Here is a 55,342-nt window from a genome sequence, read left to right as displayed (position 1 = left end):
GTGTCTCTTTGCTGCCACTGTCCTTTGCCAAGACTCTAGGCGGCTTCGATGAGGGCCTTTCCCGGATGGGCTGCAATCAGCTCGTCTGCCGAGACGGAGCGGATGGCAGGGTCGTCGTAGGTGTTCCAGTAATACGTATGGGTCCTCTGGGAATATCCGCCGGTATAGACGGTCTTCTCGAACTCCCCGTTCGTCATCCTTGCGGCGCCGTCGATCATAGCAACGCCCGCAAGCTCATGGAACATGCGGGAGACATTGGCCTCCTCCGTCGTCTGCTCAGGGTAGTTTGCATTGAGGTAGGCGATGCGCACGAAGCGGGAAGGCGAGTAGTAGTCGCCCGGGATGCCGCGCATGCCGGCACCCGATCCATACGGTGTGAGCGCAGCTGCCCTCCAGGTCTGGGTTGCTGGCACGTCGCTTGTGACGTTGAGGTAGTTCCTGAGGTTCTCGCGGTGCCATCCGAATCCCGGCTGGTTTGCAAGGACGTCGACGTCGTCTGTGAAGATCTGCATGCCATCTTGCGTGTATTCGACCGCGATGCTGCGCTTGCCGTCGCCGACAATCCAGTGGAGAAGCGAGGTCGGATATTTGTCGACGATGGGGGAGTCGACGACAGCGACATCCTTGAGCGCTGCCTCGGCTTCATCGACGGTCGTGAAGTTCGCGACGATCCAGAGCGGAAGCTCCCAGGAGGCGACATTCGTCTTGCCGGGGACAGCTTCCTTCTCATACTGCGCATAGCCCGGGAAGTTGAGACCGGCGCAGGCAAGGCCTTCTGTATTTGCGCAGTCGAAGTAGAGCGGCGTATCCTTCTCGACGATGCCCATGCCGATGACGGGATGGGGAAGGGCGGGCGTAGCCTTGAAGGGCGAGAAGGGCGCATAGCCTTCGGGCGCCACGACGACACGCTCCCCATAGCCCTGGCTCCAGTCGAGGTTGCGGGCGAAGTAGAGATTGCCTTTGTCGTCCGAGAAACGGATTGCAGTGCACATGGAACCCTCCGATGCTTGATGGAAGCGCACCCTGCGCTTCGGCTACAGAGGGATATACCCATGCCGGGAAAATCAGTCATACATAGTAGACTAATTTTGGAAATCGGCACAGAAAACGGCATTTGCCTCAATCATGAAACTCTTATTATAGCGCGGTCTCTTGCAGATTTGTCATCATCTCTTCTGTACGGCCAATTTGCGTCGGTTTGCGGCAATTCGCTGACCTGCAGTTTTGAAAGTATGTCGAGATGAACTCGACATCAGAGATTTCTGAACTCGACGCAGCTCGACGTCTGTCGAGTTGAACTCGACAAGGAGCAAAAAAATTTCGGAAATGTCGAGTTTCTCGGAAACGCTTCCAGCAGAGTGGTGTATTGTGTAGCTATGCAAGAGCTGGAAGCGTTTCCAGCGTGACACCCACCAATCACGCCTGAGGCGCTTCCGGGCTTGCTGCAGGACAGATGCCTAGTTTAGATGCGAGCATCCATCCGCATGGCAGTCTCTCTTTTTCTTGTATGCAATAAGGAGTGCATCCCATGATCGATCTCGAACAGCGTGCCCACGAGAAGTTCGGACTTCCCCTTGCCGCACTGGACGATTCCGACGTCTGCACGATGCTTATGGATATGGTCCGCGAGAAGGCAGCCGAGCTTCCGGTGACGGAAGGCAAGCGCCGTCTCTATTACATCTCCGCCGAGTTCCTGATTGGCCGTCTTCTGACGAACAACCTCATCAATCTTGGCATCTACAACGAAGTGAAGGACCAGCTCTTCCGTGCAGGCCATGACCTGAACAAGATCGAGGAGGCAGAGGCAGAGCCGTCGCTGGGCAATGGCGGACTTGGCCGTCTTGCTGCGTGCTTCCTCGACTCCATCGCAACGCTTGGCCTTCCGGGTGACGGCGTGGGCCTCAACTACCACTACGGCCTCTTCCATCAGAAGTTCGTTGCGAACCAGCAGACCGAGCTTCCGGATGAGTGGCTCAAGGAGCAGGACTGGCTCGTCGATACCGGCACGTCCTACACCGTGCATTTCGGCGGCTTCGATGTGAAGTCGAAGCTCTATGATATCGACGTCCTGGGATACGGCAGGAACACGAAGAACAGGCTCCACCTGTTCGATCTCGTCGGTGTCGATGATGGCCTCGTGCCTTCTGATTCCATCGACTTCGACAAGGAAGCCGTGAAGAAGAACCTCACGCTCTTCCTCTATCCGGACGACTCGGATGAGACAGGCAGGCTCCTTCGTGTCTATCAGGAGTACTTCATGGTGTCGAACGCGGCACAGCTCCTCGTCGACGATGCCATTGCACGTGGATCCAACCTGCACGACCTCGACGAGTATGCCGTCGTCCAGATCAACGATACGCACCCGACCATGGTTATCCCTGAGCTCATCAGGATCCTCGTCGACGAGCACAGCTTCAAGTTCGATGAGGCCGTCTCGATCGTGAGCCGCATGGTCGCCTACACGAACCATACGATTCTCGCCGAGGCGCTCGAGAAGTGGCCGCTCTCGTTCCTCAGAACAGTCTCTCCTCGCATTGCTGACATCATCGAGAAGCTCGACTACAAGCAGAAGCAGGAGCACGACGACCCTGCTGTCGCTATCATCAAGGACGATATCGTGCACATGGCACATATCGATATCCACTATGGCTTCTCTATCAACGGCGTGGCGGCGCTCCACACGAAGATCCTCGAGGAGTCCGAGCTCAAGCCGTTCTACGATCTGTACCCGGAGAAGTTCTCGAACAAGACGAACGGCATCACGTTCCGCCGCTGGATCATGGGCTGCAACCCGGCGCTGACCCAGATTCTGGATGATACGCTCGGCACCGACTGGCATACGACGGGCGACCTCTCTGGCCTCCTCAAATACAAGGACAATCCGGAGATGCTCGGCAAGCTCTCTGATGCCAAGGAAATCGCGAAGCGCAGCATGCGTGAGTTCATCCGCGAGAACCGCGGCGTCGAGATTCCGCGCGACGCAATCATCGATGTACAGATCAAGCGCATCCACGAGTACAAGCGCCAGCAGATGCTTGCCCTCTACCTCATCTGGAAGTACCTCGATATCAAGAATGGCAACATCCCGGCACGCCCGATCACCGTCATCTTCGGCGGCAAGGCTGCTCCTGCCTACACGATTGCCCAGGACATCATCCATCTGATCCTCACGCTCTCGCAGTGGATTGCCAATGACCCGGATGTCTCCCCGTATCTCCAGGTCATCATGGTCGAGAACTACAATGTGAGCGCAGCAGAGAAGCTCATCCCGGCAGCAGACATCTCCGAGCAGATCTCCCTTGCCTCGAAGGAGGCTTCGGGCACGTCGAACATGAAGTTCATGCTCAACGGTGCCGTGACGCTCTGCACGATGGATGGTGCAAACGTCGAGATTGCCGACCTCGTCGGCCCGGACAACATCTATACGTTCGGCGCCTCCTCGGAGGAGGTCGTGCGCCTCTACGCAGAGAATGCCTACCGTCCGCACGATCTCTACCTGCGGCCGGGCACGAAGCTCTTGGTCGACTTCATCACGAATCCGAAGTTCATGGCTACCGGCAACCCTGAGCGCCTGAAGCGTCTCCACGACGATATGGCCAACAAGGACTGGTTCATGGCGCTTCTGGACCTCGAGGATTACATCCAGGTCAAGGAGCGTGTCTACGCCGACTACGAGGACCGCACTGCCTGGATGAAGAAGTCCCTTGTCAACACCGCTATGGCCGGCAAGTTCTCATCCGACCGCACGATCTCCCAGTATAACGACGAGATCTGGCATCTTTCCTAAGCCCCCCAATCCCCTGCTCCACGCAGCTTCCTCCCTTGTGCTGCGTGGAGCACCTCCTTCGTTTCTCCCCCGAAAGCCTCCTTCTGCGCAAGCAGGAGGAGGCTTTCTGCTAGGGAAGGGGAGAGAGGGATTCGGGAAAGGAGTCTTGGCATAAAGAAAGGGCCGCCTTGCGGCGGCCCTGAAACGCTTTGCTCTGAGCGGATGTCCTACATCTCGGAGTTGCCGCCGGCGATGCCGGAGACGGAGGAGTTGACGTAGACGGCGTAGATTGCGTCTGCGAGCTCCTTGGCAACAGAGATGGACTTGATCTTCGAGCCCGGCTGGTTTGCAACAGCGCAGGGGATAGCGTCAGTGACGACGCACTCGACGATCGGTGCATTCTGGAGACGCTCGACAGCGGAGCCGGAGAAGATGCCGTGGGTGGCGGAGATGTAGATGTCGCCTGCACCCATCTCCTTGAGCTTGTTGATGGAGCCGACAAGCGTGCCGCCAGTGTCGATCATATCGTCGTTGATGATGCAGGTCTTGCCGACGATGTTGCCGATGACGCCCATGACCTCAGCAGCGTTGTGCTTCGGGCGGCTCTTGTGGGCAATGGCAACCTCGCAGCCGAGGTAGTCAGCGAGCTTCTTGGCGACCTTGGCGCGGCCCATGTCCGGGGAGACGACGACGGTGTTGTCCCAGTCGAAGTCCTTCGTCTTGAAATAGTCGCCGAACTGGTAGAGTGCCGTCAGATGCGTGACGGGGATGTCGAAGAAGCCCTGAATCTGGTTGGAGTGCAGGTCGAGCGTGATGACGCGGTCGACGCCTGCAGCCTCGAGCAGGTTGGCGACAAGGCGTGCCGTGATCGGCTCGCGGGATGCGGCCTTGCGATCCTGGCGGGCATAGCCGTAGTGGGGGATGACAGCCGTGAAGGAGGCAGCGGATGCACGCGTTGCGGCATCGGCGACAATCAGGGTCTCCATCATGAGGTCATTCACGTTCTTGCCGGCAAGGGACTGGACGAAGAAGACTTCGCAGCCGCGCACGGTCTCCTCGAAGCGGGCGTAGATCTCGCCGTTCGCGAACTTCTCGATCTTGAGGCCGGATAGCGGCAGGTGCAGGATATCGCCGATCTTCTCGGCCAGCTGCGGGTTGCTCGTGCCCGAGTAGAGACGGATGTTCTTCTCCACCTGGATGGGTTCGCACAGATTCTCGTACATTAGTCCTCTTCCTTCAGACGCTCCCAGTAGTGGTTTGCCCAGTCTTCCTTGATTATCTGCTGGCTGCGCTCGAGGGAGAGCGCGCCTGCCGGCACATCGTGCGTGATGCAGGAGCTTGCACCGACGAGGGCGTTCTCGCCGATCGTCACCGGCGCGACCATCATCGTGTCGGAGCCCACGAAGACGTGGTCGCCGATGGTGGTATGGCTCTTGTGCTTTCCGTCATAGTTGCAGGTGATGGAGCCGCCGCCGATGTTCACGTTGGCGCCCATCGTGCAGTCGCCGATGTAGGAGAGGTGCGGGACCTTCGAGCCCTCGCCGACGACAGAGTTCTTGAGCTCGACATGGGTGCCAGCCTTGGCACCCTTGAGGAGATGCGTATGGCCTCTGAGGTAGGCACGCGGGCCGCAGTTCACGTCGTCGTCGATTGCAGAGTCGACGAGGATGGACTCGTCGACCACGCAGTTGTTGCCGACGGTTGCGTTCGTGAGGCGGCTGTTCGGGCCGATTGTGCAGTCTGTGCCTACGGTCGTGTGGCCGAAGAGGATGGTCTGGGGCATGAGGACGGTGTCCTCGCCCACGGTCACATCGGCGCCGACCCAGACCTGGTCGGGGTCGAGCATGGAGACACCGGAGAGCATCAGCTCATGGTTGATGCGGCGCTGCATGACCTTCGTGACCTCAGCAAGCTGGGCACGGTTGTTGACGCCGAGGACCTCGGAAGCCTCAGGTGCGTGGTGCATGCCGACAGGCTCGCCTTCGGAGACGAAGATCTTGATGAGGTCAGGGAGGTAGTACTCGCCCTGGGCGTTGTCGTTGCCGATCTTGTCGAGGTTGTCGGCAAGACGGTGGCCGCAGAAGCAGTACGTCGCGGAGTTGCACTCTTTGAGCGTCTGGCGCTGCTCCTCGGTGCAGTCCTTGTGCTCGATGATGGCCGTGACCTGGCCCTGCTCGTCCAGGACGACGCGGCCATAGCCCGTGCAGTCGTCTGGTGTCATGGTCAGCACCGTGCAGGCGGCATGCTGCGCCTTGCGCTCCTCCACGAGGGCGGCAAGCGTCTCAGGCTTTATGAGCGGAGTGTCTCCTGCCATCACAAGGACAGGACCGGAGAAGCCGCCGATTGCGTCGCGCACGACGCGGACGGCATGGCCGGTGCCGAGACGCTCTGTCTGCTCGACGAACTCGACAGGTGCCTCTCCCTCCGGGACAGGTTCATGGGCGAAGAAGTCGCGTACCTCATCGGCGCCATTGCCGACAACGACAATGACACGCGTAGCGCCAGCCTTGCGGGCTGCGCGGACACACCACCACACGAGCGGCTTGTCCAATACCTTGTGCATGACCTTGGGGTGACGAGACTTCATGCGCGTACCCTCGCCTGCAGCGAGGACAATCGCGGTAAATGGCATAGAACGGCCTCCAACGAAGTTGCTATGCGTCAATCCGTCAAACGAAGATGCGGCGTATATGCTGGCGCTTTGCCGTCAGCATACAATCCCGCATACAAGACGTATCATAGCGCAGCAAAGCCCGGGCTAGGCATTGCGAATGCCTCTCCCATGCACATGACACAACCTTTTTATAGCCCGTTCGTCCTGAGCTGCCGCTATCGAACGGGCCCTGTCGAGCTGAACTCGACAGGGGATGCGGCCAAGGAGGGCGTGCTTTCCGAGTGTCCACGCGAAGGACCGGAAGCGCTCCTGCAGGAGGTGCTTCCGCATGCGCCGGAGAGCCTCGCCCTGTCTTCGGGAGCGGATGCGGGACAGATGACAGTGTCGTTATGGAAGCCAGCCGGCTTTCAGCCTGATGGATGGCCCGCCCGATGGCCTGCTTGGCATGCTCCTGCCGGACTTCGGGCATGTCCGTCTTTCTGGCGGATGGGGTGAACCGGTACAATGGCTCCCAAGGGCTCTTGGGCCGACCATTCCAGAGAAAGGCGCTCCTTATGGCTGATCCGCACATCGCAATCATCGGAAAGGGAGCTCTTGGGATGCTCTATGGAAGCATGGCAGCAGATGCTCTCGGAGAGGATGCCGTCACCTTCGCGATGGATCCCGCGCGCCTTGCCCGCCACGCGGGGGATGTGTGCACCGTGAACGGGAAGGTGTATCCGTTCCGGGACAGGCTGCCCGAGGAGGCGGGTCCCCAGGACCTCGTGATCCTGGCGACGAAGAGCTATGGGCTCGAAGGGGCCCTCGGCCTCGTGCCGTCCCTGCTTGGAGAGAAGACCAAGATCGTGAGCGTGCTCAATGGCATCAGGAGCGAGGAGCAGGTGGCGGCACGCTTCGGCTGGGAGCGCATCGTCCCCTGCGTCGCCCAGGGCATGGATGCAGCGCATTTTGGGAGTGCGCTCACCTACTCGAAGGCAGGCGCGCTGCATATCGGTCGCTTCGAGAATACGCCAGAGGAAGCGCTTGCCAAGGTGGAAGACATCCTCGCGCGTGCCGGCATCGCGCATGTCGTGGAGCCAGACATCAGGTACCGCATGTGGGCCAAGTTCATGCTCAATGTTGGTATCAACCAGACCTGCTGCGCCTTCGGTGCCACCTATGGAGAGGTCTACGCCGACAAAACCTCCGAGCTCTGGCGGACCTTCATCTCGGCGATGCGCGAGGTCGTGGCTGTGGCACAGGCAGAAGGGGTGGCGCTCACCGAACAGGAGCTTTCGTCCTATGCTGCCCTCGAAGAGACGCTCGATCCTTCCTCGACGCCCTCGATGGGGCAGGACCGCATCAACCATCACAGGACCGAAGTGGACGAGTTTTCGGGAGAGGTCATGAGGAGAGCCCAGAAGCATGGCATACTCGTGCCGGTGAATGCCTTCCTCAACAAGCGCATACGTGAAATAGAGGCGGCGTACTAGATGGATGTCGAGAAGTGCAAGGAGTTCGTGGTTCTTGCCCGCACCAGGAACTATCTCAAGGCAAGCGAGCAGCTCTTCATCTCCCAGTCCTCGCTCTCCAAGCATATCAAGTCGCTCGAGCACGAGCTCGGGGTCACGCTCTTCGTGCGCTCGACCCGCTCGGTAGATCTGAGCCCGGCGGGGCGAGTGTTTCTGCCCTATGCACAGAAGATCACGCGGGTGGACAACGAGATGCTGGCAGCGCTGTCCGATGTCCAGGAAAACGAGCTCCATGTCCTCGATATCGGCTCGATTCCGATCATGGTGCCCTATGGAATCACGGGCATCATGGCGCGCTACGAGCACGACAATCCGACCGAGCGGATCCGGCTCTTCGAGGGAGATGCCGACGAGCTCAGGGAGGCGCTCAGGCAGGACAGGCTCGAGCTTGCCTTCATCCGCGAATGGGATGGGGATGCCTCGAAGGACTCGGGCGACGAGGAATTCGGCACCGTGCCGTATGACGAAGACCGGCTTGTCGCCGTGCTTCCGGTCGACCATCCTCTGGCAGGGCGCCAGAAGGTCATGCTCGGCGAGCTTGCAGACGAGGACTTCCTGCTTCTTCCCAAGGGTTCTGTCATGCATGCCCTGATCCTCGATGCCTGCGCGATCGAAGGCTTCGTGCCGCGTGTGCGCTACCAGGGACGGCGCGGCGAGAACATCATCGACCTCGTGGGGCGCGGCATGGGGGTGTCGCTTCTGATGAGAAAGCCCGCCGCCTATCTGGCGACTCCGGATGTCGTGCTGGTCGACGTGGAGCCGACGGTCACGACCGAGATCAAGGTCTACTATCTCAGGGGCAGGGAGCCTTCTCCTGCTGCCCAGCGTTTCCTCGATGCGGTCTCCCGCTCCGGGGCAGCTGGTGCCTGATCCATCCCATCGGGACCTCTATATATCCAATATGGAATAAGACAGCAGACAAACAGAATTGTTGTGGAATATAAATCTCCCGTACACTGGAGCCAACCTGCGATACGGGAGGCAACAATGGTAATCGATGCAAACATGTACTGGTTTCCCGAGGAGCTCTTCGGGGACCGCGAAGCGCTGGATCGCTTCATCGCGGAGGCGCCCCGCGTCTATGGGACCAATGTCTATCTGAAGAAGGGCGAAGGGCCGACGCAGATCGTGGTCGAGAAGCCTGAGGGCTTCCCGAGCCTCAACTATGCAGAGGGAGACTACCGCCTCGAGACGATGCTTGCCGATATGGACGAGGCGGGGGTCGACAGGGCCATCCTCAAGGTGCCGGGCTGCAACGAGTGGATGTCGCTCGAGATGTGCCGCCGCTTCAATGACGGGATGGCAGCGTATGCCGAGGCGTCGGGCGGGCGGATGGTGCCGCTTGCGGTCGTGCCTGCGACCGGCGGCCCCCGCGTGGATGCCGAGATCGACCGCTGCCTCGACGAGCTCGGCTTTGCCGGCGTGCAGCTCTGCGCCCATTACGGCACGCGCTATCTCGATGACGGACTCTTTGCCCCGCTCTTCGAGAAGCTCGACGAGAAGGGCGCCACGGTCTATGTGCACCATGTGCCCATTCCGGTAGACGCTTCGTCGCTTCTCGACTACAACAACCTGCGGCGCTCCTATGGCCGCTGCGTCGACCAGACGACCGCCGTGGGGCGCGAGCTCTTCAGCGACTTCTTCGTCCGCTATCCCCATCTCAGGCTCGTGCACTCGATGCTGGGCGGCGGCATATTCGCGATCGCCGAGATGCTCCTGCCGAAGCCGAGCAGAAGAAAGGATGCGGTCCAGCGTTTCGAGACGGATGGCGGAGAGCTTGCCAAGCGCCTGCGCGAGCATCTGTTCTTCGAGATGTCCCATGCCCAGCCCTGGGGAAAGGATGCGCTCGAATGCGCTGTCAAGGTGCTCGGGGCAGACCATATCATCTGGGGCACGTCCTATCCGGTCAGGAAGGAATGGCTGCTTGACGGACCTGCCTTCGTACGGAGCCTTGCTCTTTCGGATGAAGACAAGGAGCTCATGCTGGCCGGAAACGCGAAGCGCCTCTATCATCTTGACTAGAAGGGATAGGCGCCATGGAGCATATAGCGGAAGCGCCCTGCCGGGCAGGAGCTGGCAAGGCAGACGTGGAGCTCGCAGGCATCCTGCCCTTCGACGGGTTCGATGCCGTCCGCCATCCTCTTGCGGTCCGTGCCTTGGTGCTTGAGGACAAAGAGCGGATCTGCGTGGTCGCGCTCGAGCTTACCTCGATCAGGCCCGATCTGCTTGCGGAGCTGCGTGCCCAGGCCGAGAAGGCTTCGGGCGTCTCGGGGGCGGCGCTTTGGGTCGTGGCGACCCATACCTTCTCCGCTCCCCATGCAAGGACTCCCCAGCATCTGGCGTCGGATGCGCTCAGGCAGAAAAACGATGCGCTGCGTGCGGCCCTGGGAAAGGCGGTCTTTTCGGCGGTCTCCAAAGCGATGGATGAGCGCCAGCCTGCCTGCGTGCTTCGGGGCTCGGGCACGACCTCGGTGATGGTGAACCGCGATGTCGAGACCGAGCGTGGCTGGTGGCTGGGGAAGAACCCTGCAGGCCCGAGCGACCATCGCCTCTTCGTGCTCAGCGTGCAGACGCCCGAAGGCGGGCCTATCGCGACCGTCTTCTCTGCAGATGTCCGGTCCTCGGTCCTGAAGGATGCAATGGATGCCGAGGGGCAGGCCATGGTGTCGGGAGATCTGGCAGGTGCCGCTGCCGCGAAGCTCGAGCAGGCAGGGGCCGGCATCGCGCTCTCCATCGAAGGGTGCGCAGCCGATCAGGCACCACGCGAGAGCGTGGCGGCAGCCGAGGGACCTTCCTGTACCGGTGAGGCAGATGCAGTGCTTGGCCGGCTGGGAAGTGAGCTTGCCCGGGACGTGCAGGATGCTCTGGCCAGCCTCTCTCCCGTGCCGGGACGCGGCCTTGCTGCCTGTGCTGCCAAGGTGCTTCTGCCGGGAAAGGTGCGGGAAGACTTCGCGACGCTTGCGCCCCGCAGAAGCATCGTCTGGCGCCAGGACGCCCCGGTGGCCACGACCGTGAGCTTCCTGAGGATCGGCTCCTGCGTGCTTGCTGGCCTCGAGCCCGAGGTATCGAGCAGCTTCGGAGCATATCTCAGGGATGCTGAGGCGGGGCCGGAGGCGGTCTTCACGATGGTGAACGGAGCCCAGAAGTATCTGGCCGATGAGGAGGACTTCGACCTCATCACCTACGAAGCGATGAATTCAGGCTTCGCCCGCGAGGCGGCCTCTCAGCTCAGGCAGGCCGTGCTTCGGGGTACGGAGCGCATGAGAGAAGGAGGATGCGCATGAAGGTAGGATGCGCCCGGCGCGACATCACGCCCCAAGGAGATATCTATCTGATCGGCTACCGGGACCTGCCCAACCGTCTCGAGCCGGCAACAGCGGTCCACGACGACGTCTTCGCCAATGCCCTCTACTTCCAGGACGGGACGCGCGAGCTCTTCGTGCTGAGCGCCGATGTCCTCGAATTCGAGGAGAGCATGGCAGAGGAGGTGAAGACGCTTCTGTCCTCCCGCTATGGGATCGACCGCGATCTGGTGCTGCTCTGTGCCACGCATGACCATACCTCGATCGCTGCCTACCACAAGAGCTGGTGGACCCACAAGTTCGACCAGCACTACTACGACTGGCTCCTCGAGACGATCTGCTCCTGCTTCGAGGAATGCCGCAGCAACGCGCGCCAGGCCACAGCCAAGGTCGGAAGCCAGATAGTCACCGGCTTCTACGGGAACAGGAATGTCCCGGGAAAGCTGGCGGACAACGAAGTCATCGTCCTCGAGTTTTCTGATGAAGGGGGCGTGCCGTTTGCCGGGCTCGTGAACTGGGCGGTGCATTCTGCGGTCGTCGGCCCTGACACGACGGAGCTCACAAGCGAGCTTGCAGGGCTCGTGAGCAAGAAGCTCGAGCCTTCTCTCGGCTATTTCCCTGCCATGATCGTCGGTGCTGCCGGCGACTGCTCCGACCGCAATTTCCGCCAGGGGAGAGGCATCGCGGAGGTCGAGCGGGTATCCGACGGGCTTGCACGCGCAATCTCCAAGATACGACCAGAGCGCGCGGTGGCGCTGGACCGGATCGAGGTGCAGACAGCCTACCACACGGTCGCGCACGACAGCTTCCACCTCGACCTGAAGCTCGAGGTCATAAGCCTCGGAGGGCTTCATCTCTTCGTCTTCCCGAGCGAGCTTGGCGGCGACTTCGGCATCCGCATGCGCAAGGAATGCCCTGTCCAGGGTCTTGTCTTTGGCTACACCAATGGCTATTTCGAATACTTCTTCCCGGCATGGGAGTATGGCCTGTCCTTCGAGACCGAGCATACCCAGATACCCAAGGGAGAGCCCGAGAAGATCGTGGACAAGTTCTGCCAGGCTTCGAAGCTGCTCGGAGCCTATGACGGGACCCTGCGCCGCTGAGCGGTACCGCAATCCTGCGAGCGGCAGGTGTGCCTTAGGGCCTGCCGTCAAAAAGGCAGCTCATGGCCTTTGTATATCTCAAATGGAATAAGTATTCATCCAACAAGAATTGATACGGAATAATTCGCACCCTACACTGGGCTTGCCCAGCAGGCAGAAGGCTTGCTCAGGCAAGCGGCTATCAACAGGGCTCGTCCGGACTTCCTGACTGTCGACTAGGGAAGTGCACCGTCGAAGTCACCGATGGGGAGATTCCTCAGGGAGGATATCGCGATGAAATACCAAGAACTCTGCGAAACAATCATCGACAAGGTGGGAGGCAGGGAGAATGTCCAGGACGTCAGCCACTGCATCACGCGCCTGCGCTTCCATCTGAAGGACGAGGCCAAGGCCGATACGGCGGGCCTCAAGGCAACGAAGGGCGTCATCGACGTTATCCAGGCAGGAGGCCAGTACCAGGTCGTCGTCGGCTCTGCAGTCGAGGCCATCTATTCGGACCTCATCAAGATCGGCGGCTTTTCTGCCGAGCCTGCAGTCGATATGAACCCTGATGCCGCAAAGGACCTTGCACGCGAGCAGGACAAGAAGCAGGACCCCTTCACGCGCCTGCTCGGCGTCGTCTCCGAGATCCTGCAGCCGGTTCTCGGCGTCCTTATGGCCGGCGGTTTCCTGAAGTCGCTCCTTGCCCTATGCTCGGCTGCGGGCTGGCTTGCATCCACGAGCTCCACCTATGTGGCGCTTTCCGCTATCGGTGACTCCGTCTTCTACTTCTTCCCGCTGATCATCGGCTTCACCTCGGCCAAGCGCTTCGGCCTCAAGCCGGTCATGGGCATGGCGCTCGGCGGCATCCTTGTCTATCCGACGCTCGTCGCCCTGATGTCGGGCGATCCACTCTACACGATCGGTGCCGGCACCATCTTCGAGGCCAATGTCTACGGCGACATCTTCGGCATCCCGCTGGTCATGCAGGCCTACTCCTCGACGATCATCCCGGCCATCTTCGTGGTCTGGTTTGCCTCCAAGGTCCATGCCTGGCTCATGGACAAGCTCCCGTCGCTTGTTGCCACCTTCCTTGCCAACATCATCACCCTGTTCTTCTGCGGCATCGTCGGCCTCGTCGTGATCGGCCCGGTCACCACGGTTCTCTCCAACATCGTCGCTGCCATCATCCTCGCGCTCATCAACTTCCAGCCTGCCATCGCCGGCTTCGTTATCGGCACCTTCTGGTCCCTTCTTGTCATGTTCGGCCTGCATTGGGGCATCATCCCGCTGTGGTTCATCGACGTTGCGACCTATGGGTATGACCCGATTAACCCGCTCGTCTACGCCGGCGGCTGCGCTATCATCGGCGCCGTGATCGGCGTGATCGTCCGCTCGAAGGATGCCCAGGAGAACGCTGATGTCAACGTTCCGGCCTTGATCTCCTCGATCTTCGGCGTGAACGAGCCCGCTCTCTACGCAATCCTGATTCCGCGCAAGAAGCTCATGTGGGCAACCTTCATCTCGGCTGGTATCGGCGGCGCAATCGCTGGCCTTGCAGGCGCAAAGCTCTACTCCTTCGGCGCTTCCGGCCCGCTCGGCTTCCCCTCCTTCATCAATCCTGCTGGCATCGATGCCGGCTTCGTCGGCCTCATCATCTCCGGTGTCGTGGCACTCATCTGCGCCTTCGCAGCAGCGCTTGTCATCGGCTCCGCAAAGGATGCGGGCAACAAGGGCTTCACCCTCAAGGTCGAATAGCTTCTTCGAGCTCCAACAGAAAGACCCTGCGCAGAGCAGGTGCACGGGCGTGGCTGGGCATCCGGCCGCGCCCGTTTCGTGTCTGAAGGCGATGCAGAAAGAGAAAGGAACAGGACATGGCAATGCAGTTTGGGGATGCAGGAATCAGCAGGAGATCGTTTCTGGGCACGGCAGGCCTTGCAGCAGGAGCGCTCTTCCTGGCGGGATGTGGGACCCAGCCGGCAGCTTCCCAGGAGGCCGCATCTGCGGCAAGCTCTGGCAGCACAGAAGATGCGCAGACCGCATCCGGGCTTGCCCTCTCCCGGGACAGGTCGAGCGCAGGCACCACAGACGATGTCGCTTCCTTCTATGGGCACGTCAGGTCCGTCACTGCCCTGGCAAGGACCTATCCGGCAGGAGAGAAGGTCATAGGCGCTGCCATCGAATACGATGCTCCGCTCGATGCCGCATCTCTCGATGCCGGAGGCGGCGGCATCCAGCAGCAGGCTATCCAGCAGGGGTTGGGCACCTACTATGTGCTCGGCAGGACGATCTCTGCGCTCTATGTGAGCGATGCCCCGGAGCTCTCCGAGGAGGGCGGCAGCTCTTCCGGCGCCTATGCGATCATCGAGCTCGACCCTCGGGATGCAGGCGCCCAGACCCTGCTCTTCCAGATGAGCAGAGGGCAGGTCGGCTCGAACGGACCGGTCGAATTGGGGACAGACACGCTCAGGATCTGCCAGGTCAAGGACATCTCCTCCTCGTCGGGGGCTGTCTTTGCCGGAGATGCGACGATGACAAGATACATGGTCTCGTCCTCCACCTCGAATGCCCAGACGGCAGGATATGTGGCAGGGACCTTCGACGACGAGGCGACCGGCTGCCATGCCGCCTTCGAGCTGCTGCAGCCTGCAGGCTATGACAGCTCGAAGAGCTACCCTCTGGTCCTCTTCCTGCCGGATGCCGGCGTCACGACGAGCGACCCTGAGGTCAACCTGCGCCAGGGTCCGGGCGCTGTGGCCTGGAACGACGAGGAGGCCTACGTGCTCACGGTGGCGGGCACCACTGTCGATGTCGAGACCTGCCTCGATCTTGTCGACAGTCTTGCCGACGAGGGCTGCACCATCGATAGGGACCGCATATACGGCACGGGCGAGTCGGCAGGATGCATGGCGCTGATCTCCTATGCTGCAGAGCATGCAGACGATGACCGCTTCGCCGCCTATCTTTTCGTGGCAGGGCAGGGCGATATGGCACAGATCAAGCAGACGCCCTTCATTGCCTTTGCATCCGAAGACGACGAGAGCTCGTATGGCGGGCTGAGCGATCCGGAGAAGGGCATCCCTGCCATCGGCGTTCCCTATGTGGAGGCACAGCTCGACTGCACCTACGACTTCGACGGGGAAGGGCATACCTCCGGCCGGTGGGTCGACTATGCGGCAACCGGCGAGAGCAATCCCTCGGGCAACCAGGAGGGTGCCCGCGCGGCTGACTCTGACAGGACGCTCGATGAGCTCATGGCAGATCTTTCTGCCGAAGCTGCATCCACGCTCGGCAAGGCTGATGCCGAGGGTGCGCATATCGTCTTCTTCCATATCGCCGAGGGCACGCTCGATGGGACAGACAGCTCGATCCAGGGCGGCAATACCCATAACTTCACCTGGCAGTATGCCTATAGCATCCCCGAGATCAGAAGCTGGATCCTTTCGCAGCAGCGCTGAGGGAAAGGCCTGGCGCAGTGCCTGGATGCGCACGTCCAGGCACTGCTGGGCCATCGGGGCAGAGGGGCATGGAGCAGGAGCGCCGCAATACGAAAAAGCCCTCTTCGTCGGAAGACGGAAGATCGCTCACATGCACAAAGACGGGCGGGCTCCATATCGGATGCTTCGAGAACACGCCTCAAGAGGCGCTTGTCAACGTGGATGCCATCCTTTCCCAAGCGGGCATCGCACATGTCGCGGAGGAAGACATCCGCTATCGCATGTGGGCGAAGCTCATGCTCAATGTCGGCATCAACCAGACCTGCTGCGCCTTTGGCGCAAGCTACGGCGATGTGTATGCGGATGAGACCTCGGAGCTCTGGCGCACGTTCATCTCTGCCATGCGCGAGGTCGTGGCATTGGCGCAGGCAGAAGGCGTGGCACTTACGGAATCAGACCTTTCTGCCTATGCAGCGCTCGAGCGGACGCTCAATCCCGCCTCGACACCCTCCATGGGACAGGACTGCATCAATCGCCACCGAACCGAAGTGGACGAGTTCTCGGGCGAGGTCCTGAGGAGGGCAGAGAAGCAGGGCATCCTCGTGCCGGCGAACGCCTTCCAGAGCAAGCGCATCCGGAAGATTGAGGCGTCCTGTCTCTGATAGCATGAAGCAGCCCTGCGCCCAAGAGCTCTCTGTGCCCTATTCGAAGAGTTCCGGCAGATCGACCAGGATGAGGGCTGGATCGGGCGCGACCTCGAAACCTGAGCGGGAGAAGAAGCCGAAGCGGTAGCAGGGAAGCCCCGCGGCTCTGACCTGTGCCACTTCCTCATCGACCATGCCTTGCGTGATGGGCGTCTTCCTGAATTTTGCTTCGTAGAAGATATAGCCTGTCGGATCTTTCGTCACGACATCGAACTCTCCGTTGGCATGGTGTGCCGGATCGTCGTACCAATACCTGCCGATAGCATCGAAGGGGACTTCCATCCTGCCCGTGCGGTTCTGACGGATGAGGTATTGCCGGCATACCTCTTCGAACAGATGCGGAACATGGTTCTCTTCGAAATCCCGGTCGATATGGTGGCTATAGAAATAGTCCGGATCCTGGATCTGGCGAGCGGAAGCATTGCGGAAGATATAGCGGTAATAGAACAGGACAAGCGGGTCGATGATGCGATAGGCGGTCTTGCGTCTGCTTTCGGGATCGTTGATGGGCGTCTGCTTCTGGACGAGCTCCATGGAGATGAGCTTGTCGAGCACGGCGCTCATTGCCTGGCCGCTCGAGACATGCGATTGGGCCAGTATGTCTTTCCAGCGGGAGTATCCCTGGACAAGGGCCAGGAACACCTCATTGGCATTTGCCATCTTCGAGATTTCCTGGGAGAGACAGATCTCGACCTCCGATTCGAGGCGTGCGCCTGGTGCTGTAACAAGATCGATGATGTTGTCACGGACACTCTTCGAGCTGTCGACCAGACGGTCGTAATAGGGAATGCCTCCGAACACGCTGAAGAGGCGGACCCTGTCTTCCGGCGAGAAGTTGGGAAAGAACCTGCCTGCATCGTAGTAGTCCATAGGATCGAGCTTCATGGCAAGATCGATTCTGCCGTAAAGAGGGTTCTCCCGTTCGAGCAGGGATTTCATGACATCGACGAAGGAGCCGCAGAGTATGAGCTTCAGGTGCGAAGTCTCACGGTAGGTATCGATGAGGACCTGCAGGATGCTGTCGAGCCCGCTCACGACATCGCGCAGATAAGGATATTCATCGAGAACCAGCACCATGTCTCTGCTCTCTGCCTGGCGGAAGAGGAAGTCTGCAATCTCCCGGAAGCTCGAAAATGCCAGCGGAGGAAGCCCAAGCGTGTCCGATAGCGCGCGGGACAGATTGCTGAGGTTGTCAGCTTCGGATGTCTGGGTGCATTCGAAGTAGATTGCCGTGCACTGAATCTTCTTGAGCGTCTGCTTGATGAGTTCGCTCTTGCCAACACGACGGCGTCCATAGATGAGTACGTTGCGCTGGGAAGGATTTGAAAGCTCTCGGATGAGCCTGTCCAGCTCTCGCTCTCTTCCAATGAATTCCATAGCGGAATCCTTTCTCGACGTATCTGTGCGGCTATAGAGATTTTAACTCAAAAACTTTTGACTCAAAATAAATTGAGTCAAAAACAATTGAGTTAATTGCATGCAGGAAGCAGGGATGCTGCGCGTTTGACAAAGAAAAAAGCTCCCCTCCGAAGAGAGGAGCTTTGCATTTTCGTGGCTGGAGCAGAGGGATTCGAACCCCCATTACAGGCACCAAAAACCCGGGTCCTGACCATTGGACGATGCTCCAAAGCTGGGAATCAAGTGTATCAGGTCTTTGAGCTGCGTGCCAGATGGAAGCTACTTTGCGAAGGCTGCGCAGATGGCATCGAGCAGAAGGACTGCGAGCGTCTGGGCATCGCTTGTCGTGAACGTGCCATTGTAGTCGGGCCCCACCGGAAGCTCGATGCGCAGAATCGGCTGCTCGGCATCGGAGAGCTCGAGGGCGCTCCTGATGCGCGTGGCCAGGGTGTCGGTGTCGTCGAGCGTGAGGTTAGCGACATTCGTCGAGTTCTCAGGCAGGGGAGATGCTGCCATGCTGAAGATTGCCTCGCAGTCGGGCGTGGCATGGTCGGGATCGTCTACGAGCTCGAGGCCAGAGTTGTTCGCTGTTGCGCTTGCGAGGTTGAACATGCGGCCGGCCACATTCCTCGAGATCGGATCCTCGCCGGTGATGGCGAGATGGGTACCTTCGAGCACGTTGGCTGCGCGGGCATAGCCCATGACGCCCATGGGGTGCGGGCCAGCTGCGGGCTTTCCGGCCCATACATGGTGCAGCCGCTCGATAGCATCGAACGTCTCCGGGAATGCCATGCCGTCAGCAAGCTGGCCGACGCCTTCCTGGAAGGACTTCACGGCAGCCTCGGTATGGGCGCCAAAGAAGCCATCTGCCTCGCCGCAGGAGAAGCCGAGGATGTTCAGGGCATTCTGGAGCTCGCGTACGTCGTTGCCGTGGAAGTTCGGCAAGCGCAGATAGAGGGTGCGGTCGCCCATCTCATAGCACTCGTCCACGAGCGCTGCCCAGGTCTGGGCATCCACAGCCTGGCCGAGCGGCAGATCGTGCTCGATGCGGAACTTCGCGACCGCATTTGCCGTCGAAGGGCCAAAGTGGCGCTCGGCGCACTCCTCGTCGTCGATGGTGTACCCAAGATGCTTGAGACGGTCCTGGATGTCCTCGACAGCGTCGCCGCTTGTTCCCTCAAGAATGGGATTCATCCGTTCCTCTTTCATATCTATGCACCCCATATCGCTTCATGCGGATGGTATGCGGAGCTCAATTTGGGAAGGTCTCGCATGCTACACGCTTTGTATGGTACGCGTCTTCGCAAGATGGTCTAGCCGGCGCGCTCCACAAAAAAGTCGGCCATATCGAGGAGGAGCTCTTCGGCATCGGCTGCCCAGCTGAGCCCCTCGAGATGGCTCTTGGCCGAGGCGGCAAGTTCGTGGGCCTCTTCGCGCACGGCGTCGATGGCGCCTGCCTCGTCCATGAGGGCAACGGCACGGGCCTGCGCATCCGGATCCTCCGTATGGGCAGAGAGGATGGAGATGAGCTCGTCGTGTGCAGCTTCAGGCAGCTTCTCGAGGGCAAGGCAGACCGCAAGCGTGCGCTTTCCTTCCGTGATGTCGCTCCGGAAGTCCTTGCCCTGCTTCTCGGCATCGCCGACAAGGTTCAGAAGGTCGTCCTGGAGCTGGAAGGCAAGGCCTGCATCCATGCCAAAGGCATGAAGGGCAGCTACCTGCTCCTTCGTGCCGCCTCCCGTGATGGCGCCTGCTGCGAGAGGCGTTGCTGCCGAATAGTAGGCTGTCTTGTGCCTTGCCATGACCCTATAGTCATCGGGTGTGATGTCCCAGCGCCCATCCCTCGTCCAGCCGAGGTCCAAGGCCTGGCCCTCCACAGTGCGCTGCTCCATGCGGGCAAGAAGGGAAAGGACGGAGAGCTTCGTCTCTGCATCGAGCGTGCAATCGTCCAGGATGCCTGCAAAGGTGTGGACGATGCCGAGGTCTCCGATATTGATTGCGACGCCTGTGCCCTCCGTGAGGTAGGTGCAGGGCTCGCCGCGGCGCAGCTGCCCCTCATCGGCGATATCGTCGTGGATGAGGGCAGCTGACTGGAAATACTCGATAGCAGAGGCACAGGAGAGCGCACGGGCTTCGTCTCCGCCTACGGCCTCGGCGCCCAAGAGCACAAGGGCAGGGCGGGTGCGCTTGCCGCCTGCTTCGGTGAAGCGGGCAAGCGGCGCATAGGCATAGCGCTCCATGTCATCCACTGACTGCGTCCCGGCTTCGGGCTTCGGTGCATGCTCGGCCAGGTACGCATTGATGGCAGGACGCTTCTGAGCAAGATATGCCGCAAAGAGGCGGCCGTGCGCTTCTCCCATAGCGGTCTATCCCTCGTAGCCGTTCGGGTTCTTGGACTGCCAGTTCCAGCCATCGCGGCACATATCGTCGATTGTGTACTTGGCCTTCCAGCCCATCTCGCGCTCTGCCTTCGAGCAGTCGGCGTAGTTCGCATCGACATCGCCCGGACGGCGCGGCTCGATTCTGTACGGAAGCTCCTTCCCGCAGGCCTTGGAGAAGGCCTTGATGATCTCGAGGACCGATGTGCCCTTGCCGGTGCCGAGGTTGAAGATTTCGACGCCTGTGCGGCCGTTCATCCAGCGCAGTGCTGCGACATGGCCGGTACCGAGGTCGCAGACATGGATGTAGTCGCGCACGCCTGTGCCGTCAGGCGTGTTGTAGTCGTCGCCGTAGACATGGACATACTCGCGCTTGCCGACAGCGACCTGTGCGACATACGGAAGCAGGTTGTTGGGGATGCCCTTCGGGTCCTCGCCCATGAGTCCGGAGGGGTGCGCTCCGATGGGGTTGAAGTAGCGGAGCAGCACGACATTCCACTCGGGGTCTGCCGTGTGGAGGTCGGTCAGGATCTGCTCGATCATCCACTTCGTCCAGCCATAGGGGTTCGTGGCAGGCTTCTTCGGGCTCTCCTCGGTGAGGGGCAGGGAATCAGGCTTGCCGTAGACCGTGGCGGAGGAGCTGAAGATGATGTCCTTGCAGCCGTGGTTCCTCATCACGTCGACGAGGGTGAGCGTGTTGCCGAGGTTGTTCGTGTAGTATTCGATCGGCTTCTTGACGGACTCGCCGACAGCCTTGAAGCCTGCGAAGTGGATGACACGGTCGATATCGTTCTCGTCGAAGATCTCGTTCATCGCCTCGCGGTCATTCACATCGGCACGATAGAACGTGAGGTTCTTTGCCTTCTCTTCGCCGACGATCGTATCGATGCGGTCGATGACCTTCTCCGAGGCATTGGACAGATCGTCCACGATCACGACCTGGTAGCCGCTGTTCAGGAGCTCGACGACCGTGTGGCTGCCGATGAATCCTGCACCGCCGGTGACAAGGACGCAGGTATCCTTCGGATCCTTCTTCTCGCTCATGTACGTCTCCTTGTGCTCAGGGCAGACGATGCCTGCCCATGTACAGAAACAAGCACAGCAAAGTATACCAGCTGCCTATGGACGTGCTGTTGGGGTAGCGAAAGCATGGGCGGATGCTGACATTGGCTTCAGGCTGCAGGCAGAATCTTTCACACGCTGCCTGTCTGTGGACGATTCACCCGGTCTTTTCATGTCCGGCCTGCAGAGGCTGCCTTTTGGCTTTCTGGCGCTGCGGGCTGGAACGCTTTCCCTGCGTCCTGTGCCCGAGACGCCGGAATCCGAGCGGCAGAGGGCCCGGAAGGGCATCTGCCTTCCGAAGAAGGATGGAATGCCTGCAAGAGGCGGGGCCAGCGGAGTGCCGGCCAGGGGCCCGCATGCGGCGGCTTCGGCACCTGCCCTCCATGACGGCACGGGCCTGCCTGAAGGGCAGGCTTTGATGCGGGAAAAGAGAGGCGCCAGACCGAAAGATCCGGCGCCTCTCCCATGGCGTCTCTTGAGCCTGCTATTTCGCGAGCAGCGCCTGGTATCCTGCCATCGTGTAGTAGTTGTACGGCTGGTTGAAGTGCGGCAGGAAGAAGATGTCGAGGAGCGCCAGGCGGTCAATCGTGATGCCCTCTTGGATGGCAAGCGAGAACATGTGGATGCCTGCGCTCATATCGTAGGTCGATGCCATCTGAGCTCCGAGCACCTTCCTCGTCGTGCCGTCGTAGACGACCCTGATTGTGACCTCGGGGTTCTCCGTCTCGATGAAGGTGGCCTTCTGCACGTCTGTGAAGTCGCTCACCTTTGCGTCATAGCCGAGCTTCTTCGCCTTTGCCTCGGTGAGACCAGTCGCTACCATCTTGAGGTCGTAGATGCAGATGCCGGAAGACCCTTGGACACCGATGCCGTCAATGGCGGTACCGGCAGCATTGTGGCCAGCCACGATGCCGGAACGCACAGCGTTCGTTGCAAGCGCGATATAGGCAGCCTCGCCGTCTTCAGCGTTGTCGAAGCAGCTCGAGCAGTCGCCGATGGCATAGACGCCCTTCTTCGAGGTCTCCTGATGGTGGTCGACGAGAAGGGCTCCATTGCCGAGCGTCGCAAAGCCTGCATCATAGAAGAGCTCTGCGTTCGGACGGAAACCGACGCAGATGCAGACAAGGTCTGCTGCATGCGTCTCCTTGTCGGTCACGACGGATGCAACCTTGCCATCCTTGCCCTCGAAGCGCTCGACGGTCTCGCCGAAGGCAAGATGGATACCGTGGGAGGAGAGGTTCTGTGCCATGCGCTCGGAGAATGGTGCATCGAAGTTCGAGGAGACGCAGGTCGGCGCCTGGTCGATGAGCGTGACCTCCTTGCCGCAGCGCTGGAAGGCTTCGGCGAGCTCGACACCGATATAGCCGGCACCGACGACGGCGACGCGCCTGATTGCCTCATCCCTGAGCTTTTCGATCACGGCCTGGGCATCCTGGAAGAGCTTCACCTGCTGGATATTCTCGAGGTCGCGTCCTTCCCAGCGGGGAAGCACCGGCACAGAGCCAGTTGCCAAGATCAGCCTGTCGTAGTGCTGCTCATACGTCTTGCCGTCGGGCCCTTCTGCATAGAGCATCTGGGCATCGTAGTCGATATGGTCGACACGGGTTTCCATGTGGACCGTGGCGCCCTTTGCCTCGAACTGCTCCTTCGTCTGGTAGAAGAGACCATCGGGCTTCGAGATCTGCCGTCCGATCCACAGCGCCATGCCGCAGCCGAGGAAGCTTATGTTCGTGTTCTGGTCGAAGATGATGACGTCGTTTCCGGGATGGTTGTCGAGTATCGCATTGGCTGCTGCCGTGCCGGCGTGGTTGGCGCCGACAATCACGATCGTGCTCATGGGGAAGTCCTCTCGTTCTGCTTTTGGTGAGACATATGGCGTTCTTCGTCCATATGTCACAAAATTAATATCAATAAACAGGACTGATTACAAGCAGCAATCGGGAAACGGTACAAATAGGCAAAGGCAGCGATTTTCAGTTATCTCAAACCATTGTCGCGACTGCATCGCGATACGGCGAGGAAACGAAAGCCTCAGATGTGTTTAAGCTCCGTCCCGTAGCCTTGAGCCATGCACAGACAGACAAGAGCATCCGTCAGGAGGCACGAGATGGCACAGAATGAAAAGAACGCAGAGGCTACGACGGTACGGGCACAGAGCTATCTTCTGGCCCAGGACGAATGCGCAGAGCTCCTCTTCTGGGCACGCAGCCAGAAGGGCACCGCTGAGAAGCGCTTCGAGAAGCGCCGCCTCTATCTCGATTCCGATGCATTTGCCCTGGCACAGAGCGTCATGCGCGGATCTGCCTTCAGGGCCCAGGTCTGGCTTGAGAGCGAAGGGGCGGCAACCTTCGAGGACGATGTGGATCTCAAGGTCGCAGAGTCGTTTGCCGGCTTCGGCTATACCTTCCATACGAAATCGTCCCTGCTCGAGACGCTCCTGCTCAGCCAGGAGGATATGTTCGTGCTGAGCCCCGCAAAGCTCGCTGTGAAGACGCTTGCTGCCCAGGCGGGCCCGCTCCAGCCAAAGGTGGCCGTCTATGCCTCTGGCATCGAGATCGAGTGGGATGGCATGAAGATGAAGCTCGTCGAGCATCTGCGCTCGAGGGATACGGGCCTGAATCTTTCCGGCGATGCCGGAGACGAGGCGCTGCCGGAGGGCTCTGTCCTCTTCGAGCTGCCGCGTGGCGGCATGATGCCCGAAGGCCTCATTGCATTCCTTGGCTCCCATGAGCTCATGCTGCTGGGCCAGAGCGCAGGGCAGCTTATGGCAAGCCAGTACATGGGGCGTGCTGCAGAAGCACGCTTCGAATCGGCGCTTGCACTCTGATCTCCGATTTCATGATGGTGCCGCAAGACATCAAGTCTCCCTTCTCCCCGTTGGAAGGCCCGCATCACATTACGTGTGGTGCGGGCCTTTCGCATGGAGCGGGATTGGGCTGTCGGTCCTCAGAACGAGCGGCGCTTCAGGATGGCGGAAGAGATGAGGCAGGAGAGAGCATAGAGCGCAAGGCCAGCGCAGATGAAGCCAGCTGCAAGCATGCCTTTGGGACATGAATGGATGAAATCGGCTGGAGCTGCGGCGCCCGGACCTGCGAAGGAGGCGGCAATCGCGATGGCGGGGAGGATGAGAACCGACACGAGCCCCTTCTGGCCGAAGGCATAGAGCAGCGGCATGAGAAGAGACAGGAGTACAAGCGCAAAGCAGAGGATGACAGCAGGAAGCAGGAGGATTCCGTCGTAAAACCCATCTGTGACGAGGGCCCATGGGGCGCCTTCGAGCATAGCCGCCGCCATGGAATCCGCTGCGAAGGAAAACCCGAAGCAGATAGCAAGCGACATGAGGCAGAAGAGGTAGCGGGAGACGACGAGGCTTCGGGGTGCAGAGGGAAGCGCAAGAAGTGCCTCTCTCCAGTGACTCTTTTCATCAGATGCAAAGGCCTGGATGCACATGTAGAGCGGAACCATTGCCGCAAGTGTGGAGAAGAGATTGACAAGGGCGACAAGATCCATCGAGCTGCCGTTCATGAACGAGGCAGCGAGGATCACGGTGACTGCAGCAAGGGTGAATGCCATGGCCCGCACGGCGTGGCGGAACGTGATCCATTCGTTGAGAAGCAGGCTCTTCATCATCAGATCTCCTCTCCTTTCACAGCAAGACGCAGAAGCGCGTCGAGGGCGAGCGTATCGAGTGCAAGGTCAGGGAAGGCGCGGGCAAAGCGCTTCCTGTCCTCTATCAGGAGAAGCAGATGCCTGCCCTCGTGCAGGCAGGCAGCGGGTGGCTCCTGCCTCCCTGAGTGCGTCCTTCCTCTCTTCGAAATCGGAAGCTCTGAGCGCCAGCGTCGCAAAGCGCTTCTCGAGCACGTCGGCGTCTTCGGCGAAGATGAGCTTTCCTGCATCCATAAGAAGGATGCGGTCGGCAAGGGACTCGAGGCCAGACGTGATGTGCGACGAGATGAGGATGAAGGTATCAGGAGTCTTGGCAAGATGCTCGCGCAGGACAGAGAGCGCCTCGTCGCGTACGACGGGGTCGAGCCCTGCGGTTGGCTCGTCGAGGAGCAGGAGCGTGGCTCCCGAGGCGAGGGTGAGCGCAATCTGGAGCTTCATGCCCTGTCCGCGCGAAAGGCTCTTTGCCGTTATGCCGGAAAGGGCTCTGGCGTTCTGTGCAAGCTCGAATCTTTCGAGCGGCTCCTCCAGATAGGCCAGATCGAAGGCAGGATAGAGACCGTGCTCGATACGTACGATATCTCCTGCGGTGTATTCCTCGGGATAGGGGCAGACGGCACAGGCAGAGGCAACATGCTGCTTCAGGGCTATGAGCTCTGCTGCAGAGAGGGCTTTCGGGTCCTGGCCGATTCCCTCCGCCGGCTTCACGAGCCCAATCGCAGCACGGATGAGGGTCGTCTTGCCGGCGCCGTTTGCGCCGATGAGCCCCAGGACCATGCCTTGCGGCACGGATATAGAGACGGGGCCGACCGTGAGTGCGGGGTAGCGCTTTGCGCGCCCCTCATAGGCGAGGGGGCGGATGCCTCTCTCATGATTCCTCCCATTCGAGGTCGAGCATGTCATGGAGCTCTTCCAGGGAAAGCCCTGCAGTGCGTGCCCTCTCCACGGCCTTCGCGAGGTTCTCCTCCACGAGCCTCAGCTGCTCCTCGCGGATGAGGCCGGCAGAGCCTTCCGCGACGAACGAGCCCTTGCCGGGCACGGCAGCGATGAAGCCCTGTGCCTCGAGGTCCGAATAGGCCCGCTTCGTCGTGATCGCCGAGATCCTCAGGTCTGCCGCGAGCTGCCTGATGGAGGGGAGCTGCTCTCCGGGCACAAGGTCGCCCGACATGATCTGGGCGCGTATCCCCTCTGCGACCTGCTCGTAGATGGGCTTCCCCGAGCTGTTCGAGATCGGTATGTCGACCATGGTTCATCTCCTTCCCTCTGTTATAAATGTATATATCGTATATATACACGCGTATCAATATGAGCAGCTAAAGGATCGATAAGATCTATAGCTCGCGGCAGATCGCTCCATGGCAATGCCCTGCATCCTCCAGGTGCGGAGAAGATGCAGGGCATAGGTGAGGACATGCAGCGTTGGAGAGATGTCAGAACAATACCGGAAATGGCATTGTGTGGCCGGTCAGGACTCCTTGTCGTCGGGCCGATATTCCAGAAGGTCTCCTGGCTGGCAGCCGAGGGCGGAGCAGAGCTTCTCGAGCGTGCTTACCTTGATGGCCTTGGCCTTGCCGCATTTCAGGACCGACATGTTCGCTACGGTGATGCCGACACGGTCAGCCAGCTCGGTGACGCTCATCTTGCGCTTGGCAAGCATGACATCGATGTTGAAGACGATCCTGCCGCTCATATCGTGAGGTCGCTTTCTTCCTGGAGCTCGGCTGCGCGCTCGACGAGATGGGAAAGGGCAGAGGCGATGGCGGCGCCGGCAATGCCTGCGCAGACCACAAGAAGCGACAGCAGAAGGACGCCCGGGTGGTTCATGCCCTTGCAGAAGAGCGCGATGTTGCCGGCAAGGAAGAAGAGGGCATCTCCTGCCGCGAGCTTGGCTATGACGGCCAAGAGATGCGCCACGCCAGAGGTGAAGGCCTGCCCCGCACGTATTGCCTGGGCAATCTTCCAGACAAGGGCAAGGGCTGCAAAGCAGGGGATGGCAGCGAGCCAGATGAAGGCAAGCCACGGCATATACCAGCCAGAGAACTCCGGATAGTCGTAGAGGATTGCCTCGCCTGCTGCGGGAACCACGGCTATGACTGCAATGGCCAGACAGGCAGCGACGATAGCGGTGGCAGACATGAGATATCCCGAAAGCTTCTTCTCGTCCATGGGAGACCTCCCTCTCTTGGGGACCATAGCAGAAGCTTACGGGATATCATGCTGTAACGCAATGAATATTTATCGTATTACGATAAATATTGTGCAACGAGGAAGAACGGTTTCGGGTATTGAGCTGGTTCTAGAGGAGCTTCTCTTCCCATTCTGCCGGCTTGAAGCCAGGTGTCAGGGGAACGCCATCCACAAGGACGAGCGGCCGCTTCACAAGCATGCCGTCGGTGGCAAGAAGCGTTGTGGCCTCGTCTTCGGAGAGCCCCTCGTCGAGCATCTTCTTCACGCCAAGCGAGCGGTAGAGCGTGCCTGACGTATTGAAGAAGCGGCGAAGCGGCAGGCCTGAGGCGGGAATCCACTTCTCGAGCTCTTCCTTTGTGGGGTTGTCGTCCTTGATGTTGCGGTCGGTATAGGCGACGTGGTGCTCGTCGAGCCAGGCCTTGGCCTTCTTGCAGGTCGTGCAGCGTGGATACTCGATGAAGACGATCTCTGACATGAGGGTGCTCCTTCTTGTTCATAATGGTTCTCAATCTCTATTGTGGCAGAGATGGGCGTTTGGGCAAGGGCCCGCTTAGGACAGATGGGGGAGTGGTATATCCTTCTGCGTGTATGAAGCATCCAGAGAAGGCGGGAGCATGAGCAAGCGGGTAGTCTTCTATTACGTCCGCCACGGCGAGACGCAGTTCAACCGTGACGGCGTGATACAGGGAGGACGGGTCGATTCTGCCCTGACAGACGAGACCATGCCTGTGCTTGACAGGACACGAGAGGCGCTCAGGGATATCCCGCTGGCAGCAGTCTGGTGCTCTCCTCTGGGCCGTGCCCAGGCATCGGCTGAGCGTGTGGTGGCAGGACGAAATATCAAGATCCAGACGCTCGACAACCTCCATGAGTTCGATTTCGGCGAGCTCGACGGAAAGCCCTACAAGGGCCACCGTCTCGACTTTGCCCGCCACTTCTTGAAGCAGGACTTCTCCGATATCGGCGGAGAGTCGGGAGAAGAAGTGCGCGGGCGTGTCGAGCGTGCCTTCCGCAAGATGTACAAGGCAGCACGCAACGGCGACGTCGTCCTCGTCGTTGCCCATGGGGCGCTCCTGCGCTCCTGCGTCTATGAGTTCTCGCGCGTGAGCGCAGCCTCGAAGAAGATCGCAAGTCTCACAATGAAGGTACCGAATGGCTCCATCTCGACCATCAGCTGCCAGGACGGCGAGTTCACGATGCGGGTCATGCCGAGAAAGCCGGAAGACTTCCGCCCCTTCTCGTGGGAGACGGCAGAGGACTAGATTCTTCTGAGCCCCTCCCAGGCCCACATGATGAGGGGCGCTGGCAGGATCTTGTCTGCGATGCGCATGATGAAACCTGTGATGCAGCAGGTGGCAATGGGATAGTTGATACGGTTCACGAGCATGGACCAGTTCACGACGTGGGTGGCAGAAAGCTGCGGGAACGGATGGTTCACGGTATGGCCGTTCTTCGTATCGCGGGCGACCTTGATGAACTCGGTCTTGACCCAGAGAGGGCAGACAGCCGTGATGAAGATGCCCTTGCCCCTGAGCTCGAAGCGAAGGGCTCTTGTGTAGCTTCTCACGAAGGCCTTGCTCGCAGCATAGACGTTGAGGCCGGGAAGCGGCTGGAACGAGGCGGACGAGGCAATCTGGATGATGTGGCCTCCCTTGCCCATGCAGGGAAGGGCGATCTGCGTCATGTCCACGACAGCACGGCAGTTGAGGTCGACCATCTTGTCGACCTCTTCCCGTGTCATGTCTGCATATGTCCCGAACTTGCCGAAGCCGGCAGCATTGACAAGAAGGGAGACGGTGAAGGCGGGGTCCTTGGCCTTCTCTTCTGCAAGCATGCGTTCAAGCTCGTCGAAGCTCTTTGTATCGGCGAGGTCGAGCGGTACGGGACGGACGGGCACCGAGAGCTCGGCTTTGAGCTCTTCGAGCCGCTCCCGCCTTCGGGCAATGGCCCAGATCTCGTCTGCAGCCTTATGGTCGGCACACCAGTGTGCGTACTGCCTGCCGAGGCCGGAAGATGCTCCGGTGATGAGTGCGATGCGCATGGAATCAGCCTTTCTGCGGAGGCAGGATGGTCTCTGCTGCAAGATGAATCTGGGAGCGGTCGGCAAGCTTCGGGAAGCCCGGTCCGAGCCAGATGGAGGACTCGCCGGGACCCAGCACGAGCGGCATCCTCGAGTGTACCGGACCGACATCGCCGTTCGGCGGACAGGTCACGATCGAGACTTCCCCATCTTTCATGACAGCAGCAAGAAGGAAGATGCGGTGGCCTTCCGACGTGAAGCGGACGGCGACTTTTCCGTCGGGTGCCGGAGAGCCCGGCTCTGTCCATGACTCATAGAAGGCGCGTACCGGCACAAGGCAGCGGCCACACGTGATGGGGTCGACCCACATGCCATAGCCATCACGCAGCTGGGAGAGCGCGGTCTCGATGCGGGTGTTGAAGACGCGTCCCTGGCGCTTCGGCTGCGTGCTTGCAAAGCCCCAGATGAGCTCCTGGGCCTTGAGTGCGCCGCCACGCTCCTTCACGACCGTGGCAAGCTTCGCTCCGGGGTAGACATCCTTCGGCACGGGATTGTCCTTCGGGATGCGGGCATGCCCCGTCGTGGCATAGAGGTCGAGCGCCATCTGCAGCTCGTCCATCTGTACGGGCACGATCCTGTGACACATCGCTCATCCACCTCCTGCATGCTTCTCCTGCTTCTGGTTGTTGTACCCACTTCCCATGGAAGAGCGCATATCCGGGACAGCTAGGCTCCAGCCGGCAGAAGAAGGCCGCCGGAGGGAATTGCCCTTCCGGCGGCCTTGCTGCGCTTTTGTCTCTTCTAGAGGAGCTTTTCCAGGCAGACGAGCTGGATATGGGGAATGCCATTGAAGTTGCAGGGAACGATGTCCACTTCCTTGTAGCCAAGGCGGGCATAGAGCCTGCGGGCGGAAGCATTGCGCTCGTTCGTGTCGATGCGGCAGGCTGTGCAGCCGCGCTTGGCTGCCTCCTCCTCATAGAAGCCGACGAAGGAAGAGCCGTAGCCCTTGCCCTTGTAGCGCGGATCGACGACCAGGGTATGGAGCACGAGCACCTGGTCGTCCGGCGTATCCTCCGTCCAGTGGGCGAGGGCGTACTCCGGCACCTGCGTCTGGTTGATGATGCCAGAGGCAACAAGTCTCGTCTCGCCTTCGACGAAGTCCTCCATCGCATAGAGCGTTCCCTCATCGAGGGCACGCCGGGCAGTCTCGGGGACCGGATAGATGCTGCGGACCCAGCCGATCGTCGTGCGTCCTGCCTCTTCCTCGTCGTGGACGAGCTCATAGGACTTGATTATGGCCGGGATATCCTGCGGGCCTGCTTTTCGGACATGCATGGAGCGGGGCCTTCCTTAGTCGCGCTTCCAGGGAACGAGGCAGGCGTCGAGGCCGGCAACGAGGGCATCCTTGTCCATGTGCCTGCCGATGAAGCACAGCTTCGTCATCCTGTCGCCACACTCCGGATCCCAGTCGTCCATGAGCTCGGGGCTCTCCTCGATCATCTTCTTCTTTTCGTCCTCAGGGGCAGAGTCGACGAAGAGGCCGTTCTCCGTGAGGGAGACCTGCTGGCCCGCCTGCTCGAAGATGTAGCACATGTCAGGATCCTGCGAGCACCAGAACATGCCCTTGCAGCGGATGATGGACTCCGGCCAGGTCTGGAGGAACTCGTTGAACTTGTCGACGTCGAAGGGCTGCCTGCGCTCGTAGACGAAGGTCGTGACGTCGTACTCGAGGACCTCGGGGTTCTCATGCTCCTCGGGGTGATCCATTGCATCGATCCAGGCTGCAGAGTTGTAGGCGCGGCTGAAGTCGAAGCGGCCGGTATCGAGGAGCTCGTCCATCGGCACGTTGCCGTGGTCGGCGACGACGATCTTTGCATCGCGCTGGAGGCTCCTGACGAGAGCCTTGAGCTCGGAGAGCTGGTCCTCCGTCACGAGGTCGCTCTTGTTCAGGATGACGGTGGTGCAGAACTCGAGCTGCTGGATCAGCAGCGACTCGATATCGTCTTCCTCGATATCGTCGCGCAGCAGGTCCTTGCCGCCATTGAACTCGTCGTACATGCGCTTGCAGTCGACGACAGCGACGATGTTGTCGAGATCGAGCGGGGCTTCGCCGTCCGTCTTGGACTGGTCGCAGAAGTTCGAGATCGTGTAGGCGATGGGGATGGGCTCGCAGATGCCGGAAGCCTCGATGATGATGTAATCGAAGTCCCCGGACTTGGCGATGCCGTCAAGCTGGTTTGCAAGGTCGCCTGCGAGCGTGCAGCAGATGCAGCCATTCGTGAGCGGGATCAGGGAGTCGGTCTTCGAGAGGCCGCCGTCCTTGATGAGGGAGGCGTCGACATTGACCTCGCCGATATCGTTCACGATGACAGCAGCGCGGATGCCCTGGTCATTGTTCAGGATGTGGTTCAGAAGGGTCGTCTTGCCGGCACCGAGATAGCCGGTGAGCATGATGATCTTGACTTGCTTTGCCATGGATTCCTTGAATCCTTTCTCTTCGGGGCGCAGCTCTGCGCAGCCATATTTCGGAGGTTTGTATACCCTGCAGACGTTCTCTGTTTGCGAGGCAGGTGGGCTGTGCGCGCAATCTCCTTGTTCTCGCCCCATTTTAAGGATGTGGGCGGCTACCATGATAGAAGCCCGCATAACTCTTCAGAAATGCATCGGAAGAAGGCAGTCTGTGATCAAGCTCATCCTCACGGACCTCGACGATACGCTCATCCCGGTTGGCGCTCCCTGCGCTTCCGCACGTGCCAGGAAAGCGATTCATGTACTCCTCGACCATGGCATCCATTTCGGGCCGGTATCGGGACGCATTCCCTCTGCCATGGGGTGGATGTTTGCAGACGATGCGGCCTGCTTTGCGACAGGCGCCTTCTCGAATGGCCAGATCCTCCATCTCGATGGACGCGAGGTCGGCGTGAAGGAGCTTCCTTTTGAGGCGCTCGTGCACACGCAGGAGATCCTCGATGCGACGGGGCACGCCGCTCTTGCCATCTACGATGTGGAGGGTGATGGAAGGGCTACGCTCTATTCTGGCGTGCCCGATCTGATCGGGCAGGACAGGACGATCTTCACGGAGTCCTCAGGCAGGGTCGAGACGAAGCTCGACCCTCATGCCCGCTACATCAAGGCCAATGTCCATGTATCGGGAAGCTACGAGGAGAGGTGTGCGCTCAGAGACCGTCTGAAGCAGGAAGTGCCTGAGCTCGGCTTCGTGCTGCCAAGCCTCAAGGCGCCGCTCATCGATATCTCTCCTGCCGGCTGGGACAAGGGCTCGAGCGTACGTGCGCTCGCGGAAGCCCTGGGCGTGGGGCTCGACGAGGTCGTCTGCTTCGGCGATTCGGAAAACGACCTCTCGATGATCGAAGCCGTGCCGAATGGCGTGGCTGTTGCCAATGCAGCTCCTGAGATCAGGGAGGCGGCACGCTGGCATATCGGCCCCTCGAAGGATGATGCAGTCGCAGCAGCGCTCGAAGATATCGCGCGTGCCGCCGATGCAGGCACGCTTCCTTCCTTCATGCAGGAATAGACTAAGACATGTCGACATTTCCCCAGATGGATGCGCGCCTGGAGCGGCGCATCCTTGAGGAGCTGAAGCGCCGGAACATGCTCAGCACCGATGGCATAACAACGGTCTTCGGAAAGTCGGCAATCAGGCAGGGAGGGCCTGGGCCTGAGGCGCTTGCCGATGCTGCAGCACCGCAGAAGCGCCTGGTCGAGCTTGCCTATGCAACGCCCTGGACAGGGGAGTGCTCCTGTGCTGCCTGGATCGAAGAAGCATTTGTGCGTCTCGGATATGGGCATGTGGACGGAGATGCGTTCGAGCTCTGCCGGAAGTACCTGGGGCTCGACGATCTTGCAGAGCTCAAGGTGGGCATGGCAGTAGGGGTGGAGCATCACCCTTACAGCGCTCAGGGGCTTACCTATGGGCATATCGGCCTCTACATCGGAGACGGCAAGATCTTGGACTGCGCCGATGACAGGGTCAGATGCGCGCCGCTTGCCCTCTGGCTTTCCATCTATGGGGCCATGGACGATCCGCGCTGGGGCTGGCTCGACCATCTTGCGCTCGACCGGGTGAAGCCTGAGCTCTAAAGCAGACATATATAAGTGGACAGGCCGGGAGCGGATCCCGGCCTGTCCGAAGAGGGTAGTGCAGGTTGTGGCCTAGCCGAAGTAGCGCTTGAGGAGGCCAGCAAAGGCACGGCCGTGACGGGCTTCGTCGCGGGCCATCTCGTGCACCGTGTCATGGATTGCATCGAGGTTTGCAGCCTTGGCACGCTTTGCGAGATCCGTCTTGCCGGCAGTGGCGCCGTTCTCGGCCTCGACACGCATCTCGAGGTTCTTCTTGGTGGAGTCGGTCACGACCTCGCCGAGGAGCTCGGCGAAGCGGGATGCATGATCTGCCTCCTCGAAGGCAGCCTGGCGATAGTACATGCCGATCTCGGGATAGCCCTCGCGCATTGCGACGCGGCTCATTGCAAGATACATGCCGACCTCGGAGCACTCGCCGTTGAAGTTGGCACGGAGGTCCTCGATGATGTCCTCAGGAACGCCCTCAGCCTTGCCGACGCCCACGACATGCTCGGCAGCCCAGGTGAGCTCGCCCTCCTGCTTCGTGAAGCGGGAGCCGGGGCAGCCGCACTGGGGGCACTTGTAGTCGGCAGGCAGCTCGTCGCCGTCGAACTCTTCCACGTAACCGCAGACGGGGCATACAAACTTCATGGCGCATTTCCTCTCTCTTTTGCCGGGACAGCGCTTCCGTCCCGATCTTTCTGTTCCCGAACAGGAATGCCTCTCATAAGGGTCTCCCTTAGGCGTCTTATGGAGAAGCTGCTTCTCCGCATGAAACACACATTTGACCAGCATGCATCTGCTACGATGGCCGAGCATGTTCCAGAGGGGTGCTTGCATTCTTATCAGGAACAGTTATTATGATAGACAGGAGAAGCGGCAAGTCAAGGACTTTCTGCCCGACTCTCCGAAGCTTTACGGATCCCAGACGCTGTGCTCTGGACCCAGGAAATGAGGAAGCATGACAGAGAGAAGAAACACGAGGCAGCGCCAGCTGGTGCTCGAGGAGGTGCGCTCCCGGCACGACCATCCGACGGCTGAGCAGATCTTTGATGAGGTGCACAAGGTCGACGAGCATCTGAGCCGCGCCACGGTCTATCGCAATCTCCACCTTCTGGCTGACGAAGGCATCATTCTCTCGATCAAGGCGCCAGGCGGGGAGAGGTTCGACCTTCGTACGGATGAGCACGCCCATGTGATCTGCGTCCGCTGCGGCAAGGTCATGGACGTCGGCGTCCATGAAGACCAGACGCTCGATGCCCAGGCAACGGCCGACCTGCGTCCGTTCGCGGAGGGGGGCTATCCCTGGACTGTCTATTCGCATGCCACGATCTTCCAGGGCCTCTGCCCGGAATGCGCAGCGAAGGAGCAGGCAGAGAAGGAAGCTTCTGCCACGGCGTAGGCTCCGCTCTGCTCTGTCGAACGGAGCGATTCTGTCGGTGAACGGAAAATGAAGGACATCTGCTGGAAACAGTGGATGTCCTTCTGCTAAAATCATACATGGCAAGATTGTTACTCATCCCTTGAGGCATTACTTGCGCGAAGTGTGGCATGACTCGAAGTCCTCGTCTCGCGTAGAAGCCTGAAGGGTATTTTTTTATGCGCCTTGTCAAGAAGATCAACAACAACGTAGCGCTCGGCTTCGATGATTCCGGCCGCGATGTCGTCGTGTTCGGCAAGGGCGTCGGCTTCAAGCACATGCTATACGACATCACCCCCACCGACGAAGTGCAGCGTATCTTTTTCGATGTGAGCAGAGGCATGGCAGGCACGCTTGCCGGGCTTTCCGACAATGTGCTTCTGGCTGCCTCCGATATCGTCGATCTTGCAAAGATGGAGCTTGAGTGCAAGCTCAACCCCAATCTCGTCGTGACCCTTGCAGACCATATCCAGTTTGCCATCGAGCGCCGCCGCGAAGGCATCGATGTCCAGAATCCGCTCCAGAACGAGGTGGCATTCGTCTACCCGAACGAGCTCAGGATCGGACGCACCGGTGTCGCTATGGTCAATGTCCGCGTCGAGGATGCAGACCTGCCGGAGAGCGAGGCCTGCTCGATTGCCCTGCATATCGTGAACGGCGAGATGGGCGGGGCGGGAGACACCTCGAGCATCGACCTGGTGATGGAGACCGCCCGCATCATGAAAGAGGTCACCAAGATCATCGAGAGCGAGCTCGGCGTCACGCTCGATCGCCGCTCCTATGCCTACAACCGCTTCGTCGGCCATTTCCGCTACCTTGTGGCCCGCCTCTCGCACGGCGAGAGCGAACAGAGCAAGAACAGCTCGCTGTTCGAACAGGCGGCGGAGGATTTCCCGGATATCTACAGCTGTGTCGAGAAGATACAGCAATACCTTGCTGATACCTACGGATGGAGCTGCTCGAATGAGGAGCTGCTCTATCTGATGATGCATGTGAACCGTCTCGTGACGGCTCGCTAGCCGCATATCCGGACGTGGGAGGACGCGTCCTGATAGAGCCCTATGGGGGAAGCCAAAGGTCTTAAGGAGGAACCAATGGCAGAAGGAAAGTACGACTATCTGGCCGAACAGATCCTGGAGAACGTAGGAGGGAAGGACAACATCCGCTCTGTCGCGCACTGCATCACGCGCTTGCGCCTCAAGCTCAAGGATGTGGACAAGGCCCAGACCGATGTCATCGAGAAGCTTCCGGGCGTCATCAAGGTCATGAATGCCAACGGCCAGTACCAGGTCGTCCTCGGCAACAAGGTCGAGGATGTCTACGATGCATTCCTCAAGATCTCGGGCCTGACCGGCGCCGGCGAAGTCGCTGTCGACGACGATGGGGAAGGCGAAGAGAAGACGGTCCTGTCAGTGATTGTCGACCTGATCTCCGGCATCTTCGCGCCGATGCTCGGCACCTTCGCCGCTGCCGGCATCATGAAGGGCATCCTTGCCTGCTGCACGGCCTTCGCCCCGGCCTTTGCGACCTCGGGTGCCTATACGCTGCTCTATACCGTGGCTGACGGCATGTTCTACTTCCTGCCGGTCGTCCTTGGCTACACGGCCGCCAAGAAGTTCAAGATGAACGAGTTCAATGGCCTTGCCATCGCCTTCGCGCTCGTCTATCCGACGATGGTCGCGCTCACGAAGGGCGAGATCCTGGGTTCGGTCGACCTCGGCGTCTTCGGTACCTTCTCCTGGTACGCCACCTTCTTCGGCCTGCCAATCATCATGCCGGCCTCTGGCTACACGTCGTCGGTCATCCCGATCCTTCTGATGGTCTGGTTCGGCTCTGTGGTCGAGCACTGGGTCAAGAAGTGGATGCCTGCCTCCCTCAAGATGTTCTTCACGCCGCTCATCGTCGTCACCGTCTCGGTCGTCGCAGGCTATCTGGTGATTGGCCCGGTCGCTACCCTGCTCACGAACCTGCTCTCCGCCTTCTTCCAGCTGATCTTCGGCCTTCCGGTCGTCGGCTCGATTGTCGGCTGCGTTGTGGTCTCCGCCTTCTGGATGGTCCTTGTCATCTTCGGCTTCCACTGGTCGCTCGTGCCTATCGCCCTGGTCAACCTCACGACGCTCGGCCATGACTTCATCCTTGCTTCCGTGATCGGCCACTCCTTCTCGCTCGGCGCCGTCGTCTTTGCGATGTATCTCAAGAACAGGGACGAGAACTTCCGCGAGATCGCGCTTCCTGCCATGATCTCTGCCTTCTTCTTCGGCGTTACCGAGCCGGCTATCTACGGCGTCGCGCTTCCCGACAAGCGTGCCTTCGTGAATGCCTGCATCGGCTCTGCTGTGGGCGGCCTCATCATCGGCATCTCGGGTGCTGTCGTCTACATCTCCGGCGGCCTCGGCGTCTTCAACTGGCTCTCCTACATCGATCCTTCCGGCACCATGGGCGTGACCTACATGATCTGGGCCATCGTTGCCTCGGTTGCATCCGCGATCGTGGGATTTGCCCTCGAGTTTGCGTCCTACAAGCCCGAAGCTTCCAAGGCATAGCTTCGCAGGGCGTACGCGTTCATCATCTGATAGCTGAATCGGAGGGGTCTGGTCATCCAGGCCCCTCCTTTGGAAAGGGGAAGAGATGGCATTTCCGAAGAACTTTCTCTGGGGCGGCGCGACTGCAGCCAACCAGGTCGAGGGCGGCTACCTCGAGGGAGGCAAGGGCCTCAATGTCCCTGACATCATGACCGGCGGTACGGTCTCGACGCCACGCACGGTCACGCCGGCAGGCGTGAAGCCGGGCGTCTTCTATCCAAGCCACGAGGCAGTGGACTTCTACCACCACTACAAGGAAGACATCGCGCTCTTCGGCGAGATGGGCTTCAAGTGCTACCGTATGTCCATCAACTGGGCGCGACTCTTCCCGCGTGGCGACGAGGAGAAGCCCAATCCCGAAGGCGTCGCCTTCTACAAGAGCGTCTTTGAAGAGTGCCGAAAGCACGGCATCGAGCCCATGGTGACGCTGTCGCACTATGAGCTGCCGCTTGCCCTTTCCCATGAGTACGGCGGCTGGTCGAACAGGAAGCTCACCGATTTCTTCGTGAACTATGCGAAGACCTGCTTCACCGAGTACAAGGGCCTTGTGCGCTACTGGCTCACGTTCAACGAGATCAACTGCGCGATGATGGGCGGCTTCGGCAACATCATGGGACTCGGCATCCTTCCTGATCATGACTGGGACGTGAACTTCGCCGACTGTCCGTGGGACGATCCGCAGAAGCGCTACGAGGGCCTCCACAACCAGTTCGTGGCATCCGCGAAGGCCGTGCTCGCAGCGCATGAGATCGATCCTGAGAACAAGGTCGGCTGCATGATCGCAGGCAGTGCGAACTATGCCTATACCTGCAATCCGGACGATGTGCTCGCGGCGCACGATGCGATGGACAGGAGCAACTTCTACTGCGGCGATGTCCAGGTGAGGGGCAGCTATCCCTGCTGGGCACCGGAGCTCTGGAAGAAGGAAGGGGTCGATCTTTTTGATCTTGCCCTAAAGGACGCCGACATCCTGAAGGCGGGCACGGTCGACTTCTACGCCTTCAGCTACTACATGAGCTCCACGACCTCGACGGAGAAGACGGCCAGGGAGGGCGGCAACATCTTCGGCGGCGCCGGCAACCCCTACCTCAAGAAGTCCGACTGGGGCTGGGCCATCGATCCGGAGGGTCTGCGCTACTATCTCGAGTGCGTCTATGACCGCTACCAGGTACCGCTCATGATTGTCGAGAACGGCCTCGGCGCCGTCGACAAGGTGGAGCCGGATGGCTCCATCCACGATACGTACCGCATCGACTATCTCAGGACCCACATCCAGGAGATGGAGAAGGCCATCGAGCACGGCGTCGACCTCATGGGCTACACGATGTGGGGCTGCATCGACCTGGTGAGCGCCTCGACCGGCGAGATGAAGAAGCGCTATGGCTTCATCTATGTGGACAAGGACAACGAGGGGAAGGGCACGCTTGCGCGCTCCCGCAAGGATTCCTTCTTCTGGTACAAGAAGGTCATCGCAACGAATGGAAATGACTTAAACTAGGAGTGCCTTCGGCAAGAGGCGCTGCAGCCTGCGGCGCATATGCGATACAAGGGAGTGCATCATGGGATTCTTCGACAAGTTCAAGAAGGCGGCAAAGCCCGCCAAGCCTGAAGCGCTGGGCGTCTCTGCGCCTGCAGGCACCGTTCTTGCTCCGGTCACCGGCAAGGCCGTCAAGCTCGAGGATGTGTCCGACCCGGTCTTCAGCTCCGGCGCTATGGGCAAGGGCTGCGGCATCGAGCCTGAGGGCGAGTGCGTCTATGCACCGGTCTCCGGCACCCTTACGGCAGCAGGTGCCCCGAACTACCATGCTCTTGGCATCCAGGGCGATGACGGAGCAGAGGTCCTCATCCATGTCGGCGTCGACACGGTCGAGATGAAGGGCGAGGGCTTCAAGGTCTACGGCGAGAAGGGCGCTCATGTGAAGGCAGGCGAGCCCCTGCTTTCCTTCTCCAAGGACAAGATCAAGGCTGCTGGCCATGACACTGTCGTTATCATGGCTCTCACGAACACCGACGATCTTGCTTCCGTCGAGTTCACGCACGAGGGTCCGGTCAAGGCAGGCGAGCCGGTCATCAGCTTCAAGAAGTAGGCTGCTGACGCTATCGCGTTGAAGCATGGGAGGCGCTCCATCTCGAGGATGGGGCGCCTCTTCGTGTTTGAAAAAAGACAAGCCACGGATGGCCGCTGTCCCATTCCTCATCTCCGAAAAATGCATCTGCTGACCCATAAATGGGGTATAGGGATGCTTCAGCGAAAAGAACAAATGTTCTATTATAGAGAGGCCTGCAAGATGATACCGAATATGACACCATTCTAGGGAAGGAAGGACCATATAAAAATGGGATAAGCTGCTGAAACGTGTGCAGGCTCTTTCCGGCAATTTGAGGTTTGAGGAGCTGTGCAAGGTGCTGGAAAACTGCGGATATGAAATGTCTCGACCGTCAGGTGGAAGCAGCCACTGCATGTTCCGAAAGCCCGGCAGGAATCCCATCACGATACCGCGTCATGTCCCCCATCAAGATACAGAGAACTTGTCCGCGAAGCAGTCGAGGAGGCAGGCCGTGAAGAAGATTGATTACTATTTGAATCTGCCCTACAGGCTGGAGATCGTTCCCGACCCCGATGAAGGGGGATTTGCAGCGCGCTATCCTGAACTTCCGGGATGCATCACATGCGGCAACACGTTGGACGAGGTTGTACAGAATGCTGCTGATGCAAAACGTGCTTGGCTCGAGGCTGCGCTGGAAGAGGGTGTGGATATAGCTGAGCCGAAGACGGATGAGAGCTATTCTGGCCAGTTCAAGCTCCGCCTCCCGAAGAGCCTCCACCGCTCTCTTGCCGAACACGCAAAGGCTGAAGGTGTCAGCATGAATCAATACTGCCTCTATCTCCTTTCCAAGAACGATGGAGCGGAGTCAAGTCGCTTCGACCGGAAGAGCATTGTGGCGGAGTAGTCTCTTGCGACAGCCTTGCGCGGTCATGACAGTGCGTGTCAATTCAAAGGCAGGGCCTGCAGCGATGTGGCTGCAGGCCCTGCCCAGTTCTTTGTGGCTACGCGCCTTAGTGATGGAAGAGGCGCATGTGCGTGAAGCACATGGCAATGCCGTACTTGTCGGCGGTCTCGATCACGTTGTCGTCGCGGATGGAGCCGCCAGGCTCGACGATGTAGGAGACGCCTGACTTGTGGGCGCGCTCGACGTTGTCGCCGAAGGGGAAGAAGGCGTCGGAGCCAAGCGTCACGCCGGTCTGCGTGGCAATCCAGGCCGCCTTCTCCTCGCGGGTCAGGACCTCAGGCTTCTCGGCGAACCACTTCTGCCATTCGCCGTCGCGCAGGACATCGTCGTGCTCGTCGGAGATGTAGACATCGATCGTGTTGTCGCGGTTCGGACGGCGGATACCGTCTGCGAACTTGAGGCCGAGCACCTTCGGGTGCTGGCGCAGATACCAGGTATCGGCCTTGTTGCCGGCAAGGCGCGTGCAATGGACACGGCTCTGCTGGCCAGCGCCGACGCCGATGGCCTGGCCATCCTTCACGTAGCAGACGGAGTTCGACTGCGTGTATTTGAGCGTGATGAGGGAGATGACCATGTCACGCTTGGCCTCATCGGGAATATTCTTGTTCTTCGTCACGACCTCGTTCAGAAGGTCGGTCGAGATCTCGTAGTTGTTGTGGCCCTGCTCGAAGGTGATGCCGAAGACATCCTTCTGCTCGACCGGTGCACACTCGTAGTTCGGATCGATCTGGACGACGTTGTACTTGCCGCCCTTCTTGGAGCGCAGGATCTCGAGCGCCTCGTCCGTATAGCCCGGAGCGATGATGCCGTCGCTCACCTCATGCTTGAGGTACTGTGCGGTGCGCTTGTCGCAGATATCGGAAAGTGCTGCCCAGTCTCCGTAGGAGCTCATGCGGTCGGCACCGCGGGCGCGTATATAGGCGCAGGCGATAGGGGTGAGCGGACCTTCATCGTCGACGAAATAGATCTGCTTCTCGATATCGGAGAGCGGCGTTCCCACAGCGGCGCCTGCCGGGCTCACGTGCTTGAAGGAGGCAGCGGACGGCATGCCGGTTGCACGCTTGAGCTCGCGGACCAGCTGCCAGGAATTCAGGGCATCGAGGAAGTTGATGTAGCCAGGCTTGCCGGAGAGCACGGTCACGGGCAGGTCGGAGCCATCCTTCATGAAGATGCGGGCAGGCTTCTGGTTGGGGTTGCAGCCATACTTGAGTTCCAGTGAGTTCATCGCTTACTCTCCTTCACGTGCATTGAACAGGCGTACCGTGCCTTCGACATTCGTGTAGAGGCTGACCTTGTTGTCCTTGTTGAGGGCTGCCCAGATCTCGTTAGGCTCGGGCATCGTGACCTTTATCGGCTCGCCAGCAAAGCTCGGAAGTGGATTGCCGTCTCCCTGGTAGGTGCTGATGAAATAGCCGGCACCCTCTTCGACGCCTTCATAGACGAAGAACTCGCGGCAGCACTCGTCGGCTTCCGTCTCTGCATGCTTCAGGATGGAGATTGCGAAGGAGCCATCCGGATGGAGGACAGAGGAGATGCGTGGCGTGAAGTTCGGGCTATCGGGCTCGAAGCGGCGCTTCAGGCAGCCGCGGAAGAAGTCCTTCTCTTCCACGATCGTGTCGGTCTGGTCGCCGTTCGTCACGACGAGGGCATCTCCCATCGTGCGGACAGGGTGGTAGATGATAAGCGAGGGATCTTCAAGCTTCGAAGGGTCGTATGCCTCGGTGCGGATGCCGTCATCGGTCGGGACGAAGATGCGGTTCCTGCTGTTTGCGGAACGTCCCATGATCCAGTAGTAGACACGCTTGTGTCCGACCACGATGCCGCGGCCTGGATAGGGATTGCCTTCGAGCAGTTCCAGAAGATCTTGCATGGTCTTCCTCTCTATTCGGCACAGCCCAAAGGAGGAAGGCACATGAGGGCCCGCGCTCCTTCACGAAGCTGCGCATGCCCAGACGGTCGGCGAATGTATGGCAACGCTGCTTCCCCGTGGTAGGCCCACGTTTTATCCGTCAGTCACAGCGCACGCTCTGTCCAGGACAGCAGCTGCTGCCCTGATGCATACGATAGCACGAGCAGGAGAGCTCGGATGGCCTGTTCGCCCGAGCTTGGAAAAGATGCATGAAGCCATGGGGGGTGCCGAAGGCAGGGCCGAGGTAAGGACTCTATGTCCAAACGGAGCAGATGCACCTCGGAAGAGAAGCTTCCTGCTACCCTTTCAGGGAATGCCGGGATGGACCTGGCAAGGACGGAATGGAGCAGGCGTGAGCAAGCGCATAGTGCTGGTAAACGATCTCTGCAGCTACGGGACCGTATCGCTGACGGCAATGGATGCAGTCCTTTCGCGCATGGGCTATGCGACGAGCCTCGTGCCGACGGCTCTCGTCTCGAGCACGTTCAACCGCGAGGAAGTGGCCGTGCTCGAAACCGGCTCCTATGTGCGCGATGCCTTTTCTGCTCTCGACCGGCTGGGAGTGGAATTTGCAGCCGTCGCCACGGGCTACATTGCCACCGAGGACGAAGCTCACTCCATTGCCGACTTCTGCCGCAAGAAGGCAGAGGAAGGTGCGGCCATCTTCGTCGATCCTATCATGGGAGACAACGGTTCCCTCTACCACGGCGTCGATTCTGGAAGCGTCGAGCGTATGAGGAAGCTTGTCGCACTGTCCGACTATGCTGTGCCCAACGCGACAGAGGCCTGCCTTCTTGCCGGCATGGATCCCTCGAAAGAGGAGCTGACAGAGAAGGAAGCGGAAGAGCTCGTGGCACGCCTGAGAGAGCTTGATGCTGGGTCTCTTGCTATCACGAGCTGCCGCGTGGAAGGCGCGGACTGCGTGCTCGGATACGACAGGCAGCAGGACAGAATCTTCCGTCTTGCGATCGACTATATCCCCTGCTACTTTGCCGGCACCGGCGACATCTTCTCTTCTGTCATGCTCGGCAAGGTCCTCTATGGCACGCCTTTCGAGGAAGCGGTGCGCACTGCGATGGACCTTGTGCGTACGCTCATCTGGCGTCACAAGGACCAGGAGGATGTATTCCTGGGCCTTCCGCTCGAAGAGGAGAACGAGCTTCTCGGCAGCCTGACATAGAGGCAATTCCAGGACATGCCGGCTGCGCGCATTGCATCAAAAAGAAAAGCATGAAGAACGGCAGGCATATTCCAGAACCATGCAAGAGGGCTCCGCACCACGATGGGCTGCCCTTCTCGGAACGCAGGCTTCTGTGCCAGGTTCTGTGGTGCAGTTCATGAGGTGCGGAGTCCCCAGCTGTTTCGGCGGAAGATATGCTCAGTCGTTTCCGAAGCGGCCGCCCGTTGTCGGATAGCCGTAGATCGAGCCGTCCTTGATCTGGATCTCGTCCTCCCAGGGCAGATGATACTTGCCTGCTGCGAGGTCCTTGATATAGGTGAGGCCGCAATCGCTCTCGCCGCCTGGCTTTGCGACATAGCCGCGGTGGCCGAGGTTGTAGATGTTGTTCTCGAGACCCCAGGTACGGCGGGCATTGTCTGCGAGTTCGGGGTAGATCTCGCCCGTCACGATTTCCCAGGGATTGCGCTGCCCCTGGACGAGCGTCGTGCCGTCGAAGTTGCAGATCTGGCCCTCGCCGAAGTAGTAGAACGTGTTGTCGTAGCCTGCGAGGTTCACCGAGACCGTGTACATGAGGTTCTGCCAGGCATTCGAGCGGTTGGTCAGAATCCACTGGTCATTGACCTGCGTGCTGTAGCCGGAGATGCGGATATAGACATTGCAGCCCTTGTAGGCAGCTTCGCGGGCAAGCTCGGGAATCATCCCGTCATGGCAGATGCATACGGAAAGCTTCGAGCCGCCAGGACCTTCGCAGACCGGCATGCCGAGGTCTCCTGGATACCAGGGCTCGATGGGGTTCCAGGGGAAGAGCTTGCGGTATTTGAGGATGATGTTGCCCGAAGGATCGATGATGATTGCGGTGTTGTAGGGATTCTTGTTCGGGTCGGGATTGCGCTCCATGATGGAGAAGACGCCGTAGACGCCGGCCTCCTGGCAGGCTTTCGAGAAGGCGTCGGTCTCCGGTCCAGGAATATCGCAGAGGAATTCGTCGGTCAGCCACTTGGAGGTATTCAGCCCCTGCGTGCTGTACTCAGGGAACACGATGAGCTCGACACCCGGATAGCCAGCCTTGGTGGCATGGACCGTGCGCACGATGCTTGCGACCTGGCGGTCGATATCTTCCCGGCTGTTGACGACCGGGGCCGGGAACTGGACTGCTGCGACAAGAAATCCGAGCTTTGGCTTGCTCATGCTGCCGATAGATCCCATACATTCCTCCGTCCATAGCCCAAACCTGCCACTCGATGCCAGCACTGACATTATATGCAATAAAATGCATATATTTGGAAGCTGCCGCTGGAGGAGAGAGCTGTCGTACCAGCAGTGGGCCTGTCATTGCCTGCGTCGAATACACTTGAAATCGTAGAGCTGAAGTGGTTTGAAAGCAATGAGGAAGACAGGGATATCTGAGTGTTTACGGGAATAGGCAGAATCGGAAAAGCCATTGCTACAGATCTGAAATATGTGTAACAACTGAATAATTATTCATTCTGAGCCCCAGGTACAGCCGGAGCTCTCGGAGGACCGGATGCGGCTAGGGAAGGGGCATGGCAGAATGCCGGCTGCATCCGTCAGAGGATGCAGCCGCTGCTTCAGAGCGCAAGGAACATCTCATGCACGGCCAGGCTCTCTTCGAGCTCGGGATGGAAGGCAAGGCCAAGCTGGGCTCCCTGCCTGACGGCGACAATGCGGCCATCCACCTTGGCCAGGACTTCCACCTCGGGGCCTGCTTTCTTGATGTAAGGCGCCCGTATGAAGGTCATGCCGATCTTTCCCAGTCCCTTGAACTCGGCTTCGGTCCGGAAGCTTCCGAGCTGGCGTCCGTAGGCATTGCGCTGGACTGTGGCATCGAGCGTGCCGAAGTGGCTCTCGGGGCGCGCGGCGCTCCGGTCTGTGCCATCCTCCACGTCGTCCTCGATGTTTCTGGCCAGAAGGATGAGGCCTGCACAGGTTGCAAGAACGGGCATGCCGTCCTCGATGCGCTCGCGGAGAGGGTCCAAGAGCCCCTCCTTCCTGAGGAGCCTTCCCTGCACCGTGGATTCTCCTCCCGGCAGGATCAGACGGTCGAAGTGACGCTTGAGGTCTGCCTCCTCGCGGATCTCGAAGAAGGGCTCTCCCAGCTCTTCGAGCTTCTGCTCGTGCTCTATGAAGGCGCCCTGGAGCGCCAGCACTGCTGTCCCCATCACTTGCCCCGCTCTGCCATGAGAAGGTCGATCTCGTCCTTGTTGATGCCGACCATGGCCTCGCCGAGGTCGCGGGAAAGATAGGCAAGCTTCTCGGGGTCCTGCCAGGCTGTGACGGCGCCGACGATAGCAGCTGCATGCTTGGCGGGGTTTCCGCTCTTGAAGATGCCAGAACCAACGAAGACGCCTTCTGCGCCGAGCTCCATCATGAGGGCAGCATCGGCTGGCGTGGCGACGCCTCCTGCGGCGAAGTTCACGACGGGGAGCTTTCCTGCATCATGCACGCCCTTCGCAAGCTCGTAGGGCACCTCGAGCTGCTTGGCGGCCTCGAAGAGCTCGTCTTCCCGAAGGGCTTGAAGCTCACGGATCTCCTTCTGCATCTGGCGCATGTGGTGCACAGCCTGCACGACATCTCCTGTGCCTGGCTCGCCTTTCGTACGGATCATCGAGGCGCCTTCCTGGATACGGCGGAGTGCTTCTCCCAGGTTCTTGGCGCCGCAGACAAAGGGCACCGCGAACTTCGTCTTGTCGATGTGGTAGATGTCATCAGCAGGCGAGAGCACTTCGGACTCGTCGATGTAGTCGATATCGATGGCCTGAAGGATACGTGCCTCTGCGATATGCCCGATTCGGCATTTTGCCATGACCGGGATGCTTACGGCCTTCTGGATGCCTTCGATCATCGCAGGGTCGCTCATGCGGGAGACGCCTCCTGCAGCCCTGATGTCTGCCGGTATCCTCTCCAGCGCCATGACTGCGCACGCCCCTGCATCCTCGGCGATTCTGGCCTGCTCGGGCGTCGTGACGTCCATGATGACACCACCCTTGAGCATCTGCGCAAGCTCGCGGTTGAGCTTTGCGCGCTCCGGTCCTGCTTCCTGGCCCTTTGCTCCCATCGTCCATCCTTTCTGCTGCCTTCTGTGCATGCGGGCGAGGATAGGGGATAGCTGGTTCTGTGTTTAGAGCCAGAAGACATATAATTGGCAGGATCAGAACAAGGCCAGATCATGCAGATAGATAGGACCAGCAGATGCTCTCTCTCGATCTCGCAGACCGTGGCACGCTCTCGCGCTCCGAATATCTCTACCGGACCATCCGCGATGCAATCGTGGCAGGAGAGCTTGCCCCGGAAGAGAAGCTGACTTCCAAGAGGAAGCTTGCAGACGAGCTTGGCTGCTCCCTCATCACCGTGGAGTCAGCCCTCTCCCAGCTCGTGGCAGAAGGCTACATCGAGGCACGTCCCCGTCGCGGCTACTATGTCGAGCGGCTGGGAAAGCTTCCGGAGGCTACGGCACAGGCACTGCCCAAGGCAGAGGTGAAGACTCTCCCAGAGGGGGAGCAGCTCCGCATCGATACATCGCATCTGCCAGCACGTCCCGACAGAAGCGCACTGCTCCTCTGGGAGAGGAGCCTTCGGCATGTCCTTTCGGCAGAAGACCTCGACGAGGCATTCTCTTCGCTCACGCCACAGGGATTGCCGAGGCTCCAGCAGGCGATAGCCACGCATCTCGCTCAGACGCGCGGCATGAGGGTGGAGGCAGACCAGATTGTCGTGGCAGCAGGCGCCCAGGTGCTCTACCAGCTTGTGGCGCAGCTCCTGCCGGCAGGCTCCCTCTGTGCCGTGGAAGACCCGGGATTCCCGCGCATTGCAAGGACCTATGAGGCAGAAGGGAAGAGGGCGGTGCCGGTCCCGCTCGATGCAGAGGGCATCGCAATGGAAGGAATCAGGAGCAAGGATGTGCAGCTCGTGCACGCGATGCCGTCGCACCAGTTCCCGACCGGCCGTGTCATGAGCATCTCCCGGCGCTATGAGCTTCTGGGCTGGGCTGCGGAGGTGCCTGGCCGCCTCATTGTCGAGGATGATTATGACTGCGAGTTCAGGCTCGCAGGAAGGCCCATTCCTGCTCTTGCAAGCATCGACGCGACGGGTGCTGTCATCTATATCGGCACGTTCTCGAAGAGCCTGGGTCCGGTCGTGCGTGCAGCCTATGCAGTGCTTCCGCCTGCAGCAGCGCGGCGCTACGAGGAGCTCCGGTCCTTTGCGGCAGGCACGCTCGGCACGATCGACCAGCTCGCACTGGCTACGATGCTCGAGGACGGAAGCTACGAGAGCCATGTCGCACGCTACCGGAGGCTCGTGAAGGAGCGTCGTGACCATCTTGCGGAGGCGCTTGCACGGGAGCTCGGGGAGAGCATGAAGCTCGAAGAGGCAGACTCCGGCCTCCATATGGTGCTTGCGCTCAGGCTTCAGCCCGCATGGTGCGGACGCGAACAGGAAGCAGAAGAGGCGCTTGTGGAAGCTGCCAGAAAGTGCGGCATAGGGCTTGCAGCGCTCTCCTCGTATGCACAGCTGCCGTATCGAGGAGACAGGTCTGCGCGCTTCGTCCTCCAGTACGAGCGGCTCGAAGATGGAGAGATGGAAGAGCTTGCCGCAAGTCTCGGCACGCTTGCGCGCAGGACAGGAGTCTGTGGCTGAGGGCTATTCCCACGTCTTCCAGACGTCGGGTGCATAGCCGACCGTAGCCTGGCGGCCGTTCCTCACAATCGGGAGCCTGATGACCTGCTGGTTCTCGAGGAGGACCCCTTCGAGCATCGCCTTCGGCGTGTGCTGCACAAGGGCCAGGGCATAGCCATCTTTGCAGGCGGGATCGATCAGGGCTTCGAGGCCGCCTGCGGCACGGGCGACGGATTCGAGCTCGCCCTTCGCGATGCCCTTCTCCTTCATATCGATGTACTGGAAGCGGATGCGGCGCTCCTTGAACCAGCGCTCTGCCTTCTTTGCGTCATTGCTCTTCTTCGTCCCGAAGATCTGGATGTTCATCGCGGCCTCCTCTGGAATATTGTTCCATCCATGGTAGGCGAAGGCGGGATGCGGTGGAAGGAGGGGCTGCTGCCGTGCTGGAAGGCTACCGGTTTTCGGGGTACACCTCCTAAAACATTCAAAAACAGTCACCGAAAATGAAGATTAGTGCTTGAAAATGACGGATTTTGGGTGCATACTGTCTTCAGCAACCAGGGAGAGGGATGAAAGATGCTCGCGACAGAACGCCAGGACCTCATATGCAAGCTCGTGGCGGAGCAGGGGAGCGTCACGACCCCTGAGCTCATGGCCGCGCTCGATGCATCAGAGTCGACGGTGCGCAGAGATCTCGATACCCTCATGCGCCAGCGCAAGGTCGTGCGCGTGCACGGTGGTGCCTGTGCGCCGAAGCGCCATATGGTCATCCAGGACTCGCCGGTTGCGCAGAAGCGCATGGTGAACCTCTCTGCGAAGGAGAGGATCGCCGCCTACGCTGCGACGCTCGTGAATCCGGAGGACTTCGTCTTCATAGATGCGGGATCCTCGACGATGATGCTTGTCGATTCGCTGACGGAGACCCATGCGACCTATGTCACGAACTCCCTTCCCCATGCCCAGGCGCTTCTGGCCAAAGGCATGAAGACGTATCTTCTGGGCGGCATGGTGAAGCCCGTCACGGAGGCAGTCGTCGGGGAGGACGCTATCGCCTCGCTCGAGCGCCTGCACTTCACGCTCGGCTTCTGGGGCACGAATGGCATCTCGCTTTCTGCTGGCTTCACGACGCCTGAGCTTTCCGAGGCCAAGGTCAAGGAAGTGAGCATCGCCCATACGCAGAGCCCCTATGTGCTTGCGGATGCGACGAAGTTCGACCAGGTCTCTCTCATCACGTTTGCAGCCTTCGACCAGGCTTCCATCATCACGGACCATCTCGATCCCGAGAGTGCCTATAGCAATGCGGAGAACATTGTGGACCTAGAGGAGGAGCGCCCATGATCTACACCGTCACCTTCAATCCGTCGATTGACTACATCGTGCGGATGCCCAGGCTCGTGCCTGGAGAGATCAACCGTGTCACCTATGAGGATGTCCTGCCGGGCGGCAAGGGCATCAACGTGAGCATCGTGCTCTCGAACCTCGGACACGCTTCCTGCGCGCTCGGCTTCGTTGCCGGCTTCACCGGACGCGAGATCGAGTCCCGCATGCAGGCCTACGGTGCGACGTGCGACTTCATCCAGGTGAAGGAAGGCATGAGCCGCATCAACATGAAGATCAAGGCCGAGGAGGAGACTGAGATCAACGGCATCGGCCCGAAGATCGAGGAGGCAGACATCGAGGCGCTCTATGCAAAGCTCGATGCCTTGAAGGCTGGCGACGTCCTGGTCATTGCAGGCTCTGTTCCTTCGATGCTTCCGTCCGATATGTACGAACGCATCATGGAGCGTCTCTCCGGCCGCGGCATCGAGATCGTCGTCGACGCTGAGCGCGACCTGCTCGTGAAGGTGCTCCAGTACCATCCCTTCCTCATCAAGCCGAACAACCACGAGCTCGGCGCCATCTTCGGCGTGGAGCTCGAGAAGAGGCCGGATGTCGTGCCGTATGCAAGGAAGCTCCAGGAGATGGGCGCCAGGAACGTCCTCATCTCCATGGCGGGAGAGGGAGCCGTTCTCGTGCCGGAGAAGGGCGACGTCGTCGAGAGCGCGGCGCCGAAGGGCACGGTCGTGAACTCCGTCGGTGCCGGCGACTCCATGGTCGCAGGCTTCATTGCAGGCTACGAGGAGAGCAAGGGCGACTACGCCACAGCCTTCCGCATGGGCGTCTGCACGGGATCTGCGAGCGCATTCTCGCCGAAGCTTGCAACGCGTCCTGAGGTCGAGGCACTGCTCAAGACCCTGTAGCCAGACCTGCCGGAAGGCAGCCGAGATAGGTAGAGCGTGCCGGCATCATTGCCGGCGCTTCAGGGGGCACTTCATGGTGCCCAGACAAGAGAGGGGAGCAACGTGAAGATCACTGACTTGCTCAAACCCGAGGGAATCAAGGTGGGCGCCACGGCGACAAGCCAGGATGACGCAATCAACCAGCTGATTGCCCTCCAGGATGCCTCAGGCAACATCAACGATACGGTTGCCTACAAGAAGGCCATCCTTGCCCGCGAGGCAGAGTTCTCGACGGCCGTGGGCGACGGCATCGCCATTCCTCATGCCAAGACCGCAGCCGTGAAGCGTCCGGGCCTGGCGGCGATGACGGTACCGGGCGGCGTGGACTGGAATGCACCGGACGATGCGCCGGCAGACCTCATGTTCATGATCGCAGCTCCGGAAGGCCAGAACAACGCGCACCTCGAGATGCTCGCCGAGCTCTCGAAGCTCCTGATGCACCAGGAGTTCGCAGACGCCCTGCGCGCTGCCAAGACGCCGGAAGAGTTCATGTCCGTGATCGACGACGCCGAGGCAAAGCGCGAGGCGGCAGATGCTGCCAAGGCCGCTCCTGAGGCAGTGGCAGCTGCAGGATACCCTGAGGTCCTCGCGATCACCGCCTGCCCGACCGGCATTGCCCACACCTACATGGCAGCCGAGAATCTGGAGAAGAAGGCCAAGGAGATGGGCATCACGCTCAAGGCCGAGACCCAGGGCTCTGCAGGCGCCAAGAACATCCTGACGGCTGACGAGATCGCCCACGCAAAGGGCATCATCATCGCTGCAGACAAGAACGTCGACCGTGCACGCTTTGGCGGCAAGCAGGTCCTCTCCACGAACGTCTCCGCCGGCATCAACGAGCCGGAGAAGCTCATCCAGACCATCCTCGACGGCAAGGCTCCCATCCAGGAAGGCACCTCGGTCTCCGCTTCCGAGACGTCGGGCGAGAAGGACTCCACCTGGCACGTGATCTACAAGCACCTGATGAACGGCGTCAGCCATATGCTCCCGTTCGTTATCGGCGGCGGCATCCTCACGGCCATCGCCTTCCTCGTCGACCAGCCAGGCCTCGGCACTGCCGCCTACGGCTCCTCGATCCCGGCGGCTGCGTTCTTCAAGACCATCGGCGGCGAAGCTTTCGGCATGATGCTGCCGATCCTTGCAGGCTTCATTGCCATGTCCATCGCTGACCGCCCGGGCCTTGCGCCGGGCTTTGTCGGCGGCCTCTTTGCCAAGACCGGCTACAGCCTTGCCTACATCACGCTCCTGAACTCCGACCCCAAGGCGGCAGCGGCTTCGTGCATCTCCGGCGGCTTCATCGCAGCGCTCTTTGCCGGCTTTGCGGCAGGATACATCGTCCTCGGTATCGAGAAGCTCTGCGACCATATGCCCGACTCGCTTGAAGGCATCAAGCCGATGCTCATCTATCCTCTGCTCGGCACGCTTGCAATCGGTGCGGTCATGTTCGTCCTGAACCCGCTCTTCGGCGCCATCAACACCGGCCTCAACAACTGGCTGAACGGCATGGGCACGACGAACATCGTCCTTCTCGGCGCTGTTGTCGGCGGCATGATGTCGATCGATATGGGTGGCCCGTTCAACAAGGCAGCTTACGTCTTCGGCACTGGGGCTCTCGCGGCTGGCACGACCTCGGGTCAGATCATCATGGCTTCTGTCATGGTCGGCGGCATGGTTCCTCCTCTCGCTATCGCTCTCTCCACGACCTTCTTCAAGAACAAGTGGTCCAAGGCCGATCGTGACGCCGGCATCGTGAACTACATCATGGGCCTTTCCTTCATCACCGAAGGCGCCATTCCGTTTGCAGCAGCAGACCCCGGCCACGTGCTTCCGTCCTGCATCATCGGCTCTGCCATTGCAGGCGCCCTCTCCGCAGCCTTCGGCTGCACGAGCCCCGCTCCTCACGGCGGTGCCTGGGTCATTGCCGTCATCGGCAACCCGGTCGGCTACCTCGTCGCCCTCGTCGCTGGCTCCATCATTGCCTGCCTCATCCTCTCCCTCTGGAAGAAGTCCTACCAGCAGGAGGCCTAAAGGTCCAAGGCACATATCCGCTCCATCAGGGAAGCAGCTCTTCGGGGCTGCTTCCCTTTTTGCAATACAGGCAATGGGGAATACTGGTCACAGAGACAAGGAGGAGCCATGGGATTTGTCTGGCCGTGGAAGCGGCAGAAGAAGGTCAATCAGGTGCCGGACGAGATGGCGGCAGCGGCACATGCGGCATCTCTTGCAGAAGGCACGGATGCAGAGGGTCCGAAGAGGCGCCTCGAGCTTCGCTATTCCGGCAAGGTGCAGGCGGTGGGCTTCCGCTTCCAGGCACAGGTGCTTGCGCAGTCTGTGGGCGTCACGGGCTGGGTCAAGAACCTCGACGACGGAGACGTGCTCCTCGAGGCCGAGGGGACGGCGGCGCAGCTTTCTGCCTACAAGAAAGGGATAGAGGACCTTTCGCAGAGCCGCAATACCTGGATCGATGCCAGGCTCGTCTCGGAGCGGGAGGTGCCCTGCGTGCACGACACCAAGTTCCGCGTACAATACTAGGGACTTAAGAATGCTGGGATAGCATATTCCTCTTCAGAAAGGCAGCTCATGATCAAGGAACTCGTGAAGGACGAAGCCATCCTCTCCAAGCCCTGCGAGAAGGCAACAGCAGAGGATGCAGCGCTCGCACAGGATCTCGTGGATACCCTCGATTCGCTCGAGGATGCATCCTGCCTCGCAGCAAACCAGATCGGCGTCTCGAAGGCCGTCTGCGCACTGACGGATGACAACGGGCACGACTATGTGTTCTACAATCCGAAGCTCCTCTTCGGCATCCGTCCCTACAAGACCGAGGAAGGCTGCCTCACGAAGGATGCGGTCTCGAAGGTCACGCGCTACCAGAAGATCCGTGTGAGCTACCAGGAGCTCAAGGACGGCAAGCTCGTCTCCGAGACCCGTGATTTTGTGGGCTGGTATGCGCAGATGATCCAGCACATGATCGACCACTGCCAGGGAAAGCTCGTCTAGAGAAACGCTTTTCGCGCCGTTTCGCAAGACGCGATAGAATTGTCCAGATCGAAGAATGGCCCATCAGCACGGCATCCGCACCGAAGCTCTGGCACAGGGAGGCATCATGCCCAGACAGGAACTCGTCACCTATTTCTCGGCTACTGGCACTACAGCCAAGCTGGCTGCCCGGATAGCTGGGATTCGTGGCTGCGAAGCGGTGCCCATCCTGCCGAAGGTGCCCTACAGCGTAGCCGACCTGAACTGGGGCGATACCGGATCTCGAAGCTCGCTCGAGATGGGCGACGATTCCTGCCGGCCTGAGCTCGAGCCCCTGGAGCGCAATCTTGCGGACTACGGCGTCATCTTCGTCGGCTATCCGATCTGGTGGGGACAGGAGCCCCGTGTCATCGATTCTTTCCTCGAGGGCAATGACTTCACGGGCAAGATCATCGTCCCCTTCGCGACGAGCGGCGGCTCAGATATGGGATCCAGCCCTGCCCGCATCCAGGCGCTGACACCGGGCTCGACGGTACGTGGCGCACGTCTTCTTTCTGTGGCGTTTCCGGACGAGGTGCTTGAGCGCTGGCTCGGCGAGCTGCAGTTCGAATAGCGGTACGTCTGAAGTCCGATGCATGAAGATGCAGGAACGCCCGTCCGGCAGCTGGACCGGACGGGCGTTCCTGTCGAGGATCTCTTCCTGTAGCGCTCTTCCGCTCAGCAGCAGGAGGCTACGCAGCGGGGCGCCTCTGCCGTACATCTGAGCTCTCCGAAGAAGGAGGCAAGCATCCCTGCTTCTGCAGGATCGATCGAATAATGGCACCAGCGGCCTTCGCGGCGGCAGCTGACGAGCCCTGTCTGGCAGAGCACCTTCATGTGGTGCGAGAGCGTGGCCTGCGTGATATCGAGCTGCTCGAGGAGCTCGCAGGCACAGATCTCGCCTTCGTCTGCTATTGCCTGGACGATTGCGAGCCGGTTCTCGTCCGCGAGTGCCTTGAAGACAGCGAGCATCCTGGCATCCGCTGCAGCGCGCTGCTGGCAGAGCCGTCTGTTGAGCTCACGGAGATGCTCGGCTATCCTGTCAGCGCACTCCTCATAGCCTTCAGGGGCTCCGCCCATAGGGTCTTCGAGCTCCCAGTCTTCGCGGTGCGTGCAGGGAAGCGCAGGACAGCTGACGCCGCAGCCCATCGTGACAGCGATATCGGCCTTGCCGATGGCAGACAAGGGCTTCGGATGGAGGCCTTTGGCAGAGATGCCCCTCCTGGCAAGCTCTGCGGCAGCTCCCGGGTCTATCACAGGCGCCGGGTCGGTCCCGGCAGAGCAGGGCTCTGCCCACGCGGGCAGAATCTCGCGCGCAAGCGCTTCTGCCATCTGGCTCCTGCAGGCATTGTGCGTGCAGATGAAGGCAATCTTCACCGTGCGTCCGCCCTCTTTGGCCATGCAAGCCTCCTTTCGAACATGCGGGCAGCATTGACCAGCATGATCAGCGTCGGCACCTCGATCAAAGGACCGATGACGGCAGCGAACGCCTCCTCGGATCCAAGCCCGAAGGTGGCGGCGGCAACGGCAATCGCAAGCTCGAAGTTGTTGCCAGCGGCCGTGAAGGCGACCGATACACAGCGCTCATAGGAGAGGCCCTGGGCGTGGGCTGCGAAGAAGGAGCCGAAGAACATCGCTGCAAAGTAGATTATAAGCGGGATTGCAATGCTCATGTACGGTAAAGAAGCAAGCAACCGAAAACAATAGATAGACCGCCAGCACTACACTATTCCGAACCAAAGACCAAAAGATAAGCATTTTGAGAAAATCTAAACTTTTGGATTTTCCTACAATGCCGACTACGGCGGAATCCCTCCCACTCCTTATATATTTCTTTCTGTATACATTGAATTTGTATTTAGTAAAATGCAGACAACACCACGGATCGGCTTTTGGCTGGACAATTCCAACCAAACACCGCAGCAGACAGTAGAAACCATTCTGAACGTTAGGAAGCCGGTATGATTGTTACATATAAGGGGAAGAAAAAGGTTGATTTCACCTGTCATCCGTACACTCCGGGGGCAGGTCAGGATTCCTGCAGCTAGCCGAACGGATGCAGCTGCCTGTGCACGGCCTCCTTCCTGCCGGAACGGTGTGCAGATTCCG

Annotated in this window: 54 protein-coding genes, 1 tRNA gene and 1 riboswitch; of the genes, 27 read left to right on the top strand and 28 right to left on the bottom strand. The window is 60.0% G+C overall.

Annotated features, from left to right (window positions below):
- Window positions 1–35: 35 nt before the first annotated feature.
- A complete protein-coding gene (bsh, locus tag VXJ24_RS07990) occupies window positions 36–992 on the bottom strand; it encodes a choloylglycine hydrolase (RefSeq protein WP_330972403.1) in 957 nt (318 codons plus the stop codon).
- A gap of 536 nt (window positions 993–1,528) precedes the next feature.
- Between bsh and VXJ24_RS07985 the strand changes: the two genes are divergently transcribed.
- Window positions 1,529–3,787, top strand: a complete 2,259-nt coding sequence (locus VXJ24_RS07985; RefSeq protein WP_330972402.1) for a glycogen/starch/alpha-glucan phosphorylase — start codon at window positions 1,529–1,531, stop codon at window positions 3,785–3,787.
- A 206-nt stretch (window positions 3,788–3,993) separates the two neighbouring features.
- Here VXJ24_RS07985 and VXJ24_RS07980 read toward each other — a convergent pair whose 3' ends face one another.
- Together VXJ24_RS07980 and glmU are read right to left on the bottom strand one after the other, a co-directional pair.
- The gene (locus VXJ24_RS07980; RefSeq protein WP_330972401.1) at window positions 3,994–4,989 is read right to left on the bottom strand and encodes a ribose-phosphate diphosphokinase; all 996 of its coding nucleotides are present in this window, start codon (window positions 4,987–4,989) and stop codon (window positions 3,994–3,996) included.
- Complete coding sequence (gene glmU / locus VXJ24_RS07975; protein ID WP_330972400.1) at window positions 4,989–6,398, bottom strand: bifunctional UDP-N-acetylglucosamine diphosphorylase/glucosamine-1-phosphate N-acetyltransferase GlmU; 1,410 nt, start codon at window positions 6,396–6,398, stop codon at window positions 4,989–4,991. Before glmU ends, VXJ24_RS07980 begins: the two co-directional genes overlap by 1 nt.
- Window positions 6,399–6,934: 536 nt before the next feature.
- Between glmU and VXJ24_RS07970 the strand changes: the two genes are divergently transcribed.
- The 8 genes from VXJ24_RS07970 (at window position 6,935) to VXJ24_RS07935 (ending at window position 16,374) form a co-directional block, all read left to right on the top strand.
- Window positions 6,935–7,852, top strand: a complete 918-nt coding sequence (locus VXJ24_RS07970; RefSeq protein ID WP_330972399.1) for a ketopantoate reductase family protein — start codon at window positions 6,935–6,937, stop codon at window positions 7,850–7,852.
- On the top strand, window positions 7,853–8,761 hold the full coding sequence (locus tag VXJ24_RS07965) for a LysR family transcriptional regulator (protein WP_330972398.1): 909 nt from the start codon (window positions 7,853–7,855) through the stop codon (window positions 8,759–8,761). It begins immediately after the preceding gene.
- A 117-nt stretch (window positions 8,762–8,878) separates the two neighbouring features.
- Complete coding sequence (locus VXJ24_RS07960; RefSeq protein WP_330972397.1) at window positions 8,879–9,913, top strand: amidohydrolase family protein; 1,035 nt, start codon at window positions 8,879–8,881, stop codon at window positions 9,911–9,913.
- A 14-nt stretch (window positions 9,914–9,927) separates the two neighbouring features.
- Window positions 9,928–11,175, top strand: coding sequence for a hypothetical protein (locus VXJ24_RS07955; RefSeq protein WP_330972396.1), 1,248 nt, complete (start codon window positions 9,928–9,930; stop codon window positions 11,173–11,175).
- Window positions 11,172–12,296, top strand: a complete 1,125-nt coding sequence (locus tag VXJ24_RS07950; protein ID WP_330972395.1) for a neutral/alkaline non-lysosomal ceramidase N-terminal domain-containing protein — start codon at window positions 11,172–11,174, stop codon at window positions 12,294–12,296. Before VXJ24_RS07955 ends, VXJ24_RS07950 begins: the two co-directional genes overlap by 4 nt.
- 273 nt (window positions 12,297–12,569) lie before the next feature.
- Window positions 12,570–14,033, top strand: coding sequence for a PTS transporter subunit EIIC (locus VXJ24_RS07945; RefSeq protein WP_330972394.1), 1,464 nt, complete (start codon window positions 12,570–12,572; stop codon window positions 14,031–14,033).
- A gap of 116 nt (window positions 14,034–14,149) precedes the next feature.
- Entirely contained in the window at window positions 14,150–15,733 is a 1,584-nt protein-coding gene (locus VXJ24_RS07940) for a twin-arginine translocation signal domain-containing protein (protein ID WP_330972393.1), read from the top strand.
- Window positions 15,734–15,801: 68 nt separating this feature from the next.
- Window positions 15,802–16,374: a ketopantoate reductase family protein gene (locus tag VXJ24_RS07935; RefSeq protein ID WP_330972392.1), complete on the top strand. Its 573-nt coding sequence runs from the start codon at window positions 15,802–15,804 to the stop codon at window positions 16,372–16,374.
- Between the two features lie 39 nt (window positions 16,375–16,413).
- Here VXJ24_RS07935 and VXJ24_RS07930 read toward each other — a convergent pair whose 3' ends face one another.
- From VXJ24_RS07930 to nox, 6 genes are all read right to left on the bottom strand, one after another.
- A complete protein-coding gene (locus VXJ24_RS07930; protein WP_330972391.1) occupies window positions 16,414–17,793 on the bottom strand; it encodes an ATP-binding protein in 1,380 nt (459 codons plus the stop codon).
- A gap of 175 nt (window positions 17,794–17,968) precedes the next feature.
- Window positions 17,969–18,043, bottom strand: a tRNA-Gln gene (locus VXJ24_RS07925).
- 50 nt (window positions 18,044–18,093) lie between these two features.
- On the bottom strand, window positions 18,094–19,008 hold the full coding sequence (locus VXJ24_RS07920; RefSeq protein WP_330972390.1) for a peptidoglycan-binding domain-containing protein: 915 nt from the start codon (window positions 19,006–19,008) through the stop codon (window positions 18,094–18,096).
- Between the two features lie 119 nt (window positions 19,009–19,127).
- Window positions 19,128–20,171, bottom strand: a complete 1,044-nt coding sequence (locus VXJ24_RS07915; RefSeq protein WP_330972389.1) for a polyprenyl synthetase family protein — start codon at window positions 20,169–20,171, stop codon at window positions 19,128–19,130.
- 6 nt (window positions 20,172–20,177) lie between these two features.
- Window positions 20,178–21,233 (bottom strand): UDP-glucose 4-epimerase GalE, encoded by a 1,056-nt coding sequence (galE, locus tag VXJ24_RS07910; RefSeq protein ID WP_330972388.1) that lies wholly within the window; start codon window positions 21,231–21,233, stop codon window positions 20,178–20,180.
- Between the two features lie 502 nt (window positions 21,234–21,735).
- Window positions 21,736–23,088 carry a H2O-forming NADH oxidase gene (gene nox / locus VXJ24_RS07905; RefSeq protein WP_330972387.1) on the bottom strand — a complete coding sequence of 451 codons (1,353 nt, stop codon included), beginning with the start codon at window positions 23,086–23,088 and terminating at the stop codon, window positions 21,736–21,738.
- A gap of 270 nt (window positions 23,089–23,358) precedes the next feature.
- On the opposite strand from nox, the gene VXJ24_RS07900 reads away from it, so the two are divergent.
- Window positions 23,359–24,078, top strand: a complete 720-nt coding sequence (locus VXJ24_RS07900) for a hypothetical protein (RefSeq protein WP_330972386.1) — start codon at window positions 23,359–23,361, stop codon at window positions 24,076–24,078.
- A 119-nt stretch (window positions 24,079–24,197) separates the two neighbouring features.
- Here VXJ24_RS07900 and VXJ24_RS07895 read toward each other — a convergent pair whose 3' ends face one another.
- From VXJ24_RS07895 to VXJ24_RS07870, 6 genes are all read right to left on the bottom strand, one after another.
- On the bottom strand, window positions 24,198–24,881 hold the full coding sequence (locus VXJ24_RS07895; protein ID WP_330972385.1) for an ABC-2 transporter permease: 684 nt from the start codon (window positions 24,879–24,881) through the stop codon (window positions 24,198–24,200).
- A 66-nt stretch (window positions 24,882–24,947) separates the two neighbouring features.
- Window positions 24,948–25,817, bottom strand: coding sequence for an ABC transporter ATP-binding protein (locus VXJ24_RS07890; protein ID WP_330972384.1), 870 nt, complete (start codon window positions 25,815–25,817; stop codon window positions 24,948–24,950).
- A complete protein-coding gene (locus tag VXJ24_RS07885; protein ID WP_330972383.1) occupies window positions 25,783–26,160 on the bottom strand; it encodes a GntR family transcriptional regulator in 378 nt (125 codons plus the stop codon). Before VXJ24_RS07885 ends, VXJ24_RS07890 begins: the two co-directional genes overlap by 35 nt.
- Window positions 26,161–26,379: 219 nt before the next feature.
- The gene (locus VXJ24_RS07880) at window positions 26,380–26,604 is read right to left on the bottom strand and encodes a helix-turn-helix domain-containing protein (RefSeq protein WP_330972382.1); all 225 of its coding nucleotides are present in this window, start codon (window positions 26,602–26,604) and stop codon (window positions 26,380–26,382) included.
- Window positions 26,601–27,080, bottom strand: a complete 480-nt coding sequence (locus VXJ24_RS07875) for a DUF2975 domain-containing protein (RefSeq protein ID WP_330972381.1) — start codon at window positions 27,078–27,080, stop codon at window positions 26,601–26,603. Before VXJ24_RS07875 ends, VXJ24_RS07880 begins: the two co-directional genes overlap by 4 nt.
- Window positions 27,081–27,210: 130 nt before the next feature.
- On the bottom strand, window positions 27,211–27,576 hold the full coding sequence (locus tag VXJ24_RS07870; protein WP_330972380.1) for an arsenate reductase family protein: 366 nt from the start codon (window positions 27,574–27,576) through the stop codon (window positions 27,211–27,213).
- A gap of 139 nt (window positions 27,577–27,715) precedes the next feature.
- Between VXJ24_RS07870 and VXJ24_RS07865 the strand changes: the two genes are divergently transcribed.
- Window positions 27,716–28,363, top strand: coding sequence for a histidine phosphatase family protein (locus tag VXJ24_RS07865; protein ID WP_330972379.1), 648 nt, complete (start codon window positions 27,716–27,718; stop codon window positions 28,361–28,363).
- On the opposite strand, the gene VXJ24_RS07860 is transcribed toward VXJ24_RS07865, so the two are convergent.
- The 4 genes from VXJ24_RS07860 to VXJ24_RS07845 all read right to left on the bottom strand — a co-directional run bounded on the left by VXJ24_RS07860 (window position 28,360) and on the right by VXJ24_RS07845 (window position 31,596).
- Entirely contained in the window at window positions 28,360–29,142 is a 783-nt protein-coding gene (locus VXJ24_RS07860) for an SDR family NAD(P)-dependent oxidoreductase (protein WP_330972378.1), read from the bottom strand. The genes VXJ24_RS07865 and VXJ24_RS07860 overlap by 4 nt on opposite strands.
- Before the next feature lie 4 nt (window positions 29,143–29,146).
- Window positions 29,147–29,767 (bottom strand): SOS response-associated peptidase family protein, encoded by a 621-nt coding sequence (locus tag VXJ24_RS07855; protein ID WP_330972377.1) that lies wholly within the window; start codon window positions 29,765–29,767, stop codon window positions 29,147–29,149.
- A 155-nt stretch (window positions 29,768–29,922) separates the two neighbouring features.
- Window positions 29,923–30,456, bottom strand: a complete 534-nt coding sequence (locus VXJ24_RS07850) for a GNAT family N-acetyltransferase (RefSeq protein ID WP_330972376.1) — start codon at window positions 30,454–30,456, stop codon at window positions 29,923–29,925.
- Window positions 30,457–30,471: 15 nt separating this feature from the next.
- Window positions 30,472–31,596 carry a CobW family GTP-binding protein gene (locus VXJ24_RS07845; RefSeq protein ID WP_330972375.1) on the bottom strand — a complete coding sequence of 375 codons (1,125 nt, stop codon included), beginning with the start codon at window positions 31,594–31,596 and terminating at the stop codon, window positions 30,472–30,474.
- Between the two features lie 205 nt (window positions 31,597–31,801).
- On the opposite strand from VXJ24_RS07845, the gene VXJ24_RS07840 reads away from it, so the two are divergent.
- On the top strand, window positions 31,802–32,653 hold the full coding sequence (locus VXJ24_RS07840; RefSeq protein WP_330972374.1) for an HAD family hydrolase: 852 nt from the start codon (window positions 31,802–31,804) through the stop codon (window positions 32,651–32,653).
- A 77-nt stretch (window positions 32,654–32,730) separates the two neighbouring features.
- On the top strand, window positions 32,731–33,219 hold the full coding sequence (locus tag VXJ24_RS07835; protein ID WP_330972373.1) for a hypothetical protein: 489 nt from the start codon (window positions 32,731–32,733) through the stop codon (window positions 33,217–33,219).
- A gap of 72 nt (window positions 33,220–33,291) precedes the next feature.
- Here VXJ24_RS07835 and VXJ24_RS07830 read toward each other — a convergent pair whose 3' ends face one another.
- A complete protein-coding gene (locus tag VXJ24_RS07830; RefSeq protein WP_330972372.1) occupies window positions 33,292–33,849 on the bottom strand; it encodes a ferritin family protein in 558 nt (185 codons plus the stop codon).
- A 310-nt stretch (window positions 33,850–34,159) separates the two neighbouring features.
- On the opposite strand from VXJ24_RS07830, the gene VXJ24_RS07825 reads away from it, so the two are divergent.
- The 6 genes from VXJ24_RS07825 to VXJ24_RS07800 all read left to right on the top strand — a co-directional run bounded on the left by VXJ24_RS07825 (window position 34,160) and on the right by VXJ24_RS07800 (window position 40,152).
- Window positions 34,160–34,600 (top strand): Fur family transcriptional regulator, encoded by a 441-nt coding sequence (locus VXJ24_RS07825; RefSeq protein WP_330972371.1) that lies wholly within the window; start codon window positions 34,160–34,162, stop codon window positions 34,598–34,600.
- A gap of 197 nt (window positions 34,601–34,797) precedes the next feature.
- Window positions 34,798–35,637: a PRD domain-containing protein gene (locus VXJ24_RS07820; protein ID WP_330972370.1), complete on the top strand. Its 840-nt coding sequence runs from the start codon at window positions 34,798–34,800 to the stop codon at window positions 35,635–35,637.
- Between the two features lie 75 nt (window positions 35,638–35,712).
- Window positions 35,713–37,161 carry a PTS transporter subunit EIIC gene (locus VXJ24_RS07815; RefSeq protein WP_330972369.1) on the top strand — a complete coding sequence of 483 codons (1,449 nt, stop codon included), beginning with the start codon at window positions 35,713–35,715 and terminating at the stop codon, window positions 37,159–37,161.
- A gap of 85 nt (window positions 37,162–37,246) precedes the next feature.
- Complete coding sequence (locus VXJ24_RS07810; RefSeq protein WP_330972368.1) at window positions 37,247–38,698, top strand: glycoside hydrolase family 1 protein; 1,452 nt, start codon at window positions 37,247–37,249, stop codon at window positions 38,696–38,698.
- Between the two features lie 61 nt (window positions 38,699–38,759).
- On the top strand, window positions 38,760–39,287 hold the full coding sequence (locus VXJ24_RS07805) for a PTS sugar transporter subunit IIA (protein WP_330972367.1): 528 nt from the start codon (window positions 38,760–38,762) through the stop codon (window positions 39,285–39,287).
- A gap of 271 nt (window positions 39,288–39,558) precedes the next feature.
- A complete protein-coding gene (locus VXJ24_RS07800; protein ID WP_330972366.1) occupies window positions 39,559–40,152 on the top strand; it encodes a toxin-antitoxin system HicB family antitoxin in 594 nt (197 codons plus the stop codon).
- 106 nt (window positions 40,153–40,258) lie between these two features.
- On the opposite strand, the gene VXJ24_RS07795 is transcribed toward VXJ24_RS07800, so the two are convergent.
- On the bottom strand, window positions 40,259–41,437 hold the full coding sequence (locus VXJ24_RS07795; protein WP_330972365.1) for a phosphoribosylaminoimidazolecarboxamide formyltransferase: 1,179 nt from the start codon (window positions 41,435–41,437) through the stop codon (window positions 40,259–40,261).
- Between the two features lie 3 nt (window positions 41,438–41,440).
- Window positions 41,441–42,082, bottom strand: a complete 642-nt coding sequence (locus VXJ24_RS07790) for an IMP cyclohydrolase (protein WP_330972364.1) — start codon at window positions 42,080–42,082, stop codon at window positions 41,441–41,443.
- A 69-nt stretch (window positions 42,083–42,151) separates the two neighbouring features.
- Window positions 42,152–42,239: riboswitch (ZMP/ZTP riboswitch) on the bottom strand.
- A 234-nt stretch (window positions 42,240–42,473) separates the two neighbouring features.
- Between VXJ24_RS07790 and VXJ24_RS07785 the strand changes: the two genes are divergently transcribed.
- Window positions 42,474–43,301, top strand: coding sequence for a bifunctional hydroxymethylpyrimidine kinase/phosphomethylpyrimidine kinase (locus VXJ24_RS07785; RefSeq protein ID WP_330972363.1), 828 nt, complete (start codon window positions 42,474–42,476; stop codon window positions 43,299–43,301).
- A gap of 198 nt (window positions 43,302–43,499) precedes the next feature.
- Here the strand turns inward: VXJ24_RS07785 and VXJ24_RS07780 are convergent, their stop codons facing one another.
- From VXJ24_RS07780 to pdxS, 3 genes are all read right to left on the bottom strand, one after another.
- Window positions 43,500–44,507, bottom strand: coding sequence for a formamidase (locus VXJ24_RS07780; RefSeq protein ID WP_330972362.1), 1,008 nt, complete (start codon window positions 44,505–44,507; stop codon window positions 43,500–43,502).
- A gap of 383 nt (window positions 44,508–44,890) precedes the next feature.
- Window positions 44,891–45,481, bottom strand: a complete 591-nt coding sequence (gene pdxT / locus VXJ24_RS07775) for a pyridoxal 5'-phosphate synthase glutaminase subunit PdxT (RefSeq protein WP_330972361.1) — start codon at window positions 45,479–45,481, stop codon at window positions 44,891–44,893.
- Window positions 45,481–46,377 (bottom strand): pyridoxal 5'-phosphate synthase lyase subunit PdxS, encoded by an 897-nt coding sequence (gene pdxS / locus VXJ24_RS07770; RefSeq protein ID WP_330972360.1) that lies wholly within the window; start codon window positions 46,375–46,377, stop codon window positions 45,481–45,483. Before pdxS ends, pdxT begins: the two co-directional genes overlap by 1 nt.
- 134 nt (window positions 46,378–46,511) lie before the next feature.
- Here pdxS and pdxR point away from each other — a divergent pair, with 134 nt between their 5' ends.
- The gene (gene pdxR, locus VXJ24_RS07765) at window positions 46,512–47,957 is read left to right on the top strand and encodes a MocR-like pyridoxine biosynthesis transcription factor PdxR (RefSeq protein WP_330972359.1); all 1,446 of its coding nucleotides are present in this window, start codon (window positions 46,512–46,514) and stop codon (window positions 47,955–47,957) included.
- A gap of 3 nt (window positions 47,958–47,960) precedes the next feature.
- On the opposite strand, the gene VXJ24_RS07760 is transcribed toward pdxR, so the two are convergent.
- Window positions 47,961–48,302 (bottom strand): arsenate reductase family protein, encoded by a 342-nt coding sequence (locus tag VXJ24_RS07760; RefSeq protein WP_330972358.1) that lies wholly within the window; start codon window positions 48,300–48,302, stop codon window positions 47,961–47,963.
- Between the two features lie 210 nt (window positions 48,303–48,512).
- Here VXJ24_RS07760 and VXJ24_RS07755 point away from each other — a divergent pair, with 210 nt between their 5' ends.
- From VXJ24_RS07755 to VXJ24_RS07730, 6 genes are all read left to right on the top strand, one after another.
- Window positions 48,513–49,274, top strand: a complete 762-nt coding sequence (locus VXJ24_RS07755) for a DeoR/GlpR family DNA-binding transcription regulator (protein ID WP_330972357.1) — start codon at window positions 48,513–48,515, stop codon at window positions 49,272–49,274.
- Window positions 49,271–50,176, top strand: a complete 906-nt coding sequence (pfkB, locus tag VXJ24_RS07750; protein ID WP_330972356.1) for a 1-phosphofructokinase — start codon at window positions 49,271–49,273, stop codon at window positions 50,174–50,176. The genes VXJ24_RS07755 and pfkB overlap by 4 nt, the downstream gene beginning before the upstream one ends.
- 102 nt (window positions 50,177–50,278) lie before the next feature.
- Window positions 50,279–52,243 (top strand): PTS fructose transporter subunit IIABC, encoded by a 1,965-nt coding sequence (locus tag VXJ24_RS07745; protein WP_330972355.1) that lies wholly within the window; start codon window positions 50,279–50,281, stop codon window positions 52,241–52,243.
- A gap of 108 nt (window positions 52,244–52,351) precedes the next feature.
- On the top strand, window positions 52,352–52,747 hold the full coding sequence (locus VXJ24_RS07740; RefSeq protein WP_330972354.1) for an acylphosphatase: 396 nt from the start codon (window positions 52,352–52,354) through the stop codon (window positions 52,745–52,747).
- 48 nt (window positions 52,748–52,795) lie between these two features.
- Window positions 52,796–53,215: a peptide deformylase gene (locus tag VXJ24_RS07735; protein ID WP_330972353.1), complete on the top strand. Its 420-nt coding sequence runs from the start codon at window positions 52,796–52,798 to the stop codon at window positions 53,213–53,215.
- Between the two features lie 106 nt (window positions 53,216–53,321).
- A complete protein-coding gene (locus VXJ24_RS07730) occupies window positions 53,322–53,807 on the top strand; it encodes a flavodoxin (protein ID WP_330972352.1) in 486 nt (161 codons plus the stop codon).
- Window positions 53,808–53,911: 104 nt separating this feature from the next.
- On the opposite strand, the gene VXJ24_RS07725 is transcribed toward VXJ24_RS07730, so the two are convergent.
- The gene (locus VXJ24_RS07725; protein WP_330972351.1) at window positions 53,912–54,634 is read right to left on the bottom strand and encodes a metalloregulator ArsR/SmtB family transcription factor; all 723 of its coding nucleotides are present in this window, start codon (window positions 54,632–54,634) and stop codon (window positions 53,912–53,914) included.
- A complete protein-coding gene (locus VXJ24_RS07720) occupies window positions 54,607–54,906 on the bottom strand; it encodes an arsenic resistance protein (RefSeq protein ID WP_330972350.1) in 300 nt (99 codons plus the stop codon). Before VXJ24_RS07720 ends, VXJ24_RS07725 begins: the two co-directional genes overlap by 28 nt.
- Window positions 54,907–55,342 lie beyond the last annotated feature (436 nt).

The sequence above is a fragment of the Olsenella kribbiana genome, assembly GCF_036408795.1.
In the GTDB taxonomy this organism is placed as follows: Bacteria; Actinomycetota; Coriobacteriia; order Coriobacteriales; family Atopobiaceae; genus Olsenella_L; species Olsenella_L kribbiana.
This window is presented reverse-complemented; position numbering and strand designations above follow the sequence as displayed.

Excerpts from the sequence above, each read along its gene's own strand:
- VXJ24_RS07740 (WP_330972354.1), top strand. The coding sequence starts at position 52,352 with ATGGGATTTGTCTGGCCGTGGAAGCGGCAGAAGAAGGTCAATCAGGTG.
- VXJ24_RS07830 (WP_330972372.1), bottom strand. The coding sequence starts at position 33,849 with ATGAAGTTTGTATGCCCCGTCTGCGGTTACGTGGAAGAGTTCGACGGC.
- VXJ24_RS07845 (WP_330972375.1), bottom strand. The coding sequence starts at position 31,596 with ATGGCAAAGCAAGTCAAGATCATCATGCTCACCGGCTATCTCGGTGCC.
- VXJ24_RS07725 (WP_330972351.1), bottom strand. The coding sequence starts at position 54,634 with ATGGCCAAAGAGGGCGGACGCACGGTGAAGATTGCCTTCATCTGCACG.
- VXJ24_RS07760 (WP_330972358.1), bottom strand. The coding sequence starts at position 48,302 with ATGAACATCCAGATCTTCGGGACGAAGAAGAGCAATGACGCAAAGAAG.
- VXJ24_RS07855 (WP_330972377.1), bottom strand. The coding sequence starts at position 29,767 with ATGTGTCACAGGATCGTGCCCGTACAGATGGACGAGCTGCAGATGGCG.
- VXJ24_RS07960 (WP_330972397.1), top strand. The coding sequence starts at position 8,879 with ATGGTAATCGATGCAAACATGTACTGGTTTCCCGAGGAGCTCTTCGGG.
- VXJ24_RS07920 (WP_330972390.1), bottom strand. The coding sequence starts at position 19,008 with ATGAATCCCATTCTTGAGGGAACAAGCGGCGACGCTGTCGAGGACATC.
- VXJ24_RS07755 (WP_330972357.1), top strand. The coding sequence starts at position 48,513 with ATGCTCGCGACAGAACGCCAGGACCTCATATGCAAGCTCGTGGCGGAG.
- galE (WP_330972388.1), bottom strand. The coding sequence starts at position 21,233 with ATGAGCGAGAAGAAGGATCCGAAGGATACCTGCGTCCTTGTCACCGGC.
- bsh (WP_330972403.1), bottom strand. The coding sequence starts at position 992 with ATGTGCACTGCAATCCGTTTCTCGGACGACAAAGGCAATCTCTACTTC.
- VXJ24_RS07790 (WP_330972364.1), bottom strand. The coding sequence starts at position 42,082 with ATGCAAGATCTTCTGGAACTGCTCGAAGGCAATCCCTATCCAGGCCGC.
- VXJ24_RS07950 (WP_330972395.1), top strand. The coding sequence starts at position 11,172 with ATGAAGGTAGGATGCGCCCGGCGCGACATCACGCCCCAAGGAGATATC.
- pdxS (WP_330972360.1), bottom strand. The coding sequence starts at position 46,377 with ATGGGAGCAAAGGGCCAGGAAGCAGGACCGGAGCGCGCAAAGCTCAAC.
- VXJ24_RS07820 (WP_330972370.1), top strand. The coding sequence starts at position 34,798 with ATGCGCCTTGTCAAGAAGATCAACAACAACGTAGCGCTCGGCTTCGAT.
- VXJ24_RS07875 (WP_330972381.1), bottom strand. The coding sequence starts at position 27,080 with ATGGACGAGAAGAAGCTTTCGGGATATCTCATGTCTGCCACCGCTATC.
- VXJ24_RS07915 (WP_330972389.1), bottom strand. The coding sequence starts at position 20,171 with ATGGGAGAAGCGCACGGCCGCCTCTTTGCGGCATATCTTGCTCAGAAG.
- VXJ24_RS07885 (WP_330972383.1), bottom strand. The coding sequence starts at position 26,160 with ATGGTCGACATACCGATCTCGAACAGCTCGGGGAAGCCCATCTACGAG.
- VXJ24_RS07870 (WP_330972380.1), bottom strand. The coding sequence starts at position 27,576 with ATGTCAGAGATCGTCTTCATCGAGTATCCACGCTGCACGACCTGCAAG.
- VXJ24_RS07850 (WP_330972376.1), bottom strand. The coding sequence starts at position 30,456 with ATGCATGTCCGAAAAGCAGGCCCGCAGGATATCCCGGCCATAATCAAG.
- VXJ24_RS07795 (WP_330972365.1), bottom strand. The coding sequence starts at position 41,437 with ATGAACTCACTGGAACTCAAGTATGGCTGCAACCCCAACCAGAAGCCT.
- VXJ24_RS07980 (WP_330972401.1), bottom strand. The coding sequence starts at position 4,989 with ATGTACGAGAATCTGTGCGAACCCATCCAGGTGGAGAAGAACATCCGT.
- VXJ24_RS07735 (WP_330972353.1), top strand. The coding sequence starts at position 52,796 with ATGATCAAGGAACTCGTGAAGGACGAAGCCATCCTCTCCAAGCCCTGC.
- VXJ24_RS07945 (WP_330972394.1), top strand. The coding sequence starts at position 12,570 with ATGAAATACCAAGAACTCTGCGAAACAATCATCGACAAGGTGGGAGGC.
- VXJ24_RS07720 (WP_330972350.1), bottom strand. The coding sequence starts at position 54,906 with ATGAGCATTGCAATCCCGCTTATAATCTACTTTGCAGCGATGTTCTTC.
- VXJ24_RS07985 (WP_330972402.1), top strand. The coding sequence starts at position 1,529 with ATGATCGATCTCGAACAGCGTGCCCACGAGAAGTTCGGACTTCCCCTT.
- VXJ24_RS07860 (WP_330972378.1), bottom strand. The coding sequence starts at position 29,142 with ATGCGCATCGCACTCATCACCGGAGCATCTTCCGGCCTCGGCAGGCAG.
- VXJ24_RS07805 (WP_330972367.1), top strand. The coding sequence starts at position 38,760 with ATGGGATTCTTCGACAAGTTCAAGAAGGCGGCAAAGCCCGCCAAGCCT.
- VXJ24_RS07970 (WP_330972399.1), top strand. The coding sequence starts at position 6,935 with ATGGCTGATCCGCACATCGCAATCATCGGAAAGGGAGCTCTTGGGATG.
- VXJ24_RS07900 (WP_330972386.1), top strand. The coding sequence starts at position 23,359 with ATGGCACAGAATGAAAAGAACGCAGAGGCTACGACGGTACGGGCACAG.
- VXJ24_RS07930 (WP_330972391.1), bottom strand. The coding sequence starts at position 17,793 with ATGGAATTCATTGGAAGAGAGCGAGAGCTGGACAGGCTCATCCGAGAG.
- VXJ24_RS07955 (WP_330972396.1), top strand. The coding sequence starts at position 9,928 with ATGGAGCATATAGCGGAAGCGCCCTGCCGGGCAGGAGCTGGCAAGGCA.
- VXJ24_RS07890 (WP_330972384.1), bottom strand. The coding sequence starts at position 25,817 with ATGACATGCTCGACCTCGAATGGGAGGAATCATGAGAGAGGCATCCGC.
- pfkB (WP_330972356.1), top strand. The coding sequence starts at position 49,271 with ATGATCTACACCGTCACCTTCAATCCGTCGATTGACTACATCGTGCGG.
- VXJ24_RS07810 (WP_330972368.1), top strand. The coding sequence starts at position 37,247 with ATGGCATTTCCGAAGAACTTTCTCTGGGGCGGCGCGACTGCAGCCAAC.
- VXJ24_RS07895 (WP_330972385.1), bottom strand. The coding sequence starts at position 24,881 with ATGATGAAGAGCCTGCTTCTCAACGAATGGATCACGTTCCGCCACGCC.
- VXJ24_RS07835 (WP_330972373.1), top strand. The coding sequence starts at position 32,731 with ATGCTCAGCACCGATGGCATAACAACGGTCTTCGGAAAGTCGGCAATC.
- VXJ24_RS07815 (WP_330972369.1), top strand. The coding sequence starts at position 35,713 with ATGGCAGAAGGAAAGTACGACTATCTGGCCGAACAGATCCTGGAGAAC.
- nox (WP_330972387.1), bottom strand. The coding sequence starts at position 23,088 with ATGAGCACGATCGTGATTGTCGGCGCCAACCACGCCGGCACGGCAGCA.
- VXJ24_RS07880 (WP_330972382.1), bottom strand. The coding sequence starts at position 26,604 with ATGAGCGGCAGGATCGTCTTCAACATCGATGTCATGCTTGCCAAGCGC.
- pdxR (WP_330972359.1), top strand. The coding sequence starts at position 46,512 with ATGCTCTCTCTCGATCTCGCAGACCGTGGCACGCTCTCGCGCTCCGAA.
- VXJ24_RS07825 (WP_330972371.1), top strand. The coding sequence starts at position 34,160 with ATGACAGAGAGAAGAAACACGAGGCAGCGCCAGCTGGTGCTCGAGGAG.
- VXJ24_RS07965 (WP_330972398.1), top strand. The coding sequence starts at position 7,853 with ATGGATGTCGAGAAGTGCAAGGAGTTCGTGGTTCTTGCCCGCACCAGG.
- VXJ24_RS07780 (WP_330972362.1), bottom strand. The coding sequence starts at position 44,507 with ATGGGATCTATCGGCAGCATGAGCAAGCCAAAGCTCGGATTTCTTGTC.
- VXJ24_RS07940 (WP_330972393.1), top strand. The coding sequence starts at position 14,150 with ATGGCAATGCAGTTTGGGGATGCAGGAATCAGCAGGAGATCGTTTCTG.
- pdxT (WP_330972361.1), bottom strand. The coding sequence starts at position 45,481 with ATGGGGACAGCAGTGCTGGCGCTCCAGGGCGCCTTCATAGAGCACGAG.
- VXJ24_RS07935 (WP_330972392.1), top strand. The coding sequence starts at position 15,802 with ATGGAGCAGGAGCGCCGCAATACGAAAAAGCCCTCTTCGTCGGAAGAC.
- VXJ24_RS07730 (WP_330972352.1), top strand. The coding sequence starts at position 53,322 with ATGCCCAGACAGGAACTCGTCACCTATTTCTCGGCTACTGGCACTACA.
- VXJ24_RS07865 (WP_330972379.1), top strand. The coding sequence starts at position 27,716 with ATGAGCAAGCGGGTAGTCTTCTATTACGTCCGCCACGGCGAGACGCAG.
- glmU (WP_330972400.1), bottom strand. The coding sequence starts at position 6,398 with ATGCCATTTACCGCGATTGTCCTCGCTGCAGGCGAGGGTACGCGCATG.